The organism is Cryobacterium sp. TMT2-10, assembly GCF_004403075.1.
In the GTDB taxonomy this organism is placed as follows: Bacteria; Actinomycetota; Actinomycetes; order Actinomycetales; family Microbacteriaceae; genus Cryobacterium; species Cryobacterium shii.
Genome location: NZ_SOGW01000027.1, coordinates 1 through 55,187 on the forward strand (window position 1 = coordinate 1; position 55,187 = coordinate 55,187).

Sequence of the window (55,187 nt, forward strand, 5' to 3'; positions counted from 1 at the left end):
GAGGCCGTCCCTGAGCAGGCCGAACCCGACGGTGCTGCGCGGCTCGGCGACGTCTTCGTTCGGGGCGGTGCCGTCGGGGTCGAGGCGCGCCTGCCACTGAACGGCCATGCCCCGGATCAGGTCCGCGGGGAACGCGAACCCCTCCCCCGGCAGCCCCGCTGTTTCTTCGGTGATGGCACCGGTAGCGGCGGCGACCAGCGCACGTTCCGCGGTCAGGAGGTCGTCCGGGGCGACGCTCGGGCTGACCTTGTCGAGGGCCGTGACGATGGCCTCGGCCGCGTCGACACCCAGGTCGCCCGCGGTCAGTCCCGCGGCGACGGTCGGGTAGTACGGGGGCAGCATGCTGGTGCCGGCCCGGCGATNCGCCGTTGCTGGCCCCCTGCTTCCAGGCCAGGGAGTCGTGGCCGAGGATGCTGCGGGAGCGGTCCGCGACATCCGTCGCCGTGGCCACCCTGGCCGCGTCGACCCGGCGGCCGAGCTGCTCCACCGCGCCAAGGACGGCCAGGGCGCCCGTGTCAGTGAGTAGCGATAACGTGATGTCGTCAAGGACAGTGGCGAGGGCCAAGGCGACTTGCCGGATCAGCTGCGCAGGTGAATCTGCCGCCTCTGCCGGGGCGGCCGGTGACTGCGGTGCGGATGCTCCTGCCATGCCCCGATTTTAGCAAAAAGCGTACGTGGTGTCGAGACTATCTCAACTATTTACCAAAGTATTTCGCAGATAGTTACGAATGAGGCTGGTGTTACTCGTGGGATTCCCCGGTCGGTGAGGCGCCGCAAAACCGGGCCCGACAGCCCGCCGAGCCGTGAGTTCGGACCCTCTCCGGGCGCGAAAAAGGGGCGCAACTCACGGCTCGGCGGCGAAAGGCCGAGCCGAGAAGAGGTGGCGCGAGGAGAGCCCTAGGCGGGCGGGTAGAGAAACTTCGGGACCTCGCTGGCCGACACCGTGCGCGTGTGGTAGGCGTGGCTGCCCATCCAGTTGTACTCCTCGAGCACGACGGAACCGTTGGCGTTGATCGACTGCACATAGGCGACGTGGTTGTACGTGAACCAGGCGACCGCACCGACGACGGGGGTCTTGCCGGTGGCCCAGCCATGGTTCGACCAGGCGCTGGACCAGCTGCTCGCGTCACCGCCGCCGGGCGTCAGGGAGCCCCAGGTCCAGGCCCACGGCGCGCTGGTCGCGCCGGCATCCCGGTTGAGACGCCAGGCCACGAAGTCCACGCATTCGCGGTAGTAATAGCCGAGGGGTGACAGTCCGCCACCCTGGGTGTCGGGTGCCTGGTCGAACCAGGGGTAGTCGTCGCCTTCCGTCCGCACGCCGTACACCGCGAAGTTGGCCGCAACCGACTTGGCCGCATCCGCGGCCTTCTGGGCGGACAGGGCTTCGGCCGCCCGATCGGCGAGTTCTTCCGTCGAGGTGGCGGTGAAGCTGTCCCGGGCGACCGTGACCGCGACCGCACTAGCGTCCACGGTGACGCCCTGGGCGTCCTGGGTTGCCCGCGCATGAGCGGAGGCGATGCTGCTGCCCTCGCCTGTTCCGGGAGAGAAGGCGTAGGCGGGCAGTCCCGCGGTGAGGAACAGTCCGGGGATCGCCAGCAGCGTCACGGCGATCCTCAGCGGGCTGCGGCGGTGCGACGCGCGCGCTGGCCGGGTGGGTGCCTTCGCGGCGGGAGGCGGGGATTTCGGCTGACGAAGACGGGGCTGGGACACGATCGCGGCCACATCCGCCCCGGGAGACGACACCGACAACAGAGGATCCGTGGCCGGGACAGGGATGGGAACAGGAGCGCCACCAACGGCAACGGCCGCGTCTGCCTCGGCCGCCGCAGCCTCGCGCCGTGCGCGGAATTCCCGGCGTGAGAGCACGGGAACGGGGTTCGCTGAAGGACCAGGACTGCCGGGTACGCCGGGATGGGGCAAAAGATGATCCTCTACAGGGCCGAAGTCGAGGTCGGCACTCCACCACACTAGGGGAACGGGGCCGAGAAGTCACCCTGCGGCGTTACATCACCGTTACATTCGAGATTCAAGCTTCGGCAATCGGCGATCGTTCGGCCGTCACGCTGCAGGCGCGAGGTACTCGTCCCACTGCGGCAACGGCCGCTCCGCGCCGCGCACCACCCAGGTCGTGCCCAGCGGCATCCGCGGGGCGAACAGGAGTTTCCAGCCCATCTCGCCCGGGGTGCGGTCGCTTTTGAGGTTGTTGCAGCGCAGGCAGCAGGCCACCAGGTTGTCCCAGCTGTCACGGCCTCCGCGCGAGCGGGGCTGCACATGATCGATCGTGCTGGCCGTCTTCCCGCAGTAACCGCAGCGGTGGTCATCCCGGCGCAGCACGCCGCGGCGACTGACCGGCACGGCCCTGGACCGCGGGATGCGGACGTAACGGGTGAGCAGGATGACGCTGGGCCGCTCCCAGGTGCCGGAGGCCGCGCAGACCGGATGCCCCTCCTCGGCCTGCACGATCGTGGCCTTCTGATTCATCACCAGCACGAGCGCCCTTTTGAATGACACCACGGCAAGGGGCTCGTACCCCGCGTTGAGGACCAGTGTTCGCATGCGTTCCCTTTCGAAAAGGGCTGGACGGCTTCCAGCCATTCGAACTGTCTTCTGTCAGCGAGAAGGGAGCGAGCAGATACACAAAAGGGGCGTCGTCACTCGGACGGCGCCCCGCAGGCAGCGGCGTGTCCGGGACACGCGCAACTCAGTGTTGTGTGACTGATCTGCCGCGGCGCGAAGCGGCAGCGCAGATCCATGGTGTGAATCGTGCGCCGCTCACGCATTGGCTCTCCCGACAACTCGCAGAACATCAGAGCATCAGGTTAACTCACATTCGGCACAGCCCGATAGGGTGCTGCGCCGAATGTGCGAGGTGTTACGGAACGTTCACCTGCGCTCAGATGCCGAGCCGCACGATGTAGTACGAGCTGGTCCAGATCGGCTGCACGCGCACCGACGCGCCCTCATAGGGCGCGTGCAGGATGTTGCCGTTGCCGGCGTAGAACCCGTCGTGGCCGTCCATGATAACCAAGTCTCCCGGCTGGGCCTCGGCCAGGGAGATCCGAGTTCCGACGGCGCCCTGCCCGGTGGAGGAGTGCGGCAGGGACACGCCGAACTGCGCGTAGACATACATGACGAACCCGGAGCAGTCGAAACCGGCCGGTGTCGCCCCGCCGAAGACATAGGGAACGCCCTGGTACTGCGAGGCGACGCCGTAGACGGATGCGAGATCGAAGCTCGGGTGCGCCGGGGCCGCAAGATAGTCGGCGGTCGAGGGCCCGGTATAAGAGGCCGCGTAGGTCGTCATGGCCGCGGCGGCTGCCTGACGGCTAGCCTCTGCCGCTGCGGCGGCCGCAGCGGCATCCGCGACGGCCTTCGTGGCCGCCTTCGAAGCCGCCAGCTCCTCGGTGCTGGTGGCCGAGAAACCGTCGCGAGCCACGGTGATCGTGTTGGCCTGGTCCGTGACTTCCACGGATTGGGCGCCGGACTTCGTCAGCTCGGTCGCGGCACTCGCCCCGAACTGGTCGCCCTCCGATGCCGGCGCGAACGCGTAGGCGGGGAGGGCCATGGTCGCGACCAAACCGCTGGCCAAGGTCATGAAGATGATGTTCGCCACCGCGCCCCGGCGGCGGGAACGCGATTTTGGACGGGGAGCGGGAGGCTGGTAGAGGCCGAGCTCCGAGTGGACCCTGTCGATGGTGCCGGACGTCGAGTTTCGGGCTCGACGCAATGATTTATTACCTAATGCAGCCAAAGTGTTTACCTCCGGCGCCTCGACAACACTAGGTAGTTGCCCCATCCAATGCGCTGGGCGCGTGTGAGTACCGAGGCAAGAGATGGGAGAGAAAGGCGTCTTGATCCGGGCCCGTCGACCGGAAGTTGGCCTGTGGGACGCCTCCAAGCTACGTGACGTTCATCCGTTTGTCACTCAATCCGGGATATTTCTAACAAATTGGTAACAGAATCAGGCGGATTCGCAGCATCCAGCGCGGCGGAATCGAGCCGGAAAGCGGCAGTGATGGGCTACGCGCCGGCCACCGGAGTGGTCACGAAGATGTGGCTCGCGACCTCGTTCGGCAGTTCCAGGCCGTCGCCGAAGCCGTCGACCGTGACGAGAACGTACGATCCGACGGCGGAGAAGACCCCCAACGCGCCGGGCATGATCCCGGAGTTCTTCAGTTGCGCCAGGAGTACCGGATCGACCTGCACGGGCTCGCCGAGCCGGCGCACCACGGCGGTCACCGGTTCGGAGGAACGCGAGACCACGTCGACCAGGTTCGTCACGCCGGCCATGAACGCGACGGCCGGGGAATCGCCCAGCTCATCGAGTCCGGGAATCGGGTTGCCGTACGGGGATTCGGTGGGGTGACCGAGGATTTCAAGGATCTTGCGCTCGACCTGCTCGCTCATCACGTGTTCCCAGCGACAGGCTTCGTCGTGAACGAACTCCCATTCGAGACCGATCACGTCGCTCAGGAGTCGCTCGGCGAGACGGTGCTTGCGCATCACGTGCACGGCCTTGCGCCGCCCGTCGACGGTGAGCTCGAGGTGCCGGTCGCCGGACACCACGACGAGGCCGTCGCGCTCCATCCGGGCCACGGTCTGGGACACGGTGGGACCGGATTGACCGAGGCGTTCGGAGATGCGGGCACGAAGAGGAACGATGTCCTCCTCCTCGAGATCGAGGATCGTGCGGAGGTACATTTCGGTGGTGTCGATGAGATCTGCCATACCGAGCCTTCCTGTCAGCCTCCGTCAATGGCCAACCTTATCGTCCGGTCGACGACGGATAGAATCGTGGCCATGTCGACACTGAAAATTCCCTCCGAACTTCTGCCCGTTGATGGGCGATTTGGCTGTGGCCCGTCCAAAGTCCGCCAGGAGCAACTCGATTATCTAGCAAAGGTCGGCGCGGGTGTCATCGGCACCTCTCACCGTCAGGCTCCCGTTAAAAACCTCGTCGGGCGCGTGCGTTCCGGCCTCTCGGAGCTGCTGCGCGCTCCGGACGGTTATGAAGTTATTCTCGGCAACGGCGGGTCCACCGCGTTCTGGGATGCCGCTGCTTTCTCCCTTATTTCCGAGCGCAGCCAGAACCTCGTCTTCGGCGAGTTCGGCGGCAAGTTCGCCGCCGCAGCCGCCGCCCCCTTCCTTACCGCCCCCGATGTGATCAAGGCGCCGGCCGGCTCCCGGAGCGAGTTCGTACCGACCGAAGGCGTGGACGTCTACGCCTGGCCGCAGAACGAAACCTCGACCGGCGTGATGGCCCCGGTGACCCGCGTGGTCGCCGACCCCGGCGCCCTGACCGTGATCGACGCCACCAGCGCCGCCGCCGGGATCGACTACGAAGCAGACCAGGCGGATGCCTACTACTTCGCTCCCCAGAAGAACCTCGCTGCAGACGGCGGCCTGTGGATGGCCCTCTTCTCCCCCGCAGCGATCGAGCGGGTCGAACGGATCGCCGCCAGCGGGCGGTACATCCCGGAGTTCCTCAGTCTGAAGAACGCGATCGACAACTCGCGCCTGAACCAGACGCTGAACACGCCGGCCGTGGCCACCCTCCTGCTGATCGAGAACCAGCTCGACTGGATCAACGGCAACGGCGGACTGGCGTGGGCTTCCGCGCGCACCCGTGAGTCGTCATCCGTTCTCTACGACTGGGCCGAGAGCGTCTCCTACGCGACGCCGTATGTCACCGACCCGACGCACCGGTCGCAGGTCGTCGCGACGATCGACTTCGACGACTCGATCGACGCCGCAGCGATCGCCAAGACGCTGCGCGCCAACGGGATCTCCGACACCGAGCCCTACCGCAAGCTCGGGCGCAACCAGTTGCGCGTCGCCACATTCACCGCGATCGAGCCCTCCGACGTGCGTCAGCTCGTCAAGTCGATCGAGTTCGTTGTGCAGAACCTGGGTCAGTAGTCCCGGCATGCGGATCTGGCTGAAGGACAGTGAACGACGGCCCGATCCGCTGCCTGCCCGAACGGATGCCCGCAAGGCTTTCCTTGCGGGCTCCGCAGGCTGGCTCCTCGCCGTCGCCCTGGCGTTCGTGTTCCGTGCGGAGCTAGTGGCGGCCGGGCTCGGCTGGTGGCTCTGGTGCGCCGTCATCGGCCTCGGCCTCGGCCTCGCCGGACTCGTCTGGGTTCAGGTGCGGCGCCGCTAGGCCCTCACCGAAGTCGATCCCGTCCAGGACATCCTCGCCGCGGTCTTCTTCGTCGTCTTCCTCATCGTCGAGGTCGTCCTCGTCGGACTCGTCTTCGTCTTCGTCGAGGTCGTCTTCGTCCTCGTCGTCCAGGTCGAGCGTCTCGGCCGCGGCCACGGCAGCGGCGAGTTCCTGAGCCGTGCGGTAGTCGGCGAGCCGGTCAGACCACGGCACCCACTCCGGCGCGATCAGCGCGTCGTCGCCCGGCGTGAGCTCGGCTTCGAGAACGCTGGGCTCCGAGTCCTCGTCCACACGGGAGAGACTGACCGTCCAGCGCCAGCCCGGGTAGCCGGGCAGGTTGCAGTCGAACAGCAGCGACAGGACGTGTTCGCCCTCGACGATGTGGCCGAGCGGTTCGCCGACGGTATCGGCCGGGGTGATCTCGAGGAGCGCGGCGCGGGCCTGGTCGACGGCGGCCAGGAGCCGAGCGTCAGCGACGGCCTCAGGCATCGAGTTCCTCCGCGACCTTGCGCAGCATGGCGGCGATCTTGTGGCTGTGCGCGCTGTCCGGGTAGCGGCCGCGTCGCAGGCTGGCGCCGATGCCGTCGAGCAGCTTCACCAGGTCTTCGATGATGATGTTCATGTCGTCAGCCGGCTTGCGGCTGAGCTTGGCCAGGCTCGGCGGGGCCTCGATGATCCGAACCGACAGGGCCTGCGCTCCGCGCTTGCCGTCGGCGATCCCGAATTCGAGCTTGGTTCCTGCCTTGACCGTTACTCCGGCGGGCAGCGCAGAAGCGTGGAGGAAGACCTCGTGGCCTTCATCAGAGGTGATGAAGCCGAAACCCTTCTCCTCGTCGTAGAACTTGACCTTGCCGGTGGGCATCTGGACCTCGCTGGATTCCGGGCGCGCGGGATGCGCGCCGACCGCACCCAGCATATTCGGTTGCGCCGGTCCCTGCCCGTATCCTTGGGACTGTGACCAATCAAACTCCACAAGCCGCCAGCCGGCTCGAACGCATCCTTGCTTACATGGTTGCGGGTGTGGTGGGTCTGTCCATCCTCGCTTTCCTTGCCGTCATCATCGGCACCGCAGTCGGGGCTGGAGCGAACAACGGATTCGGCCAGGGGGTCTGGCCGTTGATACTCGCCTTGCCGCTTTTCGGCTTGCCAATCGGGTTCGTCCTGATCATCGCCCTGATGGTGATGACCGGACTGCGCCGCGCACGCGAGGCACGACAGAACAAGGAGTAGCCATGCTCACGCTCGCTTCACGCCTTCGCGCACTGGATGACGCAACGCTGCGCCGCACTCTGGCCGTCCGCAATGTCTCAGCCGTCGGCATCCGCGACTTCTTCGACCTCGCCGAGGCGCTGCTCGATCCGGACGCGATCCAACGCGTGCTGACCCGGCTCGACCGGGCCACGCTCTCCGTGCTCACGGTGGCCGGCGAGCTGGCCACCGAGGGCCAATCGGCGGCGACGGATGCCGACGCGGCACCCCCGAGCACCGCCCCGACCCTGGCCCGGCTGGCCGAACGGCTCGGGGCGCTGTCCGGATCACCCGTCGCCGTGACGGAGGTCGCGGCTCGCGCCGCCGAGCTCGACGCGCTGATGCTCGCGCGCCTGGACGGTCACCGGTTCAGCCCCTACGACGCGGTCCACGACCAGCTGCTCACCTGGCCGGAGCTGGGGCTGCCGACGGCCGTGCAGCTGGCCGGCGTCCCGGCGCCCGCCGCGCTGGCCGGCGTCGCCACCACCGACCGGTTCACCGACCGCCTCGCCGCCGAGCGCGCCTTCGGCGCCGTGTCATCCGTCGCCGAGCTCGTCACCGAGCTGGCCCGCGAACCGGCCAGGGAACTCAGCCGGGGCGGCCTCGGCTTGCCCGACACCAAGCGGCTCGCCGCGGTGATGGGCGTCGAGCTCGAGGCCGTCCCCTCGTTCGTGGCCACGGCGGCCCGGGCCGAACTGATCGCGCACTCCGACGGCTACTGGAACGAGACCGAGGCCGGCGAGGCCTGGCTGCTCGAGGGCACCGCCCGCCGCTGGGCGGTGCTCGCCGACGCCTGGCACGCCGCGCTGCCGGCGGATGTGCGCGGCATCCTCGCCCACCGCCCCGGCGTCTCCTGGGGCGACGTCCTGCGCGGCTTCGTGGTCTGGCTCTACCCGGCCGGCGGCCAGTGGATGGACGACCGGGTGACCGAGTTCGCCGAGGACGCGGAACTGCTCGGCATCACGGCCAACCAGACCACGAGCCCGGCCGGAGCCCAGGTGCTCGCGGGAGACCTGGAGGCGGCCACCCTGACGATGGCGGCTTCCCTGCCAGCCACCGGCGGCGCCGTCTACCTGCAGCACGACTTGTCGATCGTGTCCCCCGGGCCGCTCGCCCCCTCGATCGACACCCGGCTCCGTGGCCTCGCCGACGTGGAAAGCCGGGAGCTTGCCCTCAGCTACCGCATCACCGCGAACTCCGTCAACCGCGCCCTCGCGGCCGGGGAGACCGCCGAATCGCTGCTGGAGTTCCTGCGCGCCGTCTCGCTGACCGGCATCCCGCAACCCGTGGACTACCTGATCCGTGAATCGGCCGCCCGGTACGGCCGGGTCAGGGTCGGGGCCGCCCGCCCGGACGAGGCGCCGTTCCTGAGCTATGTGGTCTCGGACGACACCGCGCTGCTCGGCACCATCGCGGTCGACCAGACCCTGGCATCCCTGGGGCTCGTCCCCGCCGCCGAGACGCGGTTGACCAGCCGGTTCGCCTCGGATGTGGTCTTCTGGGCGCTCACCGACGCGCGTTATCCCGTCGCCGCCGAAGACGCCACACACGAGATCGTGCACCTGCGCCGTCACCAGCTGGCCCGGATCGTGCCGGTCCCCAATACGGATCCCACGATCGCGCTGGTCGAGAAGCTGCGGGCCGCCGACGGCGGTGAGGGCCAGGCTGCGGATGCCTGGCTCGCCCGGCAGCTCGACGCCGCGATCAAGTCGAAGCAGACCGTCGTCGTCAGCATCGCCATGCCCGGCGGCGTCGTGGTCGACTACCTGCTGGAGCCGGCGAGCGTGGGCGGCGGACGCTTCCGCGCCCGGGACCGTCGCGCCGACATCGAGCGCACCCTTCCCTTGTCCAGCATCATCAGCATCACGCCGGCCCCGTAAAGGGTGCAAGCCGCGGGGCCGAGCGGGCGTAGGATTGACGGCTATGTCTGATGGCCCTCTGATCGTCCAAAGTGACCGCACGGTTTTGCTCGAAGTGGCGCACCCTTTCGCCGAGGATGCGCGCCATGATCTGGCCGTATTCGCCGAGCTGGAGCGCGCTCCCGAGCACATCCACACCTACCGGATCACCCGGCTCGGGCTGTGGAATGCGCGGGCCGCCGGGCATGACGCCTCCGACATGCTGGCCACGCTCGAGAAGTACTCCAAGTTCGCCATCCCGCAGACCGTCAGCGTGGACATCACGGAGACCGTCGGCCGGTACGGACGTCTCGTGATCGAGCGCGACGCCGAGGGCCGGCTCATCCTGCAGAGCAACGACGAAGCCGTGCTCACCGAGGTGGCCGGCGCCAAGCGCATCGCGCCCCTGCTGATCGGGCGCCCCTCCCCCGACTCGTTCCTGGTCGAGGCGTGGGCCCGCGGGCAGCTCAAGCAGGAGCTGGTCAAACTGGGCTGGCCGGCCGAGGACCTCGCCGGGTACACGCCCGGCACGCCGCATCCGATCGCCCTGCTCGAAAACGGCTGGGCGCTGCGCGACTACCAGAACAAGGCCGTCGCCAGCTTCTTCGACGGCGGCTCCGGCGTCGTCGTGCTGCCCTGCGGCGCCGGGAAAACCCTGGTCGGAGCCGGGGCCATGGCCACCGCGAAGACCAACACGCTCATCCTCGTCACGAACACCGTCTCGGCCAGGCAGTGGCGCGACGAGCTGCTCAAGCGCACCACCCTGACGGCCGACGAGATCGGCGAGTACTCCGGCCAGGTCAAGGAGGTCAAGCCCGTCACGATCGCGACCTACCAGATCCTCACCGCCAAGCGGAAGGGTGAGTACGCCCACCTCGAGCTGCTCGACGCGATGGACTGGGGACTCGTGGTCTACGACGAGGTGCATCTTCTGCCCGCCCCGGTGTTCAAGCTCACCGCCGAGCTGCAGGCGCGCCGCCGCCTCGGCCTGACGGCCACCCTCGTTCGTGAGGACGGCCGCGAGGGCGACGTGTTCAGCCTGATCGGGCCCAAGCGATTCGACGCCCCGTGGAAGGAAATCGAAGCCCAGGGCTTCATCTCCCCCGCCTCCTGCTACGAGGTGCGGATCGACCTGCCCCAGTCCGAACGGTTGAGCTATGCGGCGGCCGCCGACGACGAGCGGTACCGGATGGCCGCCACCGCGCCGGCCAAGCTGGACGTGGTCAAGCGGCTGGTCGCCAAGCACCCGGGCGAACGCATCCTGGTCATCGGCCAGTACCTGGACCAGATCGACGAGCTCGCCGAGGCCCTGAACGCGCCCAAGCTCACCGGCGCGACCCCCGTCGACGAGCGTGAGCGCCTGTACCAGGCCTTCCGGGTCGGCGAGGAGAACCTGCTCGTGGTCTCCAAGGTCGCTAACTTTTCGGTCGACCTGCCCGAGGCGACCGTGGCCATCCAGGTCTCCGGTTCCTTCGGCTCACGCCAGGAAGAGGCGCAGCGCCTCGGACGCCTGCTCCGCCCGAAGGAATCCGGCCTCTCCGCGAACTTCTACACCCTGGTCGCCCGCGACACGGTCGACCAGGACTTCGCCCAGAACCGCCAGCGCTTCCTGGCCGAGCAGGGTTACAGCTACACGATCCTCGACTCGCAGAACCTCGACGCGCAGACCGTCACCGCCTGACCCGTCCCTCCGCCTCGCCGCCGAGCCGTGAGTTCGGCCCCGTTTCCCGGCCGGAATGGGGGCGCAACTCACGGTTCGGCGGAGTCGTCAGGTCTCCTCGGCCTCCTCGGACTCCTCGCGGCGGCCATAGCGCAGGAAGAGCATATCGCCCGCGGTGAGCACCTGCAGCAACGCCATCCGCCGGGTGGCGGCCGTGCCGCTCCGGGCGATCCGGCCCGCGCCGCCGGCCTCGAGCACGGGGCTGATCGTCAGGCACAGCTCGTCGACGCAGTCCGCCTCGATCAGGGCGCCGAACAGGTGCGGCCCGCCCTCGCAGAGCACCTGGCTCAGGCCCCGGGCGGCGAGGGCGTCGACCATCCGTCGCGGGTCGACGGCGTCCTCGCCGCAGATCAGGATGTCGGCGACCTCCGCGAGGTCCCGGCGACGCTTGGCCGAGGATGCCGCGTGCGTCACGACGAGTGGCCGCACCAGCGCCTCGGTGAACACGGCATGCCCGGGGTCGATGTCCAGCCGCGACGACACGATCGCGACCGGCAGCTGCGCCGGAAGCCCTCGCGCGGTGCGCCACGCGGCATCCGCGGGGTCCAGACGGATGCCGCCGTACCCCTCGCCCCGCACCGTGCCCGCTCCGACGACGATCACGTCGGAGAGCAGACGCAGCGTATCGAAGACGAGTTTGTCGTCGTCATTGTTCAGCCCACCGCTCAGGCCGTCGTGCGTGGCGGCCCCGTCGAGGCTGGAGATGAAATTCACCCGCAGCCTCGGAACCGTGCGATCGGCCACCGCGTACCGCGTGATGAGGTCGCCCTGCGCCAGCATCGGTCAGACCAGGTTGTGGCGCACGGAGGCGGGTTCGCGGAAGCCCATGATCGTCTCGGTCATCCGCACGGCATCGACGGCCGCGGTGACGTTGTGCATCCGCACGATCCGGGCACCCTGCAGGATGCAGTAGACGGCGGCTGCGAGCGAACCTTCCACCCGCGCTCCCCGCTCCCGGTCGAGCGTCTCCCCGATGAAGTCCTTGTTCGACACCGCCACCAGGGTCGGATACCCGAGCGCGGCGATTTCGCCGAGCCGCCGGGTGAGTTCGAGCGAGTGGTAGGTGTTCTTGTTCAGGTCGTGACCGGGGTCGACGACGATCCGATCGGCGGGCACGCCCCGGCTGAGAGCGAGTTCGACCCGTTCGCGCAGGAAGGCCGCGACCTCCTCGACGACGTCGCCGTAGGTGGGCATCGGCCAGGGGGTGCGCGGCGGGGCGAGGCTGTGGGTGATCACGAGCGTCGCGTCGCTGTCCGCGACCACATCGGCCATGGCCGGGTCGTGCACGCCCGTGGTGTCGTTGATCACGTGCGCACCGGCCGCCAATGCGGCGCGGGCCACCGCGGGATGGAAAGTGTCGACCGAGATGACGACCCCGAAGCCGCGCAGCGCCTCGACCACGGGGACGACCCGATCGATCTCCTCCTGAACCGGGATCATTGGACCCGGCGCGAATTTCACCCCGCCGATGTCCACCCAGTCGGCTCCATCGTCGATCGCCTGCCGGGCGGCCTGCACGGCCTGGTCGAGCGCGAATGTCGCGCCGCGGTCGTAGAACGAGTCGGGCGTGCGGTTGACGATGGCCATCACGACCACCTCGCGGGAGAAATCGAACACTCGGCCGCCGATCAGTCGGCGAGGATGGATCACCTCCGGACGCAGCGGCGCCAGTCGGGTGTTGGCGTTGTCCACGTCAGGTCCTCCATTCCGATGCTCCGACGAGCAGGTCGTCGAGTGCAACTCTTTCATCCGCAAGCCGGGCCGGGTCGACCCGCACCCTCAAACTGATGAATCGTTGCACGGTCTCGTTGACGTCCCACACGTTCACGTTCATCCCGGCGACGACCAAGCCCTCGGCCACCCAGAAGGCGATGAACTTCCGGGCCGCCCGGTCGCCGCGGAACACGACCACCGCGTCCCGCGCCAGCGGGCCGTATCCCGAGTATTCCATCCCCAGGTCGAACTGGTCGGTATAGAAGTACGGAATCTGGTCGTAGCTGACCGCCTGATCGAGCATGGACCGGCCGGCAGCGGCGCCGGCGCGCTCCGCATTGTCCCAGTGTTCAACCCTGAGGTGCTGCCGGAGCACGGGGTGGAACACGCTGGCGACGTCGCCGACCGCGTAGACATCCGGGTCGATCGACCGGAACGCCGCGTCGACGACGATCCCGTTGTCCACCGCCAGCCCCGCGCTCACCGCCAGCTCCGTGTTCGGCACGGCTCCGATCCCGACCACGACCACATCGGCGGGGACCACCTCGCCCCCGGCCAGCGCGACTCCCGTGACCACCCCGTTCTCGCCGGTCAGCCGCGCGACCAGCGTTTCCATCCGCAGTTCCACGCCGTTCTCGCGGTGCAATTGCGCGAACACGGCGCCCGCCTGGTCGCCGATGGCGGTGTTCAGGGGCACCGTCTCGCGCCCGAGAACCGTCACGGCGTTCCCGTAGCCGCGCGCGGCGGAGGCGACTTCCAGCCCGATCCAGCCGGCCCCGACGATCACCACGTGGCGGTCGCCCCGCGCCAGCTCGGTGCGAAGCGTCTCGGAGTCCCGGGCCGTTCGCAACCGGAACACCCCGGCCAGATCAGCGCCCGCCCCGGGAAAGGGCCGGGCAGAGGCGCCCGTGGCGAGCAGCAACTTGTCATACCGCAGCGACTCCCGGTCCGGCAGCGCCAGCTCGTGGGTGTCCAGGGCGATGGCCCGGGCCTGACACCCCCGTTTGACCTCGATCTCCCGCTCGTTGTACCACTCGGCCGGGTGGACGTAGATCGCGTGCCGTTCCTCGGCGCCGGTCAGGAACCCCTTGGACAACGGCGGTCTGATGTACGGGTACTCGTTCTCGCCCGCGACCAGCACGATCCGGCCGGTGAACCCCTCCGATCGGAAGGTCTCCGCCGCCCGTGCGCCAGCGAGGCCGGCCCCGACAACTACGAAAGTCGGAGTGCGCATACCGATCTCCCAACGTCGAAGGTGCGCGATTTACCACCCAATATACCCAGCACAAGGGCATACCGGGTGCTCACAGCATGCTTCCAGCTAACGCGCAGATACTGGGAGCATGACTGATGGCCCCCGCATCCTTATTGTCGACGACGAGCCCAACATCCGGGATCTCCTCACCACCAGCTTGCGCTTCGCCGGCTTCGCCGTGCGAGCCGTCGGCAACGGCGCCCAGGCGATCTCCGCCGTCCTCGAGGAGGAGCCCGACCTCATCATCCTCGACGTCATGCTGCCGGACATGAACGGGTTCGGCGTGACCAAGCGCCTGCGCTCGGCCGGCTACACGGCCCCGATCCTCTTCCTCACCGCCAAGGACGACACCGAAGACAAGATCACCGGGTTGACGGTCGGCGGGGACGATTACGTCACGAAGCCGTTCAGCCTCGACGAGATCGTGGCCCGGATCAAGGCGATCCTCCGGCGCACCATGCACGCCGACGAAGATGCTGTCATCCGGGCCGGCGAGCTCACGATGGACCAGGACACCCACGAGGTGCTGGTCGGTGACGAGCCGATCGAGCTGAGCCCCACCGAGTTCAAGCTCCTGCGCTACCTGATGCTGAATCCGAACCGGGTGCTGTCCAAGGCTCAGATCCTGGACCACGTCTGGGAGTACGACTTCAACGGCGACGCCGGCATCGTCGAGTCCTACATCTCCTACCTCCGCCGCAAGGTGGACGCCCACTCCACCGAGCCCCTGATCCAGACCAAGCGCGGTTTCGGCTACATGCTCAAGGCGGCCAAGGCGTAGTCACAGGCTGCGCCCATACACTGAGGGCCTCATGCATCAGTCACTCATGGAGCGGTGGAGCCGCGTTTCCCTTCGGTCGAAGATCACCGGCGTGACGGTTCTGATGCTGACGCTGGGGCTGCTCGTGTCCGGCATCGGCACCATGGCCATGCTGCGCCAGTACGTCATCCAGCAGGTGGATGCCCAGCTGCAGGCGGATGCTCAGACCGCGTCGAACAGCTACTCGGCCGCCGCGCTCGGCCAGGGCACCACGGCCGTCGTCTCCTCCGACTATTTCGTCGCGCTCTACGACGAACACGGCAACCTCAAGAACCACACCTGGCGCGAGCGCCCCGCCCGTGAGCTTCCACAGATTTCGATACCGCTGGATCTGCAGACCGTGATCGAGCTCGACGGCAAGACCATGACCCTGAAGGACGGGGCGGGCGACACCCAGTTCCTGGCGGTCGCGGTTCCCCTGGTGATCTCCCCGCAGGGGACGTTGGGAACACTGGTCATGGCCGTGTCCCTGAAGCCCACCGAGAACACCATGGCCACCTACCTCACCATTTTCCTGGGGTTCGGACTCGGCGTCGTGCTCGTCGGCGCGCTGCTCACCCGTCTGCTGGTCACGAGCACCTTCGCCCCCCTCCGCGAGGTGGAACGCACGGCCGCGGCCATCGCCGACGGGGACTTCAGCCAGCGGCTCGGCGGCGCCACCCCGAACACCGAGGTCGGCCGGCTCAACCGATCGCTGAACACCATGCTCAGCCGCATCGACCGCCTGTTCAAGGACCGTGCTCGCACGATCGACCAGATGCGCCGGTTCGTGGGCGACGCCAGCCATGAATTGCGCACCCCGCTAGTTTCGGTCCGCGGCTACGCCGAGCTGTATCGGATGGGGGCGCTGCAGTCCCCTGAGGAGATCGCCCAGGCCATGGAACGCATCGAGAAGGAGGCCATCCGAATGGGCGGCCTGGTCGAGGACCTGCTCGAACTGGCCCGACTGGATGAGACCAAACCGCTCGCGCTTGCCCCCGTCGACCTGATACCGCTGGCCCGTGACGCCGCCCTGGACGCCATGGCCTCCTCCCCCGGCCGCACCGTGACCGTCGTCAGTGCCGCCCCGGCCGAGTTCGACGACACGACCGACCGCCAGGCCATCGACCTCGCGCACTCCACCGGCGAAGTGCCTTCCACCCCCGGGCCGGCCCCGAAAACGGAGGAAACCGCCCTGCCCGCGGGGTCGGTCTCGTTCGCCGGCGCCACCCTGGCCCGCCTGCGCACGCGCAAACCGCGCAAGACGGATGTCCCGACCCCTCCGGCCGAGCCCGCTCCGGAAACAGCCCCGGTCAGTGTGCAGGCCGTGGTGATGGCCGAGGAGAACAAGATCCGGCAGGTCATCACGAATCTGATGGGAAATGCGCTCCGCTTCAGCCCCGCCGACAGTCCGGTGGAACTCGAGGTGGCGGTCGACCGTCGCAACCAGCGGGCATCCATCGCCGTCATCGATCACGGCGAGGGAATCCCGCCACAGATCCGGGACAAGATCTTCCAGCGTTTCTGGCGCGCCGACACGTCTCGCGCCCGGGAGACCGGCGGCAGCGGCCTCGGTCTGGCCATCGTCGCCTCCATCGTGGCCAGCCACAACGGCACGGTGCAGGTCGTGGACACCCCCGGCGGCGGGGCGACGTTCCGGGTCTGGTTCCCGCTGGCCGGTTCGCCGAACGCGCCGCAGCGCCTGGCCCCCACCACGCCGTAGCCGACGCCTCCGGCCGGGCCGTCCCTCCCCAGGCCCGCCTCGGATCGGTTTCCCCGCCACGAGCGGATACCGGCCCAACCGGCGTCGTCGGCTCGTAGTCTGCTCGGCACACTCCCCCCGCCGAAAGGACCATCATGACCCGTTACCAGGTCGACAGCGAAGCCGTTTTGCACACCACCGCCGTAGCCCGGGCCTCGATCGGCCGGATCCAGACCGAGGTCGCGGGGCTCATCTCCCAGCTCACGGCCCTGGAAGGATCGTGGTCGGGTCAGGCCGCCGCCGCGTTCCAATCCGCCGTCTCCGAATGGCGTGCCACCCAGCAGCAGGTGGCTCAGAGCGCCGAGGCGCTGGGCCAGGCCCTGAACCAGGCCGGCCAGCACTACGCCGAGATCGAGCAGGCCAACACCCGCCTGTTCCTGCGCTAGCCGGGCCGCATCCCCGGGCACGCAGAACAGGGCGCCTCCCGGAGGAGACGCCCTGCCCTGTGGAACGGTGTTGCAGTCGTGCGATCGTGCGATGAAACAGTGAAGCGGTGTGGACTTAGAAGTCCATTCCGCCGCCCTGGTCGCCGACCGGAGCAGCGTTCTTCTCCGGCTTGTCGGCGACGACGGCCTCGGTGGTGAGGAACAGGCCGGCGATCGACGCTGCGTTGAGCAGCGCGGAGCGGGTGACCTTCACCGGGTCATTGATTCCCGCAGCGAGCATGTCAACGTACTCACCGGTCGCGGCGTTGAGGCCCCAACCGATGGGCAGGTTGCGCACCTTGTCGGCGACAACGCCCGGCTCCATGCCGGCGTTGAGGGCGATCTGCTTGAGTGGAGCGTCGATGGCAACCTTGACGATGTTCGCGCCGGTTGCCTCGTCGCCGACCAGTTCGAGCTTCTCGAACGCGGTCTTGCCGGCCTGGATCAGTGCAACGCCACCACCGGCGACGATGCCCTCTTCGACGGCAGCCTTCGCGTTGCGGACGGCGTCCTCGATGCGGTGCTTGCGCTCCTTGAGCTCAACCTCCGTCGCGGCGCCGGCCTTGATGACGGCAACGCCGCCGGCGAGCTTGGCGAGACGCTCCTGGAGCTTCTCACGGTCGTAGTCGCTGTCGGTGTTCTCGATCTCGCTGCGAATCTGCTGGACGCGTCCGGCGATCGCTTCGGGGTCGCCGGCACCTTCGACGATGGTGGTCTCGTCCTTGGTGATGACGATCTTGCGGGCGTTGCCGAGCAGGTCGAGCGTAACGTTCTCGAGCTTGAGGCCGACCTCTTCACTGATGACCTGTCCACCGGTGAGGATGGCGATGTCCTGCAGTTGGGCCTTGCGACGGTCGCCGAAGCCGGGGGCCTTGACGGCGACCGACTTGAAGATTCCGCGGATCTTGTTCACAACGAGCGTGGCCAGGGCCTCGCCGTCGACGTCCTCGGCGATGATGAGGAGCTGCTTGCCGGTCTGGATGACCTTGTCCACGATCGGGAGGAGGTCCTTGATGTTCGAGACCTTGGAGTTGACGATCAGGATGTAGGGGTCTTCGAAGACCGCTTCCTGACGGTCGGGGTCGGTCACGAAGTAGGCGGACAGGAAGCCCTTGTCGAAGCGCATGCCCTCGGTGAGCTCGAGCTCGGTGCCGAGAGTGTTCGACTCCTCGACGGTGACGACACCCTCCTTGCCGACCTTGTCGATGGCTTCGGCGATGATGGCGCCGATTTCGGCGTCTCCGGCGGAGATGGAAGCGGTGGCCGCGATCTCTTCCTTGGTCTCGACCTCTTTCGCGTTGGCGATGAGTTCGGCGATCACGGCAGCCGTGGCCTTCTCGATGCCGCGCTTGAGGCTGATCGGGTCTGCTCCGGCCGCGACGTTGCGCAGGCCTTCGCGAACGAGCGCCTGAGCCAGGACGGTGGCGGTGGTGGTTCCGTCGCCCGCGACGTCATCGGTCTTCTTGGCGACCTCTTTGACGAGTTCGGCACCGATCTTCTCGTACGGGTCATCGAGTTCGATTTCCTTGGCGATGGACACGCCGTCGTTGGTGATCGTGGGTGCGCCCCACTTCTTCTCCAGCACCACGTTACGTCCGCGCGGGCCGAGGGTGACCTTGACAGTGTCAGCGAGGATGTTCAGGCCACGCTCAAGGCCGCGACGGGCCTCTTCGTTGAAAGCAATGATCTTTGCCATATGTGTTTCTCGTCCCTCCCGGACGTTACCAAAACGGTGATGGGTTGGCACTCAAAAGGAGAGAGTGCCAAGTGCAATTCTGGCACTCTGGGGTCGAGAGTGCAAGTGAACGCCGGGTGCTACTGGCGCAGCTCGACCGAGCCTCGGTCACCCGGCACCAACTCGATCCAAGTGTTGCCGGCCGCGAGCCGCACCGCCTGGCCGTTGTCGTCCACCAGCCGGATCGGCGCATCCCGGTCGGTCTTGGACCAGGTCGCATGCAGGCTCTTGCCGCCGGCCGACACCCAGGCCTCCCCGGAGCCGACCATCGTGGTCTTGGGCACGTTCGTGGAGGTTTCGTCGATGTCGACCCGCAGGATCAGGACGTTCGTCGCGCGGAGCTGTGCGCCGGAGCCGTCCAGGTCGGGCGTCCCCTCCTGGGAACGCAGGTAGGTCAGGCTCGCCTGGTCCCAGGTCCAGCCGGGCCAGCGCTGGTCGGAGAAACGGGAGTCGACGGCCGAGACGGCCTCACCGTCGGTGGCAGCGGATGACCCCGCCACCGTTGGGGTGTACGAGAACTGCTGTGCGGGGACCGCCACGGTGTCGTTCCGGTCGACCAGCTCCTTCGCCTTCAGAATGACGTTGTGCGGCGCATCGCGTGAGTCTTCCCGGTAGAACACACCGGTCTCGTCGCTCTCCTGGGAGACGGTGACCACGTCGGTGGCCTCCATCAGGTCGACGAACTGCTGCTGGCCGCCGGAGTACGCCACGATGCCGCCGAAGGGCGCAATGATGTCGGGATCCATGGGACGGATGGAGCGCACCGGTCCCACCAACTCGGGGATGCCGGACTGCCACACGGCCACGTACCGGGTCAGGCCGCCCTCCACGAGTTCCTCGAAGACGATGTCGGTGCGCTCGAGCCCGACCTGCGGCCTGGCAGCCTCGTGATTGTCGATCTTGACCGCCAGCGAGGGACTGAGCGCGCTTCCCGCCGGCACGGGGGTGCCCCGCAACGGAGCCAGCGCCGTGGCATCCGGGCTCTCGTCACCCGCAGAACTCTGAGCGGGCGCGGGCGCCAGGGCCGAACATGAGGTCAACGTGAGCAGGAACGGAAGAAGCACGGCACCGAGCATCCGGCTGGACCGGAATTTCTGTGCCGTGCTTCGTCGTCCTGCTTTAGCCGTTCTGTCGCCTGTCACGCCACACACACTACTGCGGCTTCATCGCCGCGCGTGTACGGGAGGTGTATTCAGGGTCCGGCTCGATTGTTCGCCTGAATTGTGCGCTGAATCAGACCGGGCGGACCGATTCGGCCTGGGGGCCCTTCGCCCCGGTGCCGAGTTCGAAGATCACGTGCTGGCCCTCTTCGAGAACCTTGTAGCCGTGCATGTCGATGGCCGAGTAGTGGACGAAGACGTCCTGGCCACCTCCATCGACCGTGATGAAGCCGAAACCTTTTTCAGCGTTGAACCATTTGACGGTTCCGTTCGCCATGTGTAACTCCCTGTTGCTTTGGATTGATCGACACGCGCCCATTGGCCGTACCGGGCCTGGCGCATGTGACTGCGTCCATCCTGTGGGGCCAGTGGAATTCGCCTCTCTCGAGAGCGCCTGATTCAACAGAATGAGCGACCACTAGCCAATTTACGGAAGCTGTACAGGAACGAAAGGGGGTTGACGTAGGGCGCCCGGACGTATAAGCGGGGGCCGGGTAAAGGAGCCTCTCGCCTGCGGTTTCCCGGCGGCGGGGACGCTATCCGCAATTCGTTTTTCGTCATCCGGCGGGTACGTAATCTGCGCCGACCACGACGGTGAGGTCCGCCCCGGAGTCCGCGTAGTCGGAGGACGGCCGCACCCGGGATCCGGGCAGCGACTCGGCCACTCCTCGGGCGGCGCCCTCCAGGCCCGCATCGGCGTAGTACACCGTCGTCGTCGCGACGTCCTCGGTGTCGGCGTTGCCGAGCGTGTCCACGGTCCAGCCCGCCGTGGTGAGGGTCTCGCCGACGGCCTTGGCGACTCCGGCGCCGGGCGTGCCGTTCAACACCGTCACGCTCAGGCTCGGGTCGACGGTCGCGGCGGGGGTCGGGGTCGTGGTGGCGCTCGGGGCGGCCGCCGCGGCAGAGGAGGTGGCCGAGGCAGAGGCTGTTGCCGTGCCCGGCAGCGAGATGTTGAGATTGTTGTTCAGGAGGGCCAGCCCGACGACCCCGAGCCCGATCAGGAGGGCGGTCGCGCCGAGGGCCCACCAGAACGCCACCCAGTGGCGTCCCTTCTTCTGCGGGGCACGATGAGCGCCCACCCGGTCGAGGTGATGCGGGAGGTGGTCGAATCGGTCTTTCGGGTAGGAAGTCGGCATCGTCGTACTGGTTCGATCCTCTGCTGGTGGTGATTCACTGCGGTGCTGCGGTTCAGGGGTACTGCGGTTCAGGGGTACTGCGGTTCAGGGGTACTGCGGTTCAGGGGTACTGCGGTTCAGGGGTACTGCGGCGGTTCGGTCGGGCGGAGTGTGCGACGCGCCCGTGCCTGCTCGCGGGCCTCGCGCATCCGTTGCAGGCGTTTCACCAGCATCGGATCGTGGGCCAGTGCAGCAGGGGAATCGATCAGAACACCCAGCAGTTGATAGTACCGGGCGGCCGAGAGATCGAACTCGGACCGGATGGCCTGCTCTTTGGCGCCGGCCTGCGACCACCATCGCCCCTCGAAAGCGAGGATCGCCAGTTCCCGTTCGGACAGCTCAGGCGCGGGGACCGGAGCCACGGTCGCCTGGGGAGCGGTGCTGCCGTCCACGTGCCACCTCCGTCGTCTTCTGCCATCCTATTTGCAGTGGTCTGCATGCTCGCTGGATCGCCCGCCGCCCGCCATGGGAAACCGCTGCGGGTTCCCGTTCGAGGAATACGGTCGCGGCCGGCCGAGTTTAGGGTTGACAGGTACAGATTTCGGCCCCCTCGGGCCGAAAACGAAGGGACAGGTCATGGACTACGAAGTCGAGAAATCAGACGCCGAGTGGCGCGAGGAACTGAGCCCGGAACAGTACGCCGTCCTGCGGGGGGCCGCCACCGAGCGCGCCTGGACCGGCGAACTGCTCGACGAGGCCCGCTCCGGCGTCTACACCTGCGGCGCCTGCAACGCGGAGCTCTTCAAGAGCGGCACGAAATTCGACTCCGGCTGCGGCTGGCCGAGTTTCTACGAGTCCGTCCGCCCGGAGGCGGTCGAGCTGATCGAGGACCGCTCGCTTGGCGTCGTGCGCACCGAGGTACGCTGCGCGCACTGCGGCTCTCACCTGGGCCACGTCTTCGACGACGGGTTCGGAACGCCCACCGGCGACCGCTACTGCATGAACTCCGTCTCGCTCAGCTTCAAGCCGGCCGAGTAAGCCTTGTCCGCACTCCTCGACGCGGTCAGTCGCCGCCGGTCCCATTCGAAGGTGACGACGGATGCGCCCAGCCACGAGGAGTTGCTGCCCCTGGTCGCCGCCGCGGCCCGGGTAGCCGATCACGGTGCGCTGCGCCCCTGGCGGCTGATCGAGGTGCGCGGCGAGAGGCGGCGGCAGCTGGGCGACGCGTTCGTGGCGGCATCCGGTGTCACCGGCGAGGAGGCGTCCAGGCTGGCCGCGAAGCCCCTGCGCGCCGAGCTGCTCATCGCCCTGATCGTCAGCCGCCGCGACAGCGAGAAGGTTGCGGTCTGGGAGCAGGACGCCGCCGCCGCGGGAGTCGGCCACATCCTGAGCCTCCTGCTCGACGACAGCGGCTGGGGCGTCATGTGGCGCACGGGGCCGCTGGCCCGCACCGACCTGGTGCGCCGGGTGCACCGGCTCACCGACGCGGAAGAGGTCCTGGGCTGGCTCTACGTCGGCGGCGTGCCGGCCGACTCGAGGCCGGGCGTGCGCACGGCCATCGATCCGGGCGAGTACCTCACCGAGCTCTGAGCTTCGGACAGCCCCGTCGGCCGTCCCGTCCACGCTGCTGGCCGCCCCGGCCGAGAGCCCGGTCCGGCGTCGAACCAATTCGACGGAGATTCTGCTGTAAAAGCGCCAATTCAGCCTGTTTGGGAACGATTCGGGCAAAATCTCCGTCGAATTCGTTCGGGCAGGCAGGTGCTGAAGAAGGCAGGTGCTGCCAGGTGCGCCGATTTTCGCTGGCGACCGTGCACCGAGTCACGCTCCGGCACGGAGCAGATGCACGGAGCAGATGACAGAACAGTGGGGCCGGCCACGGGACTTGAACCCGTAACCCCCACTTTACAAGAGTGGTGCGCTACCAATTGCGCCAGGCCGGCATGAGACGGATGCCGCCTCGACACACCATCCTAAATCACGAAGCCGACCTGTGCGGCCACGTCAGCTCGGCGGGGCGGGCCCGCAGCGGATCAGCTGCGGATCAGCTGCGGATCAGCCGGCCGGGACCGGCTCGGGCGTCGGAGTGGAGGTCGAGTAGGTTTCGCCGGCCGACTGGAGCACGAAAGCGGCGAACTCCTTGGGATCGTCGAGCGCGCCGACGTACTGCTTGCCGTTGACGAGCACGGTCGGGGTGCCGGTGATGGCCTCGATCTCGGTGTTCGGCAACGGGCCGGACAGCGCGCGGTCGGTGGACGCGACCACCCAGGACTTGTAGGTCGTGTCATCGATGCAGGCGTTGATCTCGGAAAGCTCATCGTTCACGCCCGCCTTCTTCACCAGGGCCTTGATCGCGGCGTCGTCGAGACCGGCGGTGCCTTCCTTGGGCTGCTTCGCGAACAGCGCGGCGTTGAAGGCGTAGAAGTCATCGGGCGAGTAGTTCGCCACGCACGCGGCGGCGTTGGCCGCTCGCAGGGAGTACTGGGTCCCGGATGATTTGTGGGTCAGGATCGACACCGGGTGGATCTCGACGGTGGCCGCGCCGGAATCGACCCATTTGACGATCTGGTCACTGTTGGCCTTTTCGAACTGGCTGCAGAACGGGCACAGGTAGTCGGCGTAGACGCGGATGTCGGCGACGGTGCCGGTCGCATCTGGCTTGGAAGGAACCGTCTTGGAGTCGGGCTGCAGCGATGACGTCTTGACGGCCGTCATCCCCTCGGCGATGAGGACGCCGTCGCTGGCCATGTTCGCCGGACCGGGACCAGCCGGGCGGATCGAGTTGACCAGGACCAGGGCGATCATGGCGAGAAGGGCGATGCCGGCCACGGCAATGCCGCCCCGCACGAAGACCCGATTGCGCCGATCCTTCTTCCTCTGCTCCACCCGGATCTTCGTGGCCTTCTTGCGGGCCGCGTCACGCCGCTGGTTCTTAGAGGGACGACCATCGCCCGATCCGCCAATAGTCATGAATGCTCGCTCCGAATAGGTAAGTGCAGAGGCAATTCATTTGCGAATGCCTCCCAAAGACTAGGTGCCCAGTCTGGGAATCGCCCAGACGGCGCCTGAGCGCCTGAGCGCGTGAGCGGTGGCGCAGATTCGCTTCTCGACGTCGGGTTCAAACGGCATGACATACTGAAACAGTCGGCTTATACCATCATCTTGGCGGTCGGCACATAAATCCCATCACTACGGATCGTCCGGCACGTACCTGCCGGTGAAGGAGAATACAGATAATGGCTTCAGTCACGTTCGACAAGGCAACCCGTCTCTACCCGGGTTCCACCCGCCCCGCAGTCGACCACCTCGACCTTTCGGTCGCCGATGGCGAATTCCTCGTTCTGGTCGGCCCCTCCGGCTGCGGTAAGTCCACCTCCCTGCGCATGCTGGCCGGCCTCGAAGAGGTCAACGACGGCAACATCTTCATCGGTGAGCGCAACGTGACGGATGTCCCGCCGAAGGACCGTGACATTGCCATGGTCTTCCAGAACTACGCTCTGTACCCGCACATGACGGTCGCCGAGAACATGGGCTTCGCGCTCAAGATCGCCGGCGTCAACAAGGACGAGCGCGCCGCCCGCGTTCTGGAGGCCGCCAAGCTCCTCGACCTCGAGCCGTACCTGAGCCGCAAGCCGAAGGCACTCTCCGGCGGCCAGCGTCAGCGCGTCGCCATGGGCCGCGCCATCGTGCGTCAGCCCCAGGTGTTCCTGATGGACGAGCCGCTCTCGAACCTCGACGCCAAGCTGCGCGTGCAGACCCGCACCCAGATCGCCTCCCTCCAGCGCCGCCTGGGGGTCACCACCGTTTACGTGACCCACGACCAGACCGAGGCGCTCACCATGGGTGACCGCATCGCCGTGCTCAAGGATGGCGTGCTGCAGCAGGTCGGCACCCCGCGCGACCTGTACGCCAAGCCCAACAACGTGTTCGTTGCCGGCTTCATCGGCAGCCCGGCCATGAACCTGTTCCTAGCCGACGCCGTCGACGGTGGCATCAAGTTCGGCACCGCCACCATCCCGGTCCCCCGGGAGACCCTGGCCGGCTCAACCGGCAACAAGGTCACCATCGGCGTCCGCCCGGAGGACATCCACCTCTCGACCACGCACGGCGAAGGCCTTCAGGTTGACGTCGACCTGGTTGAAGAGCTCGGCGCCGACGGCTACCTGTACGGCCACTCGACGGTCGAGGGCAAGCGCACCGACATCGTCGCTCGCGTCGACGGCCGCTCGCACCCGTCCGCCGGCGACACCGTCTACCTCACCCCGACGCCGCACCACCTGCACGTGTTCGACGCCGAAAACGGCCTCCGCCTCGGCGGGGCAGTCGCCAACTAACACCCGGTTCGACATCTGAACGGCCGGACGGCGCGTCAGCTCCGTCCGGCCGTTCTGTCGTCCACCGGTAAACTCGACCCATGAGCGGTTCCCTCAATATCACGTCGGCCACGGCCGACCCTGCCCTGCTCGACCTGCCCTGGGACCTTCCGCTGGATGCCTGGCCGAACGAGAACATCGCCGCCCTCCCCAAGGGCATCTCCCGCCACCTGGTGCGCTTCGCGCATCTGAGTGGCCGCGTCGTCGCGATCAAGGAGACGACCAGCGAAATGGCCAAGCGGGAGTACGAGATGCTGCGCACCCTGCAAAGCCTCGAAATCCCCTGCGTCGAGCCGCTGGCCGTGATCACGAATCGCACGAATGAGGATGCCGAACCCCTGAACTCGGTACTCATCACACGGCACCTCAAGTTCTCCCTCCCGTACCGCGCCCTCTACTCGCAGACCCTCCGCCCCGACACGGCGACCCGGCTGGTGGACGCGCTGGCGCTGCTGCTGGTGCGCGTGCACATGGCCGGGCTGTTCTGGGGCGACGTGTCGCTGTCGAACACGTTGTTCCGCCGGGACGCCGGCGCGTTCGCCGCGTACCTGGTCGACGCCGAGACCGGTCAGCTGTACCCGGGCGGCCTGTCCAACGGCCAGCGCGAAAACGACCTGGAGATCGCCCGCGTCAACATCGCCGGTGAGCTTATGGACCTCGAGGCCGGCGGGCGCGCAGCCGACGAACTCGACCCCATCCGGGTCAGCAACGGCATCGTCGCCGCCTATCGGCTGCTCTGGAAGGAGCTGACCGGTTCCGAATCCTTCTCCAGCTCCGAACGCTGGCGCATCACCGAACGGGTCGAGCGCCTCAACGACCTCGGGTTCGACATCGAGGAGCTCGCCATCAAGACCGACGACCAGGGCACGACCGTGCGCATCCAGCCGAAGGTCGTCGACGCCGGCCACCACCAGCGGCGCCTGTTGCGGCTGACCGGGCTCGACGCGGAGGAGAACCAGGCCCGGCGCCTTCTCAACGACCTCGACTCCTACCGGGTCTCCTACGGCGACCCGGAGGCCGATGAGGAGATGCTGGCCCACGAGTGGCTCGTGCGCGTGTTCGAACCGGTCATCCGGGCCATTCCCCGCGACCTCAAGGGCAAGCTGGAGCCGGCCGAGATCTTCCACCAACTGCTCGACCACCGTTGGTTCATGGCGCAGAACCAGTCCAGGGACATCCCCCTGGCCGAGGCCGTCACGTCCTACGTCAAGGATGTGCTGCGCCACCGCCGTGACGAGGCGACCGTGATCGAACCCTCCACCGGCGAGATCACCATCCCGATCGACGTCACCGACGATGAGACCGCCGCGGCCGCGGATGCGGATGACACCGCCGCCGACGATGCCGCCGATTGGCGCCTCAAGGTCTAGCCACAATCGTCGCCGAGCCGTGAGTAAAGCCCCTATTCCGTGACGGAATAGGGGCTTTACTCACGGCTCGGCGGGGTGCCGTGGCCGCGTGAGGGCGACGGGTGCCCGGGTGGGCGGGAAGGGACGGGACGGGACGGGACGGGACGGGACGGGACGGGACGGGACGGGACGGGACGGGTGCCCGGTTGGGCGGGTGCCCGGTTGGGCGGGTGGGGTCAGGACGCGGCGGCGGCCTTCGCCGCTGCGGCGGCGGCGGACTTGACTGCCTTGGCGGCCTTGGCTGCGGCGCGCAGGCGGGAGACCTCGTAGAGGGTCACTCCGGCCGCGATGCCGGCGTTGAGCGACTCGGTCGACGCGCTGATCGGGATCGAGACGATCGCATCGCAGGTCTCGGTGACGAGGCGGGACAGGCCCTTGCCCTCGCTGCCGACCACGATCACGATCGGGCGTTCGGCGAAGCCGATGCCGAGCTCGGGCAGCTGCGTATCGCCGTCGCCGGCCAGGCCGATGACGAGCACGCCCTGCTCCTTCAGCGACTTGAGCGTCTGGGTCAGGTTGGTCGCCATGGCGACGGGGAGGCGGGCCGCGGCGCCGGCGGAGGTCTTCCAGGCCGACGCAGTCACACCGACGGAGCGACGTTGCGGCACGATCACGCCGTGACCGCCGAACGCGGCCGTCGAACGGATGATCGCGCCCAGGTTGCGGGGGTCGGTGATGCCGTCTAACGCGACGAAGAGGGGCTTGTGGCCGCGGCTGATCGTCAGTTCGAGCAACTCGAGCGGCTGGGCGTACTCGTAGGCGGGCACCTTGAGCGCGAGGCCCTGGTGCACGGAATCGCGGCCGGCCAGACGGTCGAGTTCGGGGCGCATCACCTCGAGCACCGGGATGCCGCGGGTGGTGGCCAGGGTGAGGACCTCCTTCACCCGCTCGTCCATCTCGATGCGCGTGGCGATGTACAGGGCCGTGGCGGGGATCTTCGCCCGCAGCGCCTCGAGAACGGAGTTGCGCCCGGTGACGACCTCATGCTCGTCGATCTGCTTGGCGCGACGGGTCGACGCTCCGCCGCCGCCCGTGTTGCCGGTGCTGGCACCGCGAGGCGCGCTCTTGGGGCCCGCGCCGGTGCGGCTGCGGCCGCCGCCGGCCGCGGTGAAGCGGTCCTGGGCTGCCTTGCGCTTGCCGGCGGGGTGGTACGGACGGTCTTCGGCCTTCGGGGTGGGCTTCTTGCCCTCGAGGGCCTGACGGCCCTGGCCGCCGGAGCCGACCTGCGGTCCCCGGCTGCCCTTGCGCACGGCTCCGGTACGGGACTTGCGGTCTAAGTTCTTCATCAGTCAAAGCTCCAATGGGCACCCGACGGGGTGTCTTCGATGGTAATTCCGGCGGCGACGAGCTCGTCCCGGATACGGTCTGCGGCCGCATAGTCGCGGCCCTGCCTGGCGATTTCGCGGTCATCCAGAAGGCGCTCCACGAGTGCGGTGAGCGCGATCATCGCCGGTTCGTCCGTGGACACGGACCAGCCGGGCGAGAGGGGGTTGATCCCCAGGACCTCGCTCATGGCGAGAACGTGCCCACGCGCGGCTGCCGCGGCGTGCAGATCTTCGGCGTCCAGCGCCGCGTTGCCGGTGCGCACGGTCTCGTGCAGCACGGCGAGGGCCTGGGGGACGGCGAGGTCGTCGTCCATGGCCGCGGCGAATTCGTCCGGTACGATCTCCACGCCGGAGCCCGCGAACCGGGTGTCGGCCAGGCGCCGGTCGGCCCGGTCGAGGAAGCTCTCGATGCGTTCGAGGGCGGCTTCGGCCTCGACGAGTGCATCCTCGTGGTAGTCGATGGTGGAGCGGTAGTGCGCGGCCCCCAGGTAGTAGCGCACGACGATGGCGCGGGCCTGGCCGAGGAGCTCGGCGGCGAAGACGGAGTTGCCGAGCGACTTGGACATCTTCTGCCCGTTGACGTTGACCAGCCCGTTGTGCATCCAGTAGTTCGCGAATCCGTCACCGGCCGCAGCGGACTGGGCGAACTCGTTCTCGTGGTGCGGGAAGCGCAGGTCGAGTCCGCCGCCGTGGATGTCGAAGTGCGGGCCGAGGTACCGGGCCGCCATCGCCGAGCACTCGATGTGCCAGCCCGGACGGCCGGAGCCCCAGGGGGACGGCCAGGAGGCGGACTCGGGCTCCTGGGCTTTATGGCCCTTCCAGAGGGCGAAGTCGCGAGGGTCCTTCTTGCCGCGCGGGTCGGCATCCGCGGCCGCTTCCATATCGCCCCGCTGCTGGCGGGTCAGGACCCCGTATTCGGGCCAGCTCGCGGTGTCGAAGTAGACGTCGCTGGATCCGTCGTCGGCGGGATAGGCGTGGCCGAACTCGATCAGCCGGGAGATCAGGTCCTGCATCTGCTGGATGCTGGCGGTCGCGCGCGGCTCGTAGCTGGGGGCGAGGATGCCCAGCCGCTGGTACCCGGCCGTAAACTCGAGCTCGTAGCGGTACGCGAGCGCCCACCACTGCTCCGTGGTGCCGGCCGCATGGGCCAGGATCTTGTCGTCGATGTCGGTGACGTTGCGCACGAACGTGACGTCGAGGCCCCGGTAGGTGAGCCAGCGACGCAGCTGGTCGTAGACGAGGGCGCTGCGCAGGTGCCCGATGTGAGGGGAGGACTGCACGGTGGGTCCACAGACGTAGACTCCCACGGCGCCGGGCACGCGGGGAGTGAAGTCACGGAGGGCCTGGGCCCGGGAGTCGTACAGTCGCATGGTCACGCTTCCCAGCTTAGGTCAGGGTTCGCGGGGCGTTCGGGGAGAATCAGGGCGGTCGCGATCGCCGCAACGCCTTCGCCCCTGCCCGTGAAGCCGAGCGTATCCGTCGTCGTCGCCGACACGTTGACCGGAGCGTGCAGCAGCGCGCTGAGCAGCGCCTCCGCTTCAGACCGCCGGGGGCTCAGTTTCGGCCGGTTGCCGATGATCTGCACCGCGACGTTGCCGACCCGGAAACCGGCCGCCGTCACCAGTCGGAGGGTTTCGGCCAGGAAGACGTCGCCGTGGGCGCCATCGAAACGAGGGTCCGACGTGCCGAAGATCCCGCCGATGTCGCCGAGGCCGGCAGCGGAGAGGAGCGCGTCGCAGATGGCGTGCACGGCGGCATCGCCGTCGCTGTGGCCGGACAAACCGCGCTCCCCCGGCCAGTGCAGACCCGCCAGCCAGAGGTCGGAGTCCTCGTCGAAGGCGTGGACGTCCATGCCGGTGCCCACCCGGGGGGCGGACGCGCCCGGCAGGGAACTGCCCCGGAGAAGGGATTCGGCCCGGCGCAGGTCCCAGGGGGTGGTGATCTTGAAGGCGAGCGGGTCGCCGGGGATCACGCTGACGGGGTGCCCGGCGGCCGCCACGACGGACGCATCGTCGGTCGCCTCGGCGGTCGCCACGGCGGCGGCGGCCACCAGCATGTCCCGGGGGAATCCCTGGGGCGTCTGCACGGCGGACAACTCGGCCCGGTTCACCGTTCCCGTGATCACCCCGGCGCCAGACACGCTCTTGATCGTGTCCACCACGGCAAGCCCCGGCACGATCCCGTGCCCGGTCGAGCCGACGGCATCGACGACCGCGTCGCACAGCGCGGAGGGAGTGAGCGCCCGGGCCGCGTCGTGCACGAGAACCGTTCGCACCTCGGGCCCGAGCACCGCGAGCCCGCGGTTGACGGACTCCTGCCGGGTCGCGCCGCCCGCAACCACGAGAACGGATGCGTCGTCGCTCACCCGTGCCGCCAGCTCGCGCGCGACGGCCAGGCGGTCCTCCGGCGCCACGACGATGACTTGCGCCGGATCACGCATCCCGAACACGGACACCAGGGCGCGCTCGAGCAGGGTGGCGCCGGCCAGGGGGACGAAGGCCTTGGGCAGCTCGTGCCCGAGCCGGCTGCCGCTGCCGGCGGCGACGACGATGACCGCGACCACGGGCGCGGGGGATTCAGTCATATCAGGAGGCTATCTGGTGGGGTCGTGCGGCAGGGGAAACGCGAAAGGCGGCACCTCACGGCGCCGCCTTCCAACGAGAGCGTGGTTATGAAGCGAGGACCTGGTCGAGAACGGTGGAGGCCTTCTCTTCGTCGGTCTTCTCCGCGAGGGCCAGTTCGGAGATCAGGATCTGCCGGGCCTTGGCCAGCATGCGCTTCTCGCCGGCGGACAGGCCGCGGTCCTGGTCGCGGCGCCACAGGTCGCGGACGACCTCGGAGACCTTGATGACGTCACCGGAGGCGAGCTTCTCCAGGTTGGCCTTGTACCGGCGAGACCAGTTGGTGGGCTCTTCGGTGAACGGCGCGCGCAGCACCTCGAACACCTTGTCGAGTCCTTCTTTGCCGATCACGTCGCGAACGCCGACCAGGTCGACGTTCTCGGCGGGCACCTCGATGGTGAGGTCACCCTGAGTGACATTGAGCTTCAGGTACAGTTTTTCTTCACCCTTGATGATCCGCGTCTTCACCTCGGTGATCGTTGCGGCTCCATGGTGGGGATAAACGACGGTTTCTCCGACCTCAAAAAGCATGTATGGATATCCCTTCAGCAGCGTCTATGATACCACAGCCGTCGGTGGTAGGATTCGCCGCGCCGATTGGCGCGCCGGGCGGCCCGCTCCAGCCAGTAAGCTGGTGCCAAAGCGAAATTTGCAGCGTTTGGCCATCGGGCAAAACGGTGAACTGTTGTGGAGGTCTTGTGAGAGCTCGAATCATCGTGTCCGTCGTCGTGGCGGCCGGCATCCTGTTGGGAACCAGCGGCTGCAATCTGCTGGCTCCGCAGTCGACGACGGCGAAGTATGACGCCAGCGACGGCGTCAGCGGCGATGTGGGCGACCTCGCCATCCGCAATGCGGTCCTGCTGTCCGAGGACGGCTCCACCGCCAGTCTCCTGGTCACGGTCGTGAACACCGGAGACTCGGCGCACAGCCTCAACGTGCAGTACAAGGGGGCCACGGAGAAGGTCACCCAGAAGGTCAACGTCGACGCGAACTCGAGCGTGACCATCGGTACACCGGATGCCCCGACCGTGTCGGTCACCGACGCCGACACCCAGCCGGGCTCGCTCTTCCCCGTCTTCATGCAGTACGGCAACGAGACCGGCATCGAACTGCTGGTTCCGGTCCTGGACGGCTCCCTGGAGACCTACTCCACGCTCGTTCCGACCGCCGCGCCGTAACCACCAGCAGCCGACCAGGCGCGACCGGCCGGGCCCCGCGGGGCTTGGCCGGCGTCGGCACGCCGCGCGAGCGGTCAGGCTTCGAAGCGGTAGCCCAGCCCGCGCACGGTGACCAGCATCTGCGGCTCCGACGGGGTGGACTCGATCCGTGAACGGATCCGCTTGATGTGCACGTCCAGCGTCTTCGTGTCGCCGAAGTAGTCGGCGCCCCAGACCCGGTCGATCAGCTGGCCCCTGGTGAGAACCCGGCCGGCGTTGCGCAAGAGGTATTCGAGCAGCTCGAACTCCTTCAGCGGCAGGTTCACGGTGTCGTCGGACACCGTGACCGTGTGACTTTCGAGGTCCATCCGCACCGTGCCGGCCGCCAGCACGGTGTCGTCCTCGGCGACCTCCTCGGTGCGCCGCCGGGACACCGCCCGGATGCGGGCCAGCAGTTCCCGGGTCGAGTACGGCTTGGTGACGTAGTCGTCCGCCCCGAGTTCGAGGCCGACCACGATGTCGACCTCGGAGTCCTTGGCGGTCAGCATGATGATCGGCACCGAGGAGCGGGTGCGGATCTCCCGGCACACCTCGGTGCCCGGGATGCCCGGGAGCATCAGGTCGAGCAGGATCAGGTCGGCGCCGGTGCGATCGTATTCGCTGATCGCGCTCGGTCCGTCCTCGGCGACCGTGACCTCGTACCCTTCCCGCTCGAGCAGGAAGCTCAGCGGCTCGCTGAGCGCACGCTCGTCTTCGACCAGCAGAATGTGGGTCACGGGGTGTCTCCTATCGCCGCCGGGGCGGGGTGTGGTGCCTCTGGAAGGCGGATGGTGAATGTCGAGCCGCTGCCGGGCTGGGACCAGACGCGGATGTCCCCGCCATGGATCTGCACCACGTGCTTGACGATCGACAACCCCAGGCCCGTGCCGCCGGTGTGTCTGGACCGAGCCTGGTCCACCCGGAAGAAGCGCTCGAAGATGCGTTCCAGGTCGGCTTCCTGGATGCCCACACCCTGGTCGGTGACGGTGATCTCGACGACGCCGTCGTTGCGGCGCACCCCCACTCCGACCCTCGCCCCCTCCGGAGAGTAGTTCACGGCGTTGGCGACGAGGTTGTGCACCGCCATCACGAGTAGTCGCTCGTCACCGTTCACGAGCGCGCCGGACTTCTTGCCGACGGCGATGGTGATCTTCGCCGCGTCGGCCACCACCCGGCTCAGGTCCACCGCGGAGGCGACGATCGTGTCCACGTTAAGGAGTTCGGGTTCGGTCAGGGCGTCCTGGGCCTGCAAACGGGAGAGTTCGATGATCTCCTGGGTCAGCCGGGTGAGCCGGCCGGACTCGGTCGTGAGGCGGCTGGCGAAGCGCCGCACCTGCACCGGCTCGTCCGCGGCCTGCTCGAGCGCCTCAGCCAGCAATCCCACCGCGGCAATCGGCGTCTTGAGTTCGTGGCTGATGTTCGCGACGAAGTCCCGGCGCACCTCGTCGAGGCGGAACGCCTCCGTGCGGTCCTCGGCCAGGAGGAGCACGTACCGTGTGCCCAGCCGGGCCAGCCGCACGCGCACGCGCATGCTCGCGTCGCCGAAGGGCCCACGGGAGAGCACGAGGTTCTCCGAGACCGGCTCGCCGGTGCGTCGCACCCGCTGGGCCAGTTCCAGCAGTTCCGGATGCACCAGCTGGCGGTTCCAGACCAGCCCCATCGACACCGCCGCCTGCGAGGCCTTGACCACGTTGTTGGAGGGATCGAGGACGGCCCCCGCGGTCTCGAGCGCGTCGAGCACCTGGTCGATGCCGTCGGGAACGGCGGGGTTCACGACCTCGGCCGCCCGCCGGCCGTGACGTTCGGCCACGTGCAGCAGGGTCATGAATCCGGCGCCGACGGCGAGGCCGAGTGCCAGCGACACCAGCACAAGCCCTGTCGATTCCATATACCCAGATTACTGATACTTGTTGCGTCGTCTGACGAAGCAACCCGGCGCCCTGACCGATTCAGGTAGTGTTCAGTATCTCGGCACCTGCCGTTCACCTCGGTCCGCGAGGATCGTGAACGGGGCCAGGTGCGTCTCACGTGTCTGCGCGTACCGCGCGCCCAGGAAGGACCACACACATGCGTGAAGTTTTCCAGCAGGAACTCGCCGAAGTGCAGGATCGTCTCATCGAGATCTCCCGCCTCGTCGCGATCTCCATCGACAAAGCCACTCGGGCCTTCAACGAGTCCGACGTGAGTCTCGCCGACGAAGCGATCAGTGAAGACGAGAAGATCGACGAACTGACCATCGAACTCGACGAGCTCGCCATCACAATCCTCGCCCGCCAGCAGCCGGTCGCGCGCGACCTCCGCATCGTGGTCAGCGCGCTGCGGATCAGCGCGTCCCTCGAGCGGATGGGTGACCTGTCCACGCACATCGCCCAGCTCGCCCGTTACCGCTTCCCGGACAAGGTCGTTCCCAAGAGCCTGCGCGGCACGTTCGCGGAGATGGGCGCGCTCGTCACGGCGATCGCGAAGATGCTGACCGAGCTGCTGACGAACGAGGACATGCTCCTGGCCGAGACCATCCGCAACGAGGACGACAAGGTCGACGCCCTGCACCTCAGCGTGTTCGACGCCGTGCTGGGCGAGACCTGGAAGGGCCAGGCCGCTGACACGGTCGACTCGACGCTCGCCAGCCGCTATCACGAGCGTTTCGCCGACCACGCCGTGTCGATCGCGAAGAAGGTGCAGTACCTCGGCACCGGGGCGTGGCAGCAGAACACCAACGCGTAACCCCGAGCGCGAGAAAGTCCCGGAAGCGATCGACTGCTTCCGGGGCTTTCTTCTTAATGGGGTGCGGGGATGCGGTCTACTTCTTGTTTCCCTGCGCCGCGACGGCGGCGGCGCCGGCGGCGGCGGCCTCCGGGTCGAGGTAGCGGCCGGGGCCGAGAGGCATCAGGTCTTCGCCCAGGCGGTAGACCAGCGGGATGCCGGTCGGGATGTTCAGCTCGGCGATGTCGGCGTCGCTGATGCCGTCAAGGTGCTTGACCAGGGCGCGCAGCGAGTTGCCGTGGGCGGTGACGAGCACCGTCCTGCCCGCGCGGAGGTCGGTCGAGATGTCGGATTCCCAGTAGGGCAGCATCCGGTCGACGACGTCGCTGAGGCATTCGGTGCGCGGCAGGTCGTCGCCGAGGTTCGCGTAACGCACGTCGTGCGCCTGGGACCAGGGGGAATCGTCGGCCAGCACGGGCGGCGGCACGTCGAACGAGCGACGCCAGAGCTGGAACTGTTCGGGGCCGAACTTGGCCAGCGTCTCCGCCTTGTCGAGGCCCTGCAGGGCGCCGTAGTGACGCTCGTTGAGGCGCCAGGAGCGCTTCACGTCGATCCACAGCCGGTCGGCTTCCTCGAGCGCGATGTTCGCGGTCTGGATGGCGCGGGTAAGTAATGAGGTGTGCAGGACGTCGGGCAGCAGGCCCGACTCGGCGAGAAGTTCACCGGCGCGCTTGGCTTCGGCGGCTCCCTGCTCGCTCAGCCTGACGTCCACCCAACCGGTGAAGAGGTTTTCCTGGTTCCATAGGCTTTGGCCGTGACGGAGAAGTATGAGGTTGTATGCATCTGACATGACTTCAACTCTACCGATGTGGCGGGCGCCGGGAGTAAGCGCGGCAGGCGGGACCTAACGACCGGGCGTGCGGATGCCCAGGCGCGGCAGCCGGGGGATCTCGGCGACCGACCCGGCCGACTGCGGCACGATCACTTCCTGCGCCGCGGCGACGGAGATGCCCTGGGACTGCACGTGCAGGGTGACCGTGGCCGGCACCGTGCGTTTGACCACGGCGAGCGCGATCGGCCCGAGCTCGTAGTGGATGGCGCTGGAGGTGATGATTCCGACGCCGCGGTGCTCCTCGGTTGCGTCCGGCAGCTTCCGCACCGCCTGGACCTCGTCACCGTGGGCGGGAAGGACCGAGTCCGAGCCGTCGAGGTGCAGCAGCACCAGGCGCCGGGGCGGGTGGCCGAGGTTGTGCACCTTCGCCACGGTCTCCTGCCCCCGGTAGCAGCCCTTATTGAGGTGCACCGCGGTGCGGAGCCAGTCGAGTTCGTGCGGCAGGGTCTTCTCGTCGACCTCGGTCGCCCGGCGTGGACGCCAGGCGGCGATCCGCAGGGCTTCGAGGGCGAGCAGGCCGGCGACGCCGACCGTGCCGTGGCGCACGGAGTCGCGCAGGGCGGGCAGGGTCGCGCGCGGCACCAGGACCTCGGTCCAGCGCCAGGCGGCTCCGGGGTGAGTGGGGGCATCCGCGTACTGGAAGCCACCGCTCGCGACCTGGTTCCAGGGGTCGTGCCAGACCAGCAGAACACCGTTCGGGGCCGCGGGGCTGAGGGGCAGCGCGGACACGTCCGCCGCCATCGACCCGATTACCGCGTAGGCGAGGGTGTGGTCGACGATCTGCACCCGCAGCGTGAACCGCATCTTGTCGAGCCACGCGTGCAGGCCGGGCAGCTGTGCCGATTCCAGGAGCAGCCAGGTCTCCACGCCGTCGTCGATGACCTGCATCGCGTACTCGACGCGGCCGGTCGGGTCGAGCAGGAGGGTCTCGGAGGATTCTCCCGCGGCCAGGTGGCGCAGCTCCTGGCTGGAGATCGAGTTGAGCCAGGTGAGCCGGTCCGGCCCGGCGACGCTCAGCACCCCGTAATGGGACAAGTCGACGATGGCCTCGCCGGCGAGCAGGCGGCGCTGTTCGGTGAGGGGGCCGCCGTAGTGCGCGGCCACGCCGGCGTCGATCCCGTCGGCCTGCACGGCGCCGTCGAGTTCGAGCAGCGGGGACACGTTTTCCGAGGGCACGTTTTCTGAGGGCACGGATGCGGCGGTCATGGCGCTCTTTCCAGCTGGTTATTCGACGCGCTTGAGGCGTCCGGAGGCGTGCGTTCGCAGGCTCTGGCCGAGTGCGGCGATGTCCCAGGCCCAGAGCAGGTGGCCGTCGACCAGGCCGTAGAGCCTCGTCGCGGCGGAGTAGGGTTTAGCGCCCTGGGTGCGCATCACGGCATCCGTCGCGAGGTCGATCCGCGGACCCTTGACCTCGCCGAGGTAGATCTCCGCGACACCGCCGGGGTGCACGATGGTCACGTCGATGTCGAAACCGCCATCCGCGTTGCGGAGCGTTTCCACCGCCGACGCCGTCACGAACGGATGCGCGCCCTCCGCTGGCAGCAGGCCGGGACCCGGGTCGCCGGCGCCCTGGGGGCGGCTCAGCCGCCAGTACCCGGTTTCGGTCATCAGTGGGGTCTTCTCACCGTTGTCGGAGCCGGGTTCCGGCTCGAGCCAGGTGTACGAGCTGTAGTTCAGGTGCGGCAGGCCGTCATGGCTGAAACTGAGCCGGTGGCCGAACTCGCGGCTGACCGACTCCTCGCCGACGACATAGTCGAGCACTCCCGAGCCCTCCCAGACACCGAGCAGCCACGACAGTGGAACGAGTTCGGCGGGGAGCTGGGTGGGGAGCTCGAACATCGAAGGTTACCGCTGCCCCCGGAACAGCTTGAACAGGACCATGCCGGAGACCCAGGCGATCGACAGGCTCGCCAGCGCGAGAAGCCCCAGGAAGAAGATTTCGAGTGCAAGGGTAGACATGCGTTCACTCTATCCCGCCGCGGGAGGTTCGATTACTAGACGAGGCCAATCAGGGCGAAGATTCCGGAGGCGACCGCGAGCACGACCACCGCTCCGGCCAGGCTCCGCGTCACACGGTCCACGTAGCCGTCCTTACGGCCGGTGGCCAGTTGCACGCAGAGGGTTCCGATCACGCAGCCCGCGAAGGACAGGCCGACCCAGACCAGGTGCTGGCCGGGCAGGGACAACGCTCCCACCAGGACCGCGCACACGACGGCGAAGGCCCAGACCCCCACGACACTTCTCCACTGCCAGCTCACTCTCTTATTCTGCCCTGCCCGGCGATCATTCGGCGGCACGCTAGTATGGGGCCACGATCTTTGGAGGGTGCGCGTGGCCCAGTTGTTGATCCTGACCTCGGCGGTCAACACTGACGTTCTTCCCGCCCTCGCATTGCTGTCGCACAGCACACGCATCATTCCGGCCCAGCCGGATCAGCTCGTTCGTGCGCCCGATTCCGATCTGGTCCTGGTCGACGCGCGCACCAACCTGATCGGGGCCAAGTCCCTCTGCCAGATCCTCCGCACCACCGGGAGCCTGATGCCGGTGCTGCTGGTGATCACGGAAGGCGGTCTCGCGGCGGTGAGCCCGGACTGGGGCGTCGACGACGTCATCCTCGACACGGCCGGACCGGCCGAGGTGGACGCCCGCATCCGTCTGGCCGCCGGTCGTACCCCGCGGCCGGAGGAATCCGCCACCATCCGCGCGGCCGGCGTGGTCATCGACGAGGCCAGCTACTCGGCGAAGGTGCACGGCCGCCCGCTCGACCTCACCTACAAGGAGTTCGAGCTGCTGCGTTTCCTGGCCGCCCACCCGTCGCGGGTCTTCACCCGGGAGCAGCTGCTCAGCGAGGTCTGGGGCTACGACTACTTCGGCGGCACGCGCACGGTCGACGTGCACGTGCGACGGCTGCGCGCCAAGCTCGGCGACCAGGAATCGCTGATCGGCACGGTGCGCAACGTGGGCTACCGCTTCAACGTGACCGAGCAGGACGGGACCCGTGGCATTCATCCGGTCCGCGACTAACCTCTCCGACCCGGCCTTCGCGGCCGAGTTCGACCGCGTCGCCGCGGCGGCGACGGCCCACGACGACTACCAGCCGTTCAACGAGCAGGCCCGATTCGACCTGGCCTCCGGGCGGCGCACGCCGTTCCTCGTGACGAGCGGGGACGCGGACACCCACCCCGGGGACGCGGACACCGGCGTCGTGGGCGCGGGGATCATCGGCGCGGGCGAACTCGACCTCGTGATCGACCCCGCCGCCCGGCGGCTCGGGCACGGCGGCGACGCCCTCGGCCGGCTTTTGACGGATGCCCCGGGCGACCTCCGCCTGTGGTCACACGGTGACCACCCGGCGGCCCGGGCCCTGGCCGAACGCTTCGGGTTCGCCGCCGAACGCACCCTGCTGCAGCTGCGGAAGGACCTGACGGCCGCCCCGCCCGTTCCGGACGGGGCCGACCCGGCGAACCCGGCCCACCTCGCCCACCCGGCGGACGGCATCGTCATCGAGGCGTTCCGGCCCGGCACGCACGACGCGGACTGGGTGGCGCTCAACGCGCTCGTCTTCGCGAGCCACCCGGAACAGGGACTGATCACCGAGCAGGACCTCGCGGCCCGCCAGGCGGAATCCTGGTTCGACGCCGGCGACTTCCTGCTCGCCCGGGAGGCCGCGTCCGGCCGACTACTCGGCTACAACTGGCTCAAGGTGGAGCCCGGCTCCCCCGTCGGCGAAATCTACGTCATCGGCGTGCATCCGGATGCCGCCGGGCGCGGCCTCGGCCGCCGGCTCATGCAGGCCGGCCTCGACCGCCTCCGCGAACGCGGCTGCAGCACCGTGGATCTCTACGTGGAGGCCGACAGCGTCGCGGCGGTGAACCTGTACCGCTCCCTCGGTTTCACCGACCGAACGGTCGATGTGCAGTACCACCGACACATTCGTTAGCCGGTGTTCATGCCGGATCGTCGCATCCGTGTGCCTCACAGTGTCAAGATGGGGAGATGGACGGCGATAACATCCAGACCGAATCGGGACTGGGCAGCGACTTTGACGACGACTTCGATCCCCTGATCGGAGTGAACGATCCGGCGTTACCCAAGGAGCGGTACCTCGACCGCGAACTGAGCTGGCTGGCGTTCAACCAGCGGGTGCTCGAACTCGCCGAGGATCCCGACCTGCCGGCGCTGGAGCGGGCGAACTTCCTCGCCATCTTCGCCAGCAACCTGGACGAATTCTTCATGGTGCGGGTGGCCGGACTGAAACGGCGCATCCTCACCGGGCTGGCCGTGCCGACCAACATCGGGCGCGCACCCCAGGACGCCCTCTCCGACATCTCCGCCACGGCGCACGTGCTGCAGGACCGGCACGCCCACGCGTTCCAGGACCTCGTCAGCCCGGCCCTGGCCGAAGCCGGGATCGACATCGTCAACTGGGACACCCTGGACGAAGCCGACCGCCGTTCCCTGCGCGACTACTTCTCGAACCAGATCTTCCCGGTGCTGATGCCGCTCGCCGTCGATCCGGTGCACCCGTTCCCGTACATTTCGGGGCTCTCGCTCAACCTCGCCGTGCGCGTGCGCAACTCGAAGACCGGCAAGCAGGAGTTCGCCCGGCTCAAGGTGCCCACCATGCTCCCGCGCTTCGTGCGCGTGGACCGCCGGGAGAACGTCGACAGCGTGCGCTTCATCACCCTCGAGGACCTGATCGCGAACCACCTCGGCGACCTGTTCCCCGGCATGGACATCCTCGAACACCACGTCTTCCGGGTCACCCGCAACGAAGACGTCGAGATCGAAGAGGACGAGACCGAGAACCTGATCAAGGCCCTCGAGAAGGAGCTGCTGCGTCGCCGCTTCGGCCCGCCCATCCGCCTCGAGATCACCGAGGACATGGACGAGGTCACCCTCGGCCTGCTGGTGCGCGAGCTCGACGTGACCGAGCAGGAGGTCTACCGCCTGCCCGCGCCGCTCGACCTGGGCGGCCTGTTCGACCTGCGCATCGACCGGCCCGACCTGCGGTACGCCAAGCATGTCCCGACGACGGCCGTGCAGCTGCTCGCGCCCGAGCCCAACGCGGAACCGGACATCTTCAGCGCCATCGGCCGCCGGGACATCCTGCTGCACCACCCCTACGAGTCGTTCGCGACCAGCGTGCAGGCGTTCCTGGAGCAGGCCGCCGCCGACCCGAACGTGCTCGCCATCAAGCAGACCCTGTACCGCACCTCCGGGGACAGCCCCATCGTGGAAGCGCTCATCGCCGCCGCCGAATCCGGCAAGCAGGTGCTCGCGCTGGTCGAGATCAAGGCCCGCTTCGACGAGCAGGCGAACATCACCTGGGCCCGCAAGCTCGAAAAGGCCGGCGTGCACGTGGTCTACGGCCTCGTCGGCCTGAAGACCCACTGCAAGCTCGCCCTCGTCGTGCGGAACGAAGGCGGGGTGCTGCGCCACTACAGCCACATCGGCACCGGCAACTACAACCCCAAGACCAGCCGGATGTATGAGGACCTCGGTCTCCTGACTGCGGACCCGCAGGTCGGGAAGGACCTCACCCGGCTGTTCAACGAGCTCTCCGGCTACGCCATCGAGAAGAAGTTCAAGCGCCTGCTCGTGGCGCCGCTGCACCTGCGCCGAGGGCTGCTCAAGAGCATCGCGGCGGAGACCGCAGCCGCCCAGGCCGGCAAGCCCTCCGGCATCCGGATCAAGGTCAACTCCATGGTCGACGAGGCCATCATCGACGCTCTCTACCGGGCCAGCCAGGCCCGGGTGCCGGTCGAGATCTGGGTACGCGGCATCTGCAGTCTCAAACCGGGCGTGCCCGGGATGAGCGAGAACATCAAGGTGCGCTCCATCCTCGGCCGCTACCTCGAACACTCGCGGATCTTCTCCTTCCACACGAACGGCGACCCGCAGGTCTACATCGGCAGCGCCGACATGATGCACCGCAACCTCGACCGCCGCGTCGAGGCACTGGTGCGCCTGGTCGACCCTGACCACCTCACCGAAATCGACGCCCTCTTCACCCGGGCGATGGACGACCGCACCTCGTCGTGGTGGCTGGACAGCTCGGGCGAGTGGACCAGACACCACCAGGACGAATCCGGGCAGCCGCTCGACGACATGCAGAACAGGCTCATGCAACAAATCTCCCTCCGCAAGCGCCCAACGGGCCGTCGATGACCGACCCCGTCTACGCCGCCGGCGCCGTCTGCTGGCGTTTGATCGACGGCAAGATGAACGTCCTGCTGATCCACCGCACCGTGTACGGCGACGTGACCATTCCGAAGGGGAAACTCGATCCGGGTGAAACGCTGCCGCAGACGGCCGTGCGCGAGATCGAAGAGGAGACCGGGCTGGCCGTGGCCCTGGGGGTGCCGCTGGGCATCTCGGCCTACTCTCTGCTCAACGGACGCGAGAAGATCGTGCACTACTGGGCCGCGGAGGTCTCCCCGGAAGCCATCCAGCAGTCGACGTTCGTCCCGAACGGCGAGGTGGCCGCGATCGAGTGGGTCACCATCAAGAAGGCCCGAACCTACCTGAGCTACACGCCCGACGTCGACATCATCGACGCGTTCGCGAAACTCGTCGACACCGGCGTCACCCGCACGTTCGCCCTGATCGCGCTCCGGCACGCCAAGGCGGTGCAGCCGGGCAACTGGGACGGCACGGACAGCAGCAGGCCCCTCACCGAGCGGGGCGTGAAGCAGGCCACCGCCATCGTGCCCACGATCACCGCCTGGCAGCCGCGCCGGATCGTGTCGAGCACGGCGACCCGCTGTGTGACCACCGTCGCCCCGTTGGCCGCGGCCACGGGCATCCCGGTCAAGCGCACCGAGCGGTACAGTCAGGACGCGTTCGAGCAGGGCACCGCGGATGTGCGGTCCGGCATCGGCAAGCGGGTGCGGTCGCGCAAGACGGCCGTCATCTGCAGCCACGGGCCGGTGCTGCCGAAGATCCTGCACGAGATCGCCCTCGCCACGGGCAGCACATACGGTTCCTACATTTCGGATGCCGCGGCGCTGGAAACGGGATCGTTCTCGGTCGTGCACCTCTCCGCCGACAATCCGAGCGCCGGGATCGTCGCGATCGAAACCCACTCGCCCGCGGTCTGACCGGGCATTCCTTCAACGCGTGGTGGCGGACCCATAGCGGCCCGCCACGATGCGTTAACCTTCCGTTCACCTGCGTGCAGGGGTGTCGTTAACCACGAGGAATAGTGTCTCCCCGAGGCCAGCACCGGTCTCGACTACGCAGTCATTTTCTTTGCAGTCAACCCTCGAAAGGGATCCTTGTGAACTTCACGCGTTTTGGCCGACCCGCGGTCATCGCCGTCGTTGCCGCTCTTGCACTGTCTTCTTGTGCCTCGAACGAATCCGCCACTCCTGCCAGCACCGAGGGCGCTGCCAGCGCTCTCACCGGCACCCTCACCGGCGCCGGTTCCTCCGCGCAGGGCTCGGCCCAGGAAGCCTGGATCGCAGCGTTCCAGACGGCCAACCCCGACGTCACGGTCAACTACGACCCGTCCGGCTCCGGCGCCGGCCGCGAAACCTTCATCGGCGGCGGCTCCGACTTCGCCGGCAGTGACTCCTACCTCAAGGACGAAGAGCTGGCCGGCACGTTCGCCGCCTGCGCTCCCGGCTCCTCGGCCGTCGACCTCCCGGTCTACATCTCCCCGATCGCCGTGATCTTCAACGTCGAGGGCGTCAAAGACCTCAACCTGGACTCCGGCACGCTCGCCAAGATCTTCAAGGGCGAGATCACGACCTGGAACGACCCGGCCATCGCCGCGTTGAACCCGAAGGCGACGCTCCCCGCGACCGCGATCACCGCCGTGCACCGCTCGGACGACTCCGGCACCACCAAGAACTTCACGGACTACCTGTTCCAGACCGCCCCCGACGTGTGGACCGATGCACCGGCCGACCCGTTCCCGCTGCAGTCCGGTGAGGGCGCCAAGGGCACCTCCGGTGTCGTCGACGCCGTCACCAACGGCGTGGGCACCATCGGCTACGCGGATGCCTCGAAGGCCGGCGACCTCGGCGTCGCCAAGATCAAGGTCGGCGACAAGTTCGTCGGCTACACGGCCGATGCTGCTGCCGCCGTCGTCGCCGACTCGCCCCTCGTCGAAGGCCGCGACAAGAGCGACCTCGCCATCAAGATCAACCGTCTCACCACGGACCCGACGCACTACCCGCTCGTTCTCGTGAGCTACGCCGTCGTCTGCACCGAGTACGCCGACGCAGCACAGGGCGAACTGGTCAAGGCCTACGTCAGCTACATGGCCGGCTCCGACGGCCAGTCCGTCGCCGCATCCGCCGGTGGCGCCGCGCCGCTGTCGACCGAACTCGCCGACAAGGTCTCCGCAGTTCTCGCCACCATCAAGTAACACTCGTCACCAGCATCACCTCAGGTCAGCCCGGTTCGGGAGGCGTCGCATTGCATGCGCCTCCCGGACCGGGCAGACTGAGGTTTGTGGCCAGCGGCTCGAACCTCCCCCACACTCACCACCTCACCACCTCAGGGAGATGCCAGGCATGACCACCGCAGTTGCCCGTGGAACGATCCGGGCGCCTCAGCGCCCGGGCGACCGCATCTTCTCCACCGCCACGGTGGTCTCCGGCGGCCTGATCCTCGCCGTGCTCGCCTCCGTTGCCGCCTTCCTGCTGGTGCAGAGCCTCCCCGCCTTCGTGGCCAAGCCGGAGGACTTCACCGGCGGCTACACCAACTTCTGGTCCTACGTCTGGCCGCTCGCCTTCGGCACGCTCTGGTCCGCGTTCCTGGCCCTGCTCATCGCCGTTCCACTGGCCATCGGCATCGCGCTGTTCATCTCCCACTACGCTCCCCGCAAGCTCTCGCAGGGACTGGGCTACATCGTCGACCTGCTCGCCGCCGTGCCATCCGTGGTCTTCGGCCTCTGGGGCATCGGCGTTCTCGCGCCGCTGCTGCAGCCCTTCTACGCCACCCTGGTGGCATGGTTCGGCTGGATCCCGCTCTTCGCCGGTCCCGTCTCCGGCACCGGCCGCACGATCCTGACGGTCGCGATCGTGCTGGCCGTCATGGTGCTGCCGATCATCACCGCCCTGTGCCGGGAGATCTTCCTGCAGACCCCCGTTCTCTACGAGGAGGCGTCCCTCGCCCTCGGAGCGACCCGCTGGGAAATGATCGCGATGGCCGTGCTGCCCTTCGGCCGCTCCGGAATCATCTCGGCGTCGATGCTCGGACTGGGCCGCGCGCTGGGTGAGACGATGGCCGTGGCCATGGTGCTCTCACCCAGCTCCCAGGTGGTCTTCCAGCTGCTCACCTCGCAGAACCCCACCACGATCGCCGCCAACATCGCCCTGAACTTCCCGGAGGCGCACGGGACCGGCGTGAACATCCTGCTGGCTACCGGCCTGGTGCTCTTCGTGATCACGCTGGCCGTGAACATGGTCGCCCGCCTGATCATCAACCGCCGCAAGGCCTTCTCGGGAGCGAACTGATGAGCACGACCACCATGGCGGCGCCCATGACGAACTCGCTCACGGCCGGCAAGCTTCCGAAGCACTCGGGCCTCGCCGTGCTGCTGGGCAGCTGGCTGGTCACCGCCGCGGTGTTCTTCGTGGTGCAGCTCTCCGGAGCCAGCGAGAGCTTCAACATCGCCGGCACGCTCTTCTTCGGCACGGTGCTCTACTGCGTCGCGATCTACCTGCTGTCCTACTTCGTCGAGGGCGTGCGCAAGGCCAAGGACCGTCTGGTCACCGCCCTGGTCACCGCCGCCTTCGTGGTGGCCCTGCTCCCGCTCATCTCCCTGGTGGCCACCACGGTGATCAACGGCCTGCCCGCCTTCCTCACCCCGACGTTCTTCACGGCGTCCCAGCGCAACGTGGTCGGCGCGGGTGGCGGCGCCCTGCACGCCGTGATGGGCACGCTGCTGATCACGGGAGTCGCCACCCTCATCTCGGTGCCGATCGGGCTGCTCACGGCGATCTACCTGACCGAGTACGGCCGGGGCCGGCTGTCTCGGGCGATCACCTTCTTCGTCGACGTGATGACGGGCATCCCCTCGATCGTCGCGGGCCTCTTCGCCTTCGCCCTGTTCTCCCTGCTGTTCAACGACCCGGGCATCCGGTTCGGTTTCGGTGGCGCGATCGCCCTGTCGGTGCTGATGATCCCGGTGGTCGTGCGCTCGAGCGAGGAGATGCTCAAGCTCGTGCCGAACGAGCTGCGCGAGGCCGCGTACGCGCTCGGCGTGCCGAAGTGGCTGACCATCCTGAAGGTCGTTCTGCCCACCTCCTTGGCCGGTATCGTCACCGGCATCATGATCTCGATCGCACGCGTGATCGGCGAGACCGCGCCGCTGCTGATCATCTCCGGGTTCACGGCGAGCATGAACTACGACCTGTTCAACGAGCGCATGATGACCCTTCCGGTGTTCGTGTACACGCAGTACGCCAACCAGGGCGCTGACACCCAGGCCTACCTGGACCGGGCCTGGGCCGGCGCGCTCACCCTCGTCCTGATCGTGATGCTGCTGAACGCCCTCGCCCGCATCATCGCCAAACTCTTCTCCCCCAAGCTCGGCCGCTAGGCTCCACCGGCGGCCGCTGGCCGTCCAACTCGAAGGAATGCATGTCCAAGCGCATTGAAGTCAACGACCTCAACGTCTATTACAGCAAGTTCTTGGCTGTCGAAGGCGTGTCGCTGACGATCGAGCCTCGCACCGTGACGGCCCTGATCGGGCCCAGCGGGTGCGGCAAGTCCACGTTCCTGCGCACCCTCAACCGCATGCACGAGGTCATCCCGGGGGCCTACGTCACCGGCGAGGTGCTCATCGACGGCAACAACCTCTACGGCCCCGGCGTGGACCCGGTGCTCGTGCGCCGGCAGGTCGGGATGGTGTTCCAGCGCCCGAACCCGTTCCCCACCATGTCGATCGGCGACAACGTGCTGGCCGGCGTGAAACTCAACAACCGCCGGATGGCCAAGACCGACGCCGACGACCTGATCGAGAAGTCCCTGCAGGGTGCGAACCTCTGGAACGAGGTCAAGGACCGGCTCGACAAGCCCGGCTCGAGCCTCTCCGGCGGTCAGCAGCAGCGCCTCTGCATCGCGCGGGCGATCGCAGTGCAGCCCGACGTCATCCTGATGGACGAGCCCTGCTCGGCCCTCGACCCGATCTCGACGCTCGCGATCGAGGACCTGATCGAGGAGATGAAGTCCGAATACACGATCGTGATCGTCACTCACAACATGCAGCAGGCATCCCGGGTCTCCGACCGCACCGGCTTCTTCAACATCGCCGGCACCGGCAAGCCCGGCAAGCTGATCGAGTACGACGACACGACCACGATCTTCTCCAACCCGAGCATTCAGGCCACCGAGGACTACGTCTCCGGCCGCTTCGGCTAACCCGCCGCCCACCCCGGCTCGCCCCGCACGAGGGCCTGCCCCGAACGAATTCGACGGAGATTTTGGCCAAAACGCGCCAAAATCGCCTGATCCGGCCCCGTGGGAGCAGAATCTCCGTCGAATTGGTTCGGGCGGGGCTCAGGTGGTGCGGGCCAGGAGGTGCCGGTTCAGGGCGAGGGTGCGCTCCGGGTCGGTCGGCAGGGACTGCCCGTCGAGTTCGGTGACGTGCACGGCCATCCGGATGCTGGACACCAGCCAGACCGCGTCCGCCGCCCGCAGCTCCGGGGCGGTCAGGTCACGGTACTCCGTGCGCTCCCCGGCCGCCTGCAGGTATTCGAAGACGCTCTGCTGGGTCGTTCCGTGCAGGATGGCCCCGCTCGGCACCGGCGTGACGTAGACCCCGCCGGACCGGATGACGACGCTCGAGGTGGGGCCCTCCAGCACAAACCCGTCATGGGTGAGGAAGATCGTGTCGTCGGCGCCGCGGCGCTTCGCCTCCCGCAGCGCCGCCATGTTCACCGCGTAGCTGAGGGTTTTGGCCCCCATCAGCAGCCACGGGGCCTGCTCGGCCACGCCCCGCGGATAGCCGCGGTCCAGCGTGACCGCACGCACGCCATCCGTGCGGACGGGCCCGAAGTCGGGCGCCGCGGTCGCCTGCAGCCAGGCCGTGGCGACCGGACCGGGTTCGACCCCGCGGCTGAGCACGATCTTCAGCGCGATCTCGCCCGTGCGCGGCAGCCGCTCCATGGCATGCGTGATCGCGGCGAACCACTGGGCGACGTTGGGCGCCGGCAACTCGCAGATCTCGGCGGAGTTGCAGAGCCGACCGATGTGCGGTCCCACCTCCTGCGGGGACCCGTCGATGAACCCCAGGGTTTCGAAGATCCCGTCCCCGCGCTGGGCGCTGAGGTCGTCCACGCGCAGGGCGGGCGCGTCGGAGTTCACCTCATGGAACGTGTCGCTGAAATCCGTGCGGGGTGAATCGGCCGGAACCGGGTCGATCAGCAGCGTGAATGGCAGTGTCATACGCCGAGCATAAACGATGCGTCAGGAACTCTGGATGGCGACAATCGGGTCGGTGGTGGGCTGACGGGAGCCGCCGCGGGGTTCCACGGTGACGCCGATCGTGTCTCCCGCCGTCATGCTGCCGTCCAGCACGCGCCAGACGGTGCCCGCGCCGGAGGAGTCGAAGGTGCCCGCCGGGACCGCGCCGTCGCCCCCGATGTACCAGAGCTGGTAGTCCTTGTCGGAGGGCAGGGACGGCAGGTCGTCGACCAGCAGCGCCGAAAGGTGGCGCTCGCTGGACCAGACCAGGGTGGCCGGATGCCCGTCGGCCGTGGTCGTCGACGCCCGCTGCGAATCCGGGGCGGCGTTGATCTGGGCCAGGCCGGCGGCCTGCTGCTGCTCGAACTGGTTCGTGTTGAAGGCCTGCCCGGCGAATCCGCCGGCCACGAACAGCGCCACGGCCGCTGCGGCGGCCAGCAGGAGTCCGACCGGGCGCTGGAACCAGCGGCTGCGGGCCCGCTGCGCGGCCGCCCCGCCGATCGGGGTCACGGTCGCGGGGGCATCCGCGGGGGCATCCGTCGTCTCGGGCTTCGTCGTCTCAGGCCTCGTCTGAGCGGGCTTAAGCGTCTCGGGCCGGGCGGCCTCGGTCGCGCCCGGTTCGGCCTGCGGGGCAGCGACCGGAGCGACCGCAGCCGCCGGACCGGCCAGCGCGGGCAGCTGGGGTGTCGCCGCGAGCTCGGCCATCAGCGAGGCCTTCAGCCCCGGGGTGGGCTGCACGGGCGCCGCGGCCAGACCCAGCGCGACGGCGGTGTCGCCGAGCTCGGCAGCCTCAATCCGGGCCTGCTCCGATTCGGCGAGGTGCTTCTCGTAGGCGGCGGCGTCGTCAGCGCCGAGCGCGTTCAGGGCGTAGGCGCCGGCCAGGTCGCCCGGGTTGTCGCCGCGTTCGACGCCGTTCTGGCGGGTGTTCTCGCTCATGACGCCACGCCCAATTCGTCGCGCAGCCGGATCATGCCGTCTCGCAACCTCGTCTTCACCGTTCCGAGCGGGATCTGCAACCGCTCGGCCACTTCACTCTGGCTGAGGCCGCCGTAGTAGGCGAGGCTGATCGCCTGACGTTGCAGTTGCGTCAATCTGGACATCGCCTTCTCCACCCTTTCGTGCTCGAGCCGTACTTCCACTGTTTCGGATACCTCGTCGTAGGCGACCGCGAGGTCGCGGATGCCGATCTTCGTGTCACGATCGCGACTGGCCTGCGACGACCGGATCCGGTCGACGGCGCGCCGGTGCGCCATCGTCAGAATCCAGGTCGAGGCGCCGCCACGCTGAACCTCATACCGTGTCGCCGACTGCCAGATTTCCAGGAAGATCTCCTGGGTCACCTCTTCCGACTGGGCGGGATCGACCAGCAACCGTCTGACCAGACCCAGCACGCGTGGTGCCATCTGGTCGTACAGCTCGCCGAACGCCGCTTCGTCCCCCCGCGCCACCCGGCCGAGGAGTTGTTCCTTGGATTCCGGGACCGTCGACTCTAGGTCGAAGTCGAAGTCAGCAGTCATGAGAACAAGCATGTCAGGTCTTTTCCCGTTCCATGACTGAGGTTCGGGGCCGAGTCCGGATCGGATTGGTCACGATTGCGACCGCAGACCGCGGGGAGGACGAGTGAAGGCCGGGCCGCAGAACGCCTCTCGGCGCGAGGCCGCTCAAAGCGGCGAATATTGGAGCCCGGGGTTACTGCGGCCCGACCAGGATCCAGTGTAAACGACGCGGCCGGCGAATTCGTCTAGTCCAGCGACTCGCTGCGCCACAGCCGGGCGCAGGAACCGAACTCCTGCGCGGTGGTCGAGAAGCGCAGGGCGCGGGTGGTGAGTTCGGTCGACCGCACCGGCTGCGTCGTCTCCAGGTCGTCGGCGATGCTCGTGCACCCGACGGAGGTGACGCGGCAGAACGCCGCCGCCCGGTCCAGCGCCACGGCGAAGTCGCCGGTGAAGATGCCCCGCAGGATCTGGTCGGCCAGGGCGATGATCTCCCCCGGCCCCGTGGGCGCCACGGCGCCCGCGACCAGCGGATCGATGGCGACCGTGACCTCGGTTCCGCGCTGGTACAGGAACGCGGTGCCTTCCGGATCCTGACGGATCAGCAGCCGCACCAGGTAGAGCCGCCAGAGCGCGCCCGGGAGACTGCGCGGCGTCGCCCGTGACCACAGCTCGGCCACGGCGTCGATGCCGTGCTCGTCGGTGTAGGCCACGAGGCGATCCACGACGGCCGGGTCAGGGTCGCGGCGCACGCGCGCCAGAAGAGCGTGCGCCGTTTCGTGCGCGACCCGGCTGATCAGCGCAGGGTCCTCGCCCCCCTGGAAGGATTCGAATTTGCTGCCGGAGAACTGGGTCGGCTTGTGGAAGTCTTCGGCCATCGCATCCTCCTGTGTGTTCGCTGTGGGCGCATCCGTCTCGACGCTTGCGGGACGTTCTCTCACGGTACCGAGAAAAACCCTCGGGCAATCCCCTGTACATTATTAACCGCGGGCCTCTAGCTCAGTTGGTAGAGCAAAGGACTTTTAATCCTTGGGTCGTCGGTTCGAGCCCGACGGGGCCCACTTTCTTCATTCGGGGCATGCAACCTGAGATGGAATTCGCGATGACCTTCCAGACGCTGGCGATCATCTCCGTGGTGGCATTGCTCGGCCCGTTGCTGGCGATCCCCCGCCGGTGGAGCCTGCCGGTGATGTTCGGGCAGCTGCTGGCCGGCATCCTCGTGGGCCAGACCGGGCTCCGGCTCGTGGATCCGACCGATCCGACGCTCACCTTCCTGGCGGACGTGGGCTTCGCCCTGATGATGTTCGTCGCCGGCAGCCACGTGCCTATGCGGGACGGGCAGCTTCGCTCCGCGCTCGGTACGGGTGTGGCCCGTGCCGGCCTGGTCCTGGTTCCCGCCGTCATCCTCGGCGTCGGCATTGCCGCCCTGTTCGGCACCCTGCACGCCCCGCTGTACGTCGTGCTGATCGCGTCGTCGTCCGCCGCCCTGGTACTGCCGATCGTGCAGTCCCTGCGGCTGCGCGGTACCCCGCTCCTGCAGCTGACGGCCCAGGTGGCCGTCGCCGACATCGCCGCGATCATCGCGCTCCCCCTCGCGATCGATCCGCCCAACGCCGCACGCACGGCCCTGGGCGCGCTCATCGTCTCGGCCGCGGCCCTGTCCCTGTATCTGGTGCTGTCCTGGCTGGAGCGGAACGGATCGCGGATCGCGGTGCACCATCTGTCGGAGCAACGCAAGTTCGCCCTCGAACTCAGGCTCCAGCTGGCCACCCTGTTCGCGATGGCCGCCCTCGCCGTGTACCGCAATGTGTCGATCATGCTCGCTGGCTTCTCGTTCGGACTCGCGGTCGCGGCGGTCGGCGAGCCGCGTCGGCTGGCCCGGCAGCTGTTCGCCCTCGCGGACGGATTCCTGGGGCCTCTGTTCTTCGTCTGGCTCGGCGCTTCCCTCAACCTGCTCGACCTGGTCGACCATCCGCAGATGATCCTGCTGGGGCTGCTGCTCGGCGGTGGGGCGCTGCTGGCCCACATCGTCACGCGGCTGCTCGGGCAGGAGCTCCCGCTCGGCGTCTTGTCCGCGGCCCAGCTCGGGGTGCCCGTCGCGGCCGTGACGATCGGCACCCGGTCAGACCTGCTGCTGCCCGGCGAAGGGGCGGCCGTGATCCTCGGGGCGCTCATCACCGTCGTGGCCTCCGCACTCGCGGGCGGCCGGGCAGCCAAGAAGCAGGCCCGGGCGGCGGAGACGACCCCCGCAGCACCCTGACCGGCCCCGCACGGATGCTCTGCCCGGGAATTCCCGGCCCGCACCCAGCGTTGACACGGTCAGCGCTCGGGTAGCCCCTTCATACTTCACGTCAATGGAGCGGCCAGAGCCGCACCAGCGACAGAAGGAGGTCGCAGATGGGAAAAGTGAATGAAGAAGTTGAAATCGAGTCCGGCGTCGTGACGAAGTACCGACGCCACGCCAACGGGCACGGCCTGGTGTCCCCCGACGCGCGGGTGCACCCCGGTGCGTTCGTGTCCCGCACGGCGTATGTAGAAAGCGGCGCACGGGTCGGACCGGAGGCGTGGATCGGGCCGGGCAGCTGGATCGACCACGACGCCCGAGTCGGATCACGGGTGTTCATCGGCCAGAACGTGCATGTCGGCGCGGAAGCGGGCATCGGCAGCGGAGCGCGCCTGGGCAGTTATGTGCGCATCGGCCGGCGCGCACGCGTGGCCTCGGGCAGCATCCTGGACCGCGACGTGAGCGTGCCGGACGACGGCGTGGTCGGCACCGCACCGGCCTCCGCCGGGCGCGGATCCGCAGCCATGGCACCACGGAGCATCTCCGCTGGCGCGCCCGGATTGCCCGGACCGGCACCGGCCCGGCTCGACGTGGCGGCGTAACGCCCCCCAGCACCGCTGCGCCGCTGCGGTCGGCCGACAGGTCACTGCCTGTAACCAAGTGCCTGTAACCAGTTCGACGGAAATTCTGCGGTAAAAAACGACATCGGGCCTGTTTCGGGCCGATTTTGGCAAAATCTCCGTCGAATTCGTTAGGGCAGGGTCGTTCAGGGGAGTCGCCGGGAACCGGGCGGGTTCCCGGCCAGAGCAGGACTAGCGCAGGGCGACCAGGGCAGCGGCCTAGAGCAGGGTGAGCAGGGCCTGCGCCGCCGCGAAAATCAGCAGCCCGGCGAGCGCGCCGACGACCGTGCCGTTGATCCGGATGAACTGCAGGTCCTTGCCGACCTGCAGTTCGATCTTCTCGGCGGTCTCGGCGGCATCCCACCGCGCCACGGTCTCGGTGATCACGCCGGCGATCTCATGCCGGTAGCTGCGCACCACGTAGCTCGCCGAGTCGGCCAGCCAGCGGTCGATACGGGAGCCCAGCGCCGCATCCGTGGTCAGGCGAACGCCCACCTCCATGGCGGTCGAACGGATGCCCGCGCACAGTTCGCTCTCCGCATCCTTCAGCGCCTCGACCAGCGACGCTTTCACCGATTCCCAGGTCTCGCTCGCGAACTCGCGCAGCCGGGCGCTGTCGAGCAGCTCCACCTTGACGGTTTCGATCCGGTTGATCATGGCCGGGTCGTGCTGCAGATCGTCCATCACCTCGGCGAGGTAGCGGTCGATCGCCTCGCGGAGGGGATGCGCGGCATCCGCCCGCACGCCGGCGATGAAGGCGAGCACCTCCCGGTGGGCCTTGTCGTCGACCAGTTTGTCGACGAAACCGGGCATCCAGCTCGGCAGCCGCTGGGACACGGCCCGGCCGAAGGCTTCCGGATGCGTGAGCAGCCAGCCCTCGGCCCGCTCGAGCAGCAGGTCCACGAGGGCGTGCTGCCGGCCGGACTCGACCATCCGCTGCCCCACCCGGCCGATCGGCGGAGCCCACTCCGGCCGCAGCAGGTGCTCGCGCGCCACGGTCTCGATCAGATCCTTGATCGCGTCGTCGCTGAGCAGCTCGAGCAGTCCGGCGCCGGCCACGGCCACCTCGTCGGTGAGCCGCCGGGCGTTCTCCGGCACGGACAGCCAGGCTCCGAGCCGGCGGGAGACCCCCATCGACTCCAGCTTGCCGCGGATGACCGCCTCGGAGAGGAAGTTGGTCTCGACGAACTCGCCGAGGCTGGCCCCGATCTCATCCTTGCGGCTCGCGATGATGTTCGTGTGCGGGATCCGCAGCCCCAGCGGGTAGCGGAACAGGGCCGTCACGGCGAACCAGTCCGCGATGGCGCCGACCATGCCGCCCTCGACCGCGGCGCGCACGTACTGGAGCCACGGGTAGGTGTCCTGGAGGGCGAACGAGGTCGCGAACACGACGGCCATGACCAGGAGCAGGCCGATCGCGAGTCGCTTCATCCGGATGAGCGCGCGGAGGCGGACGGCATCCTGCGGGCTCAGCGGCGGGCGGCCCGCCCCCGGCAGGGTCGCTGCCGCGGCCCCGGTCACGTCATTCCTCTGATGTTCGGCCATCCTCCCACCCTGCCCGATCAGCGCCGGGGAAGGAAACCGTGCGGGGCAGGTGCCGCCGAATCGGACAACTGTTGCCGGTGTGACGGCACCAGTGGTCCGGCTCGGGAACAGGTACCGGCGATCAGCAGTGGCAGTGGCCCTCCGGGGCCGGGGTGCTCGCCGGCACGTCCAGCACCGGGCTGCGGTCGAAGAAGCCGTCGGGCTTCAGCTTGAAGCCGGCGGTGTCGACGGGCATGATCGGCCAGTCCTCGATCCGCGGGTAGTGGGTCAGCCCGAAGGTGTGCCAGACCACGATGTCCTGGCCGTCGAGGTCCCGGTCGGCCGCCATGTAGGCCGGCAGCCCGGCGCCGCCGGCGTGCTGGTTCACGAAGTCCCCGGTGGGGTAGCGCTCGTCTTCGGCGAAGCGGGTCACCCAGAGGTCCTTGGTCGCGAAGGCCGCGCGCCGGGCCACCGAGGAGTTCTCGTCGGCGAGCAGGGTCGGCTGCCCCTCCGGGTAGAGCTTGTAGCCCACGGGCTCCCCGAGCCGGTTGAGCACGTTCGGGTTGGAGATGAGCCAGGTGCGCCCCGACCTCATGTCGGCCTCCCGCACCGCGTCCGATTCACGGGCCAGCAGGGTGCGCTTGCGGCTGAAGGCGTTGCCGCGTTCGTTCCCCTCGCCCATCGGCACGCGCACGGCCTCCTCCTCCTCGACCCGGTTCGTGTCGCCGTCGAGGGCCATGTCCAGGCGGGCGCTGAACAGGTGCTGGTGGAACGGTGCGCCCAGGCCGGGAGCCAGTTCGGAGGCATAGGGGTAGCCCTTGCCGGGGTAGGCGCTGGTGAAGACGACACCCGTGGCCTTGGCCTCGAACTCGATCGTGCCGTCGAGGTAGAGGTACCAGTAGAAGCCGTAGTCGTAGTTGCCGACCGTGGTGAAGAACGAGATCACGAAGCGACGGTTGCGCCGGGTGTAGTCGATTCCGGTCCAGAGGTCGCTGTGCTTGGCGAGGATACTCCAGTCCTCTTCGTGCATGCAGATTCCGTTTCGGATCTCGCGCGGGTTGCCGAAGCCATCCGTGATCACCGGGCTGAGGTAGGTGATCTCGCCCAGGCAGTCGCAGCCGAGCTCGAGCGAGTTGGCGTACTGGCCCACCAGGTATTCCCCGGTGTCGAAGTAGTTCTGCCACGAGCGCACGGGTGCGGGGTCGCCGTAGGGGACCACCATTTCCGCGATCGAGGCACGCCGGACGATGGAGCGGCGCACCCCGGCGTCGTCGAAGCCGATGTTGTGCAGCACGACGCCCTCGCGCACATCGAAGCCCACGTCCAGGCTCCACTTC

At 68.1% G+C, this 55,187-nt stretch carries 55 protein-coding genes, 2 tRNA genes and 1 pseudogene (1 of these 58 running past the window's edge); 25 read left to right on the forward strand and 33 right to left on the reverse strand.

From position 1 onward, the window contains the following. Positions 1-342 (reverse strand): annotated as a pseudogene (locus E3T37_RS02390) (DUF222 domain-containing protein); the annotation flags it as partial. A gap of 58 nt (positions 343-400) precedes the next feature. Between E3T37_RS02390 and E3T37_RS17580 the strand changes: the two are divergent. Continuing rightward, the gene (locus E3T37_RS17580) at positions 401-526 is read left to right on the forward strand and encodes a hypothetical protein (protein WP_255572511.1); all 126 of its coding nucleotides are present in this window, start codon (positions 401-403) and stop codon (positions 524-526) included. Between the two features lie 371 nt (positions 527-897). Here the strand turns inward: E3T37_RS17580 and E3T37_RS02395 are convergent, their stop codons facing one another. The 4 genes from E3T37_RS02395 to E3T37_RS02410 form a co-directional block, all read right to left on the reverse strand. Next, positions 898-1,605, reverse strand: a complete 708-nt coding sequence (locus tag E3T37_RS02395; RefSeq protein ID WP_160141117.1) for a CHAP domain-containing protein — start codon at positions 1,603-1,605, stop codon at positions 898-900. 453 nt (positions 1,606-2,058) lie between these two features. Next, a complete protein-coding gene (locus E3T37_RS02400) occupies positions 2,059-2,556 on the reverse strand; it encodes an HNH endonuclease (protein WP_134365257.1) in 498 nt (165 codons plus the stop codon). Between the two features lie 337 nt (positions 2,557-2,893). Beyond that, positions 2,894-3,595 carry a C40 family peptidase gene (locus E3T37_RS02405; RefSeq protein ID WP_134365258.1) on the reverse strand — a complete coding sequence of 234 codons (702 nt, stop codon included), beginning with the start codon at positions 3,593-3,595 and terminating at the stop codon, positions 2,894-2,896. Positions 3,596-4,020: 425 nt separating this feature from the next. After that, positions 4,021-4,728, reverse strand: a complete 708-nt coding sequence (locus E3T37_RS02410) for a metal-dependent transcriptional regulator (protein WP_134365259.1) — start codon at positions 4,726-4,728, stop codon at positions 4,021-4,023. Between the two features lie 72 nt (positions 4,729-4,800). On the opposite strand from E3T37_RS02410, the gene serC reads away from it, so the two are divergent. Further along, on the forward strand, positions 4,801-5,919 hold the full coding sequence (gene serC / locus E3T37_RS02415; RefSeq protein WP_134365260.1) for a phosphoserine transaminase: 1,119 nt from the start codon (positions 4,801-4,803) through the stop codon (positions 5,917-5,919). 142 nt (positions 5,920-6,061) lie between these two features. On the opposite strand, the gene E3T37_RS02425 is transcribed toward serC, so the two are convergent. Together E3T37_RS02425 and E3T37_RS02430 are read right to left on the reverse strand one after the other, a co-directional pair. Beyond that, positions 6,062-6,649, reverse strand: coding sequence for a DUF3027 domain-containing protein (locus E3T37_RS02425; protein ID WP_134365262.1), 588 nt, complete (start codon positions 6,647-6,649; stop codon positions 6,062-6,064). Next, on the reverse strand, positions 6,642-7,022 hold the full coding sequence (locus E3T37_RS02430; protein ID WP_134365313.1) for a cold-shock protein: 381 nt from the start codon (positions 7,020-7,022) through the stop codon (positions 6,642-6,644). Before E3T37_RS02430 ends, E3T37_RS02425 begins: the two co-directional genes overlap by 8 nt. 92 nt (positions 7,023-7,114) lie before the next feature. Between E3T37_RS02430 and E3T37_RS02435 the strand changes: the two genes are divergently transcribed. From E3T37_RS02435 to E3T37_RS02445, 3 genes are read left to right on the forward strand one after another with little or no spacing between them, the layout of a single operon-like run. Continuing rightward, positions 7,115-7,390 carry a hypothetical protein gene (locus E3T37_RS02435; RefSeq protein ID WP_134365263.1) on the forward strand — a complete coding sequence of 92 codons (276 nt, stop codon included), beginning with the start codon at positions 7,115-7,117 and terminating at the stop codon, positions 7,388-7,390. Between the two features lie 2 nt (positions 7,391-7,392). Beyond that, positions 7,393-9,288, forward strand: a complete 1,896-nt coding sequence (locus tag E3T37_RS02440; protein WP_134365264.1) for a helicase-associated domain-containing protein — start codon at positions 7,393-7,395, stop codon at positions 9,286-9,288. Between the two features lie 43 nt (positions 9,289-9,331). Further along, positions 9,332-10,987, forward strand: a complete 1,656-nt coding sequence (locus E3T37_RS02445) for a DNA repair helicase XPB (protein WP_134365265.1) — start codon at positions 9,332-9,334, stop codon at positions 10,985-10,987. Between the two features lie 87 nt (positions 10,988-11,074). On the opposite strand, the gene E3T37_RS02450 is transcribed toward E3T37_RS02445, so the two are convergent. The 3 genes from E3T37_RS02450 to E3T37_RS02460 are packed head-to-tail and all read right to left on the reverse strand — an operon-like array spanning position 11,075 to position 13,973. After that, positions 11,075-11,806: a pyrimidine reductase family protein gene (locus tag E3T37_RS02450; RefSeq protein WP_134365266.1), complete on the reverse strand. Its 732-nt coding sequence runs from the start codon at positions 11,804-11,806 to the stop codon at positions 11,075-11,077. 3 nt (positions 11,807-11,809) lie between these two features. Further along, the gene (folP, locus tag E3T37_RS02455; protein WP_370262707.1) at positions 11,810-12,718 is read right to left on the reverse strand and encodes a dihydropteroate synthase; all 909 of its coding nucleotides are present in this window, start codon (positions 12,716-12,718) and stop codon (positions 11,810-11,812) included. Position 12,719: 1 nt separating this feature from the next. Further along, positions 12,720-13,973, reverse strand: coding sequence for an NAD(P)/FAD-dependent oxidoreductase (locus tag E3T37_RS02460; protein ID WP_134365268.1), 1,254 nt, complete (start codon positions 13,971-13,973; stop codon positions 12,720-12,722). A gap of 109 nt (positions 13,974-14,082) precedes the next feature. Here E3T37_RS02460 and E3T37_RS02465 point away from each other — a divergent pair, with 109 nt between their 5' ends. The 3 genes from E3T37_RS02465 to E3T37_RS02475 all read left to right on the forward strand — a co-directional run bounded on the left by E3T37_RS02465 (position 14,083) and on the right by E3T37_RS02475 (position 16,941). Continuing rightward, positions 14,083-14,775 carry a response regulator transcription factor gene (locus tag E3T37_RS02465; RefSeq protein WP_134365269.1) on the forward strand — a complete coding sequence of 231 codons (693 nt, stop codon included), beginning with the start codon at positions 14,083-14,085 and terminating at the stop codon, positions 14,773-14,775. 31 nt (positions 14,776-14,806) lie between these two features. After that, the gene (locus E3T37_RS02470; protein ID WP_134365270.1) at positions 14,807-16,516 is read left to right on the forward strand and encodes a HAMP domain-containing sensor histidine kinase; all 1,710 of its coding nucleotides are present in this window, start codon (positions 14,807-14,809) and stop codon (positions 16,514-16,516) included. 134 nt (positions 16,517-16,650) lie between these two features. Next, positions 16,651-16,941, forward strand: coding sequence for a WXG100 family type VII secretion target (locus tag E3T37_RS02475; protein ID WP_134365271.1), 291 nt, complete (start codon positions 16,651-16,653; stop codon positions 16,939-16,941). Positions 16,942-17,056: 115 nt separating this feature from the next. Here the strand turns inward: E3T37_RS02475 and groL are convergent, their stop codons facing one another. The 5 genes from groL to E3T37_RS02500 form a co-directional block, all read right to left on the reverse strand. Then, positions 17,057-18,676, reverse strand: coding sequence for a chaperonin GroEL (gene groL, locus E3T37_RS02480; protein WP_134365272.1), 1,620 nt, complete (start codon positions 18,674-18,676; stop codon positions 17,057-17,059). A gap of 119 nt (positions 18,677-18,795) precedes the next feature. Further along, on the reverse strand, positions 18,796-19,779 hold the full coding sequence (locus E3T37_RS02485) for a DUF3048 domain-containing protein (RefSeq protein ID WP_160141116.1): 984 nt from the start codon (positions 19,777-19,779) through the stop codon (positions 18,796-18,798). A gap of 169 nt (positions 19,780-19,948) precedes the next feature. Continuing rightward, a complete protein-coding gene (locus tag E3T37_RS02490) occupies positions 19,949-20,152 on the reverse strand; it encodes a cold-shock protein (RefSeq protein ID WP_134362230.1) in 204 nt (67 codons plus the stop codon). Between the two features lie 280 nt (positions 20,153-20,432). After that, positions 20,433-21,011, reverse strand: coding sequence for a LytR C-terminal domain-containing protein (locus E3T37_RS02495; RefSeq protein ID WP_134365274.1), 579 nt, complete (start codon positions 21,009-21,011; stop codon positions 20,433-20,435). Positions 21,012-21,127: 116 nt separating this feature from the next. Next, a complete protein-coding gene (locus tag E3T37_RS02500; protein WP_134365275.1) occupies positions 21,128-21,442 on the reverse strand; it encodes a DUF3263 domain-containing protein in 315 nt (104 codons plus the stop codon). Positions 21,443-21,626: 184 nt separating this feature from the next. Between E3T37_RS02500 and msrB the strand changes: the two genes are divergently transcribed. Next, a complete protein-coding gene (gene msrB, locus E3T37_RS02505) occupies positions 21,627-22,028 on the forward strand; it encodes a peptide-methionine (R)-S-oxide reductase MsrB (protein ID WP_134365276.1) in 402 nt (133 codons plus the stop codon). A 3-nt stretch (positions 22,029-22,031) separates the two neighbouring features. Then, the gene (locus E3T37_RS02510) at positions 22,032-22,580 is read left to right on the forward strand and encodes a nitroreductase family protein (RefSeq protein WP_134365277.1); all 549 of its coding nucleotides are present in this window, start codon (positions 22,032-22,034) and stop codon (positions 22,578-22,580) included. A gap of 274 nt (positions 22,581-22,854) precedes the next feature. Here the strand turns inward: E3T37_RS02510 and E3T37_RS02515 are convergent. Continuing rightward, positions 22,855-22,930: transfer RNA gene (locus E3T37_RS02515), tRNA-Thr, on the reverse strand. 112 nt (positions 22,931-23,042) lie between these two features. Beyond that, positions 23,043-23,957, reverse strand: coding sequence for a thioredoxin domain-containing protein (locus E3T37_RS02520; RefSeq protein ID WP_134365278.1), 915 nt, complete (start codon positions 23,955-23,957; stop codon positions 23,043-23,045). A 266-nt stretch (positions 23,958-24,223) separates the two neighbouring features. Here E3T37_RS02520 and E3T37_RS02525 point away from each other — a divergent pair, with 266 nt between their 5' ends. Together E3T37_RS02525 and E3T37_RS02530 are read left to right on the forward strand one after the other, a co-directional pair. Continuing rightward, entirely contained in the window at positions 24,224-25,321 is a 1,098-nt protein-coding gene (locus tag E3T37_RS02525; protein ID WP_134365279.1) for an ABC transporter ATP-binding protein, read from the forward strand. 80 nt (positions 25,322-25,401) lie between these two features. Next, positions 25,402-26,730, forward strand: a complete 1,329-nt coding sequence (locus E3T37_RS02530; protein WP_134365280.1) for a DUF4032 domain-containing protein — start codon at positions 25,402-25,404, stop codon at positions 26,728-26,730. Between the two features lie 215 nt (positions 26,731-26,945). Here E3T37_RS02530 and rlmB read toward each other — a convergent pair whose 3' ends face one another. From rlmB to E3T37_RS02550, 4 genes are all read right to left on the reverse strand, one after another. Then, positions 26,946-28,055 (reverse strand): 23S rRNA (guanosine(2251)-2'-O)-methyltransferase RlmB, encoded by a 1,110-nt coding sequence (gene rlmB / locus E3T37_RS02535; protein ID WP_134365281.1) that lies wholly within the window; start codon positions 28,053-28,055, stop codon positions 26,946-26,948. Continuing rightward, positions 28,055-29,470 (reverse strand): cysteine--tRNA ligase, encoded by a 1,416-nt coding sequence (gene cysS, locus E3T37_RS02540; RefSeq protein WP_134365282.1) that lies wholly within the window; start codon positions 29,468-29,470, stop codon positions 28,055-28,057. Before cysS ends, rlmB begins: the two co-directional genes overlap by 1 nt. Beyond that, on the reverse strand, positions 29,467-30,678 hold the full coding sequence (gene ispD / locus E3T37_RS02545) for a 2-C-methyl-D-erythritol 4-phosphate cytidylyltransferase (protein WP_134365283.1): 1,212 nt from the start codon (positions 30,676-30,678) through the stop codon (positions 29,467-29,469). The genes cysS and ispD overlap by 4 nt, the downstream gene beginning before the upstream one ends. A gap of 85 nt (positions 30,679-30,763) precedes the next feature. Next, positions 30,764-31,246: a CarD family transcriptional regulator gene (locus E3T37_RS02550; protein WP_134365284.1), complete on the reverse strand. Its 483-nt coding sequence runs from the start codon at positions 31,244-31,246 to the stop codon at positions 30,764-30,766. A 167-nt stretch (positions 31,247-31,413) separates the two neighbouring features. Between E3T37_RS02550 and E3T37_RS02555 the strand changes: the two genes are divergently transcribed. Continuing rightward, the gene (locus E3T37_RS02555) at positions 31,414-31,893 is read left to right on the forward strand and encodes a hypothetical protein (protein ID WP_134365285.1); all 480 of its coding nucleotides are present in this window, start codon (positions 31,414-31,416) and stop codon (positions 31,891-31,893) included. 74 nt (positions 31,894-31,967) lie between these two features. On the opposite strand, the gene E3T37_RS02560 is transcribed toward E3T37_RS02555, so the two are convergent. Beyond that, positions 31,968-32,648 (reverse strand): response regulator transcription factor, encoded by a 681-nt coding sequence (locus E3T37_RS02560; protein ID WP_134365286.1) that lies wholly within the window; start codon positions 32,646-32,648, stop codon positions 31,968-31,970. Further along, complete coding sequence (locus E3T37_RS02565; protein WP_134365287.1) at positions 32,645-33,799, reverse strand: cell wall metabolism sensor histidine kinase WalK; 1,155 nt, start codon at positions 33,797-33,799, stop codon at positions 32,645-32,647. The genes E3T37_RS02560 and E3T37_RS02565 overlap by 4 nt, the downstream gene beginning before the upstream one ends. A gap of 179 nt (positions 33,800-33,978) precedes the next feature. On the opposite strand from E3T37_RS02565, the gene phoU reads away from it, so the two are divergent. Further along, the gene (gene phoU, locus E3T37_RS02570) at positions 33,979-34,635 is read left to right on the forward strand and encodes a phosphate signaling complex protein PhoU (RefSeq protein ID WP_134365288.1); all 657 of its coding nucleotides are present in this window, start codon (positions 33,979-33,981) and stop codon (positions 34,633-34,635) included. Positions 34,636-34,711: 76 nt separating this feature from the next. On the opposite strand, the gene E3T37_RS02575 is transcribed toward phoU, so the two are convergent. The 4 genes from E3T37_RS02575 to E3T37_RS02590 form a co-directional block, all read right to left on the reverse strand. After that, positions 34,712-35,464 carry a phosphoglyceromutase gene (locus E3T37_RS02575; protein ID WP_134365289.1) on the reverse strand — a complete coding sequence of 251 codons (753 nt, stop codon included), beginning with the start codon at positions 35,462-35,464 and terminating at the stop codon, positions 34,712-34,714. Positions 35,465-35,518: 54 nt separating this feature from the next. Then, entirely contained in the window at positions 35,519-36,712 is a 1,194-nt protein-coding gene (locus E3T37_RS02580; RefSeq protein WP_134365290.1) for a folate-binding protein YgfZ, read from the reverse strand. Between the two features lie 18 nt (positions 36,713-36,730). Beyond that, a complete protein-coding gene (locus E3T37_RS02585; protein WP_134365291.1) occupies positions 36,731-37,345 on the reverse strand; it encodes an FABP family protein in 615 nt (204 codons plus the stop codon). Between the two features lie 155 nt (positions 37,346-37,500). Then, on the reverse strand, positions 37,501-37,764 hold the full coding sequence (locus E3T37_RS02590; RefSeq protein WP_134365292.1) for a hypothetical protein: 264 nt from the start codon (positions 37,762-37,764) through the stop codon (positions 37,501-37,503). Positions 37,765-37,837: 73 nt separating this feature from the next. On the opposite strand from E3T37_RS02590, the gene E3T37_RS02595 reads away from it, so the two are divergent. The 8 genes from E3T37_RS02595 (at position 37,838) to pstB (ending at position 46,885) form a co-directional block, all read left to right on the forward strand. Next, positions 37,838-38,530 carry a response regulator transcription factor gene (locus E3T37_RS02595; protein WP_241976268.1) on the forward strand — a complete coding sequence of 231 codons (693 nt, stop codon included), beginning with the start codon at positions 37,838-37,840 and terminating at the stop codon, positions 38,528-38,530. Further along, the gene (gene mshD / locus E3T37_RS02600) at positions 38,505-39,446 is read left to right on the forward strand and encodes a mycothiol synthase (protein ID WP_134365293.1); all 942 of its coding nucleotides are present in this window, start codon (positions 38,505-38,507) and stop codon (positions 39,444-39,446) included. Before E3T37_RS02595 ends, mshD begins: the two co-directional genes overlap by 26 nt. Positions 39,447-39,502: 56 nt before the next feature. Beyond that, positions 39,503-41,677, forward strand: a complete 2,175-nt coding sequence (locus E3T37_RS02605; protein ID WP_134365294.1) for an RNA degradosome polyphosphate kinase — start codon at positions 39,503-39,505, stop codon at positions 41,675-41,677. Beyond that, the gene (locus tag E3T37_RS02610) at positions 41,674-42,609 is read left to right on the forward strand and encodes an NUDIX domain-containing protein (protein WP_134365295.1); all 936 of its coding nucleotides are present in this window, start codon (positions 41,674-41,676) and stop codon (positions 42,607-42,609) included. The genes E3T37_RS02605 and E3T37_RS02610 overlap by 4 nt, the downstream gene beginning before the upstream one ends. 179 nt (positions 42,610-42,788) lie before the next feature. Next, positions 42,789-43,883, forward strand: a complete 1,095-nt coding sequence (pstS, locus tag E3T37_RS02615; protein WP_134365296.1) for a phosphate ABC transporter substrate-binding protein PstS — start codon at positions 42,789-42,791, stop codon at positions 43,881-43,883. Positions 43,884-44,031: 148 nt separating this feature from the next. Then, positions 44,032-44,976 carry a phosphate ABC transporter permease subunit PstC gene (gene pstC, locus E3T37_RS02620; RefSeq protein WP_134365297.1) on the forward strand — a complete coding sequence of 315 codons (945 nt, stop codon included), beginning with the start codon at positions 44,032-44,034 and terminating at the stop codon, positions 44,974-44,976. Continuing rightward, positions 44,976-46,064: a phosphate ABC transporter permease PstA gene (gene pstA / locus E3T37_RS02625; protein WP_134365298.1), complete on the forward strand. Its 1,089-nt coding sequence runs from the start codon at positions 44,976-44,978 to the stop codon at positions 46,062-46,064. The genes pstC and pstA overlap by 1 nt, the downstream gene beginning before the upstream one ends. 41 nt (positions 46,065-46,105) lie before the next feature. Beyond that, positions 46,106-46,885 (forward strand): phosphate ABC transporter ATP-binding protein PstB, encoded by a 780-nt coding sequence (gene pstB / locus E3T37_RS02630; RefSeq protein WP_134365299.1) that lies wholly within the window; start codon positions 46,106-46,108, stop codon positions 46,883-46,885. Between the two features lie 138 nt (positions 46,886-47,023). Here the strand turns inward: pstB and E3T37_RS02635 are convergent, their stop codons facing one another. The 4 genes from E3T37_RS02635 to E3T37_RS02650 form a co-directional block, all read right to left on the reverse strand. Then, a complete protein-coding gene (locus tag E3T37_RS02635; RefSeq protein ID WP_134365300.1) occupies positions 47,024-47,911 on the reverse strand; it encodes an aminodeoxychorismate lyase in 888 nt (295 codons plus the stop codon). Between the two features lie 21 nt (positions 47,912-47,932). Then, positions 47,933-48,865: an anti-sigma factor gene (locus E3T37_RS02640; protein WP_134365301.1), complete on the reverse strand. Its 933-nt coding sequence runs from the start codon at positions 48,863-48,865 to the stop codon at positions 47,933-47,935. Beyond that, a complete protein-coding gene (sigK, locus tag E3T37_RS02645; protein WP_241976266.1) occupies positions 48,862-49,446 on the reverse strand; it encodes an ECF RNA polymerase sigma factor SigK in 585 nt (194 codons plus the stop codon). The genes E3T37_RS02640 and sigK overlap by 4 nt, the downstream gene beginning before the upstream one ends. A 224-nt stretch (positions 49,447-49,670) precedes the next feature. Then, positions 49,671-50,300: a DNA-directed RNA polymerase subunit beta gene (locus tag E3T37_RS02650; RefSeq protein ID WP_134365315.1), complete on the reverse strand. Its 630-nt coding sequence runs from the start codon at positions 50,298-50,300 to the stop codon at positions 49,671-49,673. A gap of 110 nt (positions 50,301-50,410) precedes the next feature. Here E3T37_RS02650 and E3T37_RS02655 point away from each other — a divergent pair. The 3 genes from E3T37_RS02655 to E3T37_RS02665 all read left to right on the forward strand — a co-directional run bounded on the left by E3T37_RS02655 (position 50,411) and on the right by E3T37_RS02665 (position 52,308). After that, positions 50,411-50,483, forward strand: a tRNA-Lys gene (locus E3T37_RS02655). A gap of 17 nt (positions 50,484-50,500) precedes the next feature. Beyond that, positions 50,501-51,682, forward strand: coding sequence for a cation:proton antiporter (locus E3T37_RS02660; RefSeq protein WP_134365303.1), 1,182 nt, complete (start codon positions 50,501-50,503; stop codon positions 51,680-51,682). Positions 51,683-51,819: 137 nt separating this feature from the next. Beyond that, positions 51,820-52,308, forward strand: coding sequence for a hypothetical protein (locus tag E3T37_RS02665; RefSeq protein ID WP_134365304.1), 489 nt, complete (start codon positions 51,820-51,822; stop codon positions 52,306-52,308). Positions 52,309-52,545: 237 nt separating this feature from the next. On the opposite strand, the gene E3T37_RS02670 is transcribed toward E3T37_RS02665, so the two are convergent. Next, positions 52,546-53,871 (reverse strand): DUF445 domain-containing protein, encoded by a 1,326-nt coding sequence (locus E3T37_RS02670; protein WP_134365305.1) that lies wholly within the window; start codon positions 53,869-53,871, stop codon positions 52,546-52,548. A gap of 121 nt (positions 53,872-53,992) precedes the next feature. Then, positions 53,993-55,187, reverse strand: partial view of a primary-amine oxidase gene (locus E3T37_RS02675; RefSeq protein ID WP_134365306.1) — the 3' portion only. 719 nt of this gene lie beyond the right edge of the window; 1,195 of the gene's 1,914 nt are visible here — the last part of the coding sequence; its start codon lies off the right edge, out of view — the gene reads right to left on this strand; its stop codon occupies positions 53,993-53,995.

Bases quoted from the DNA above. Each gene is read 5' to 3' on its own strand.
- E3T37_RS02400 (WP_134365257.1), bottom strand. From the start codon at position 2,556: ATGCGAACACTGGTCCTCAACGCGGGGTACGAGCCCCTTGCCGTGGTG.
- E3T37_RS02405 (WP_134365258.1), bottom strand. From the start codon at position 3,595: ATGACCTTGGCCAGCGGTTTGGTCGCGACCATGGCCCTCCCCGCCTAC.
- E3T37_RS02410 (WP_134365259.1), bottom strand. From the start codon at position 4,728: ATGGCAGATCTCATCGACACCACCGAAATGTACCTCCGCACGATCCTC.
- serC (WP_134365260.1), top strand. From the start codon at position 4,801: ATGTCGACACTGAAAATTCCCTCCGAACTTCTGCCCGTTGATGGGCGA.
- E3T37_RS02425 (WP_134365262.1), bottom strand. From the start codon at position 6,649: ATGCCTGAGGCCGTCGCTGACGCTCGGCTCCTGGCCGCCGTCGACCAG.
- E3T37_RS02430 (WP_134365313.1), bottom strand. From the start codon at position 7,022: ATGCCCACCGGCAAGGTCAAGTTCTACGACGAGGAGAAGGGTTTCGGC.
- E3T37_RS02440 (WP_134365264.1), top strand. From the start codon at position 7,393: ATGCTCACGCTCGCTTCACGCCTTCGCGCACTGGATGACGCAACGCTG.
- E3T37_RS02445 (WP_134365265.1), top strand. From the start codon at position 9,332: ATGTCTGATGGCCCTCTGATCGTCCAAAGTGACCGCACGGTTTTGCTC.
- E3T37_RS02450 (WP_134365266.1), bottom strand. From the start codon at position 11,806: ATGCTGGCGCAGGGCGACCTCATCACGCGGTACGCGGTGGCCGATCGC.
- E3T37_RS02460 (WP_134365268.1), bottom strand. From the start codon at position 13,973: ATGCGCACTCCGACTTTCGTAGTTGTCGGGGCCGGCCTCGCTGGCGCA.
- E3T37_RS02465 (WP_134365269.1), top strand. From the start codon at position 14,083: ATGACTGATGGCCCCCGCATCCTTATTGTCGACGACGAGCCCAACATC.
- E3T37_RS02470 (WP_134365270.1), top strand. From the start codon at position 14,807: ATGCATCAGTCACTCATGGAGCGGTGGAGCCGCGTTTCCCTTCGGTCG.
- E3T37_RS02475 (WP_134365271.1), top strand. From the start codon at position 16,651: ATGACCCGTTACCAGGTCGACAGCGAAGCCGTTTTGCACACCACCGCC.
- groL (WP_134365272.1), bottom strand. From the start codon at position 18,676: ATGGCAAAGATCATTGCTTTCAACGAAGAGGCCCGTCGCGGCCTTGAG.
- E3T37_RS02490 (WP_134362230.1), bottom strand. From the start codon at position 20,152: ATGGCGAACGGAACCGTCAAATGGTTCAACGCTGAAAAAGGTTTCGGC.
- E3T37_RS02495 (WP_134365274.1), bottom strand. From the start codon at position 21,011: ATGCCGACTTCCTACCCGAAAGACCGATTCGACCACCTCCCGCATCAC.
- msrB (WP_134365276.1), top strand. From the start codon at position 21,627: ATGGACTACGAAGTCGAGAAATCAGACGCCGAGTGGCGCGAGGAACTG.
- E3T37_RS02520 (WP_134365278.1), bottom strand. From the start codon at position 23,957: ATGACTATTGGCGGATCGGGCGATGGTCGTCCCTCTAAGAACCAGCGG.
- E3T37_RS02525 (WP_134365279.1), top strand. From the start codon at position 24,224: ATGGCTTCAGTCACGTTCGACAAGGCAACCCGTCTCTACCCGGGTTCC.
- E3T37_RS02530 (WP_134365280.1), top strand. From the start codon at position 25,402: ATGAGCGGTTCCCTCAATATCACGTCGGCCACGGCCGACCCTGCCCTG.
- rlmB (WP_134365281.1), bottom strand. From the start codon at position 28,055: ATGAAGAACTTAGACCGCAAGTCCCGTACCGGAGCCGTGCGCAAGGGC.
- ispD (WP_134365283.1), bottom strand. From the start codon at position 30,678: ATGACTGAATCCCCCGCGCCCGTGGTCGCGGTCATCGTCGTCGCCGCC.
- E3T37_RS02550 (WP_134365284.1), bottom strand. From the start codon at position 31,246: ATGCTTTTTGAGGTCGGAGAAACCGTCGTTTATCCCCACCATGGAGCC.
- E3T37_RS02565 (WP_134365287.1), bottom strand. From the start codon at position 33,799: ATGGAATCGACAGGGCTTGTGCTGGTGTCGCTGGCACTCGGCCTCGCC.
- phoU (WP_134365288.1), top strand. From the start codon at position 33,979: ATGCGTGAAGTTTTCCAGCAGGAACTCGCCGAAGTGCAGGATCGTCTC.
- E3T37_RS02575 (WP_134365289.1), bottom strand. From the start codon at position 35,464: ATGTCAGATGCATACAACCTCATACTTCTCCGTCACGGCCAAAGCCTA.
- E3T37_RS02580 (WP_134365290.1), bottom strand. From the start codon at position 36,712: ATGACCGCCGCATCCGTGCCCTCAGAAAACGTGCCCTCGGAAAACGTG.
- E3T37_RS02585 (WP_134365291.1), bottom strand. From the start codon at position 37,345: ATGTTCGAGCTCCCCACCCAGCTCCCCGCCGAACTCGTTCCACTGTCG.
- E3T37_RS02605 (WP_134365294.1), top strand. From the start codon at position 39,503: ATGGACGGCGATAACATCCAGACCGAATCGGGACTGGGCAGCGACTTT.
- E3T37_RS02610 (WP_134365295.1), top strand. From the start codon at position 41,674: ATGACCGACCCCGTCTACGCCGCCGGCGCCGTCTGCTGGCGTTTGATC.
- pstC (WP_134365297.1), top strand. From the start codon at position 44,032: ATGACCACCGCAGTTGCCCGTGGAACGATCCGGGCGCCTCAGCGCCCG.
- pstA (WP_134365298.1), top strand. From the start codon at position 44,976: ATGAGCACGACCACCATGGCGGCGCCCATGACGAACTCGCTCACGGCC.
- pstB (WP_134365299.1), top strand. From the start codon at position 46,106: ATGTCCAAGCGCATTGAAGTCAACGACCTCAACGTCTATTACAGCAAG.
- E3T37_RS02635 (WP_134365300.1), bottom strand. From the start codon at position 47,911: ATGACACTGCCATTCACGCTGCTGATCGACCCGGTTCCGGCCGATTCA.
- E3T37_RS02640 (WP_134365301.1), bottom strand. From the start codon at position 48,865: ATGAGCGAGAACACCCGCCAGAACGGCGTCGAACGCGGCGACAACCCG.
- sigK (WP_241976266.1), bottom strand. From the start codon at position 49,446: ATGACTGCTGACTTCGACTTCGACCTAGAGTCGACGGTCCCGGAATCC.
- E3T37_RS02650 (WP_134365315.1), bottom strand. From the start codon at position 50,300: ATGGCCGAAGACTTCCACAAGCCGACCCAGTTCTCCGGCAGCAAATTC.
- E3T37_RS02660 (WP_134365303.1), top strand. From the start codon at position 50,501: ATGCAACCTGAGATGGAATTCGCGATGACCTTCCAGACGCTGGCGATC.
- E3T37_RS02665 (WP_134365304.1), top strand. From the start codon at position 51,820: ATGGGAAAAGTGAATGAAGAAGTTGAAATCGAGTCCGGCGTCGTGACG.
- E3T37_RS02670 (WP_134365305.1), bottom strand. From the start codon at position 53,871: ATGGCCGAACATCAGAGGAATGACGTGACCGGGGCCGCGGCAGCGACC.